The organism is Streptomyces sp. PTL18, assembly GCF_059510295.1.
On the sequence record NZ_JCAJZO010000025.1, the window covers coordinates 1 to 57,671 of the forward strand.

Annotated in this window: 50 protein-coding genes (1 of these 50 running past the window's edge); 13 read left to right on the plus strand and 37 right to left on the minus strand. The window is 68.7% G+C overall.

Features of this window, described 5'->3' with window-relative positions; all coding sequences use genetic code 11:
* From AC5WS8_RS31950 to AC5WS8_RS32065, 24 genes are all read right to left on the minus strand, one after another.
* Window positions 1-427 (minus strand): ATP-binding protein (locus tag AC5WS8_RS31950; RefSeq protein WP_496106999.1); only part of this gene is annotated, 427 nt, incomplete at its 3' end.
* Between the two features lie 174 nt (window positions 428-601).
* On the minus strand, window positions 602-1,162 hold the full coding sequence (locus tag AC5WS8_RS31955; RefSeq protein ID WP_496107000.1) for a hypothetical protein: 561 nt from the start codon (window positions 1,160-1,162) through the stop codon (window positions 602-604).
* 206 nt (window positions 1,163-1,368) lie between these two features.
* Window positions 1,369-1,836: a hypothetical protein gene (locus AC5WS8_RS31960; RefSeq protein WP_496107001.1), complete on the minus strand. Its 468-nt coding sequence runs from the start codon at window positions 1,834-1,836 to the stop codon at window positions 1,369-1,371.
* A 350-nt stretch (window positions 1,837-2,186) separates the two neighbouring features.
* Window positions 2,187-3,425, minus strand: a complete 1,239-nt coding sequence (locus AC5WS8_RS31965; protein ID WP_496107002.1) for an IS256 family transposase — start codon at window positions 3,423-3,425, stop codon at window positions 2,187-2,189.
* 401 nt (window positions 3,426-3,826) lie between these two features.
* Window positions 3,827-4,438, minus strand: a complete 612-nt coding sequence (locus AC5WS8_RS31970; RefSeq protein ID WP_496107003.1) for a hypothetical protein — start codon at window positions 4,436-4,438, stop codon at window positions 3,827-3,829.
* 220 nt (window positions 4,439-4,658) lie between these two features.
* Complete coding sequence (locus AC5WS8_RS31975; protein ID WP_496107004.1) at window positions 4,659-5,573, minus strand: helix-turn-helix transcriptional regulator; 915 nt, start codon at window positions 5,571-5,573, stop codon at window positions 4,659-4,661.
* Between the two features lie 831 nt (window positions 5,574-6,404).
* Window positions 6,405-6,644 carry a hypothetical protein gene (locus AC5WS8_RS31980; RefSeq protein ID WP_496107005.1) on the minus strand — a complete coding sequence of 80 codons (240 nt, stop codon included), beginning with the start codon at window positions 6,642-6,644 and terminating at the stop codon, window positions 6,405-6,407.
* A 754-nt stretch (window positions 6,645-7,398) separates the two neighbouring features.
* Entirely contained in the window at window positions 7,399-7,620 is a 222-nt protein-coding gene (locus AC5WS8_RS31985) for a hypothetical protein (protein WP_496107006.1), read from the minus strand.
* 27 nt (window positions 7,621-7,647) lie between these two features.
* Window positions 7,648-7,992 carry a hypothetical protein gene (locus tag AC5WS8_RS31990; protein WP_496107007.1) on the minus strand — a complete coding sequence of 115 codons (345 nt, stop codon included), beginning with the start codon at window positions 7,990-7,992 and terminating at the stop codon, window positions 7,648-7,650.
* A 311-nt stretch (window positions 7,993-8,303) separates the two neighbouring features.
* The gene (locus tag AC5WS8_RS31995) at window positions 8,304-8,918 is read right to left on the minus strand and encodes a GGDEF domain-containing protein (protein WP_496107008.1); all 615 of its coding nucleotides are present in this window, start codon (window positions 8,916-8,918) and stop codon (window positions 8,304-8,306) included.
* A 241-nt stretch (window positions 8,919-9,159) separates the two neighbouring features.
* Window positions 9,160-9,732, minus strand: a complete 573-nt coding sequence (locus tag AC5WS8_RS32000; protein ID WP_496107009.1) for a hypothetical protein — start codon at window positions 9,730-9,732, stop codon at window positions 9,160-9,162.
* A gap of 131 nt (window positions 9,733-9,863) precedes the next feature.
* Window positions 9,864-10,160 carry a hypothetical protein gene (locus AC5WS8_RS32005; RefSeq protein WP_496107010.1) on the minus strand — a complete coding sequence of 99 codons (297 nt, stop codon included), beginning with the start codon at window positions 10,158-10,160 and terminating at the stop codon, window positions 9,864-9,866.
* A 19-nt stretch (window positions 10,161-10,179) separates the two neighbouring features.
* The gene (locus AC5WS8_RS32010; RefSeq protein WP_496107011.1) at window positions 10,180-10,989 is read right to left on the minus strand and encodes a hypothetical protein; all 810 of its coding nucleotides are present in this window, start codon (window positions 10,987-10,989) and stop codon (window positions 10,180-10,182) included.
* Between the two features lie 55 nt (window positions 10,990-11,044).
* Entirely contained in the window at window positions 11,045-11,509 is a 465-nt protein-coding gene (locus tag AC5WS8_RS32015) for a hypothetical protein (protein WP_496107012.1), read from the minus strand.
* 253 nt (window positions 11,510-11,762) lie between these two features.
* Window positions 11,763-12,509: a DUF8842 C-terminal domain-containing protein gene (locus tag AC5WS8_RS32020; RefSeq protein ID WP_496107013.1), complete on the minus strand. Its 747-nt coding sequence runs from the start codon at window positions 12,507-12,509 to the stop codon at window positions 11,763-11,765.
* The gene (locus tag AC5WS8_RS32025; protein ID WP_496107014.1) at window positions 12,502-12,861 is read right to left on the minus strand and encodes a hypothetical protein; all 360 of its coding nucleotides are present in this window, start codon (window positions 12,859-12,861) and stop codon (window positions 12,502-12,504) included. The genes AC5WS8_RS32020 and AC5WS8_RS32025 overlap by 8 nt, the downstream gene beginning before the upstream one ends.
* Before the next feature lie 76 nt (window positions 12,862-12,937).
* Window positions 12,938-14,125, minus strand: coding sequence for a hypothetical protein (locus tag AC5WS8_RS32030; RefSeq protein WP_496107015.1), 1,188 nt, complete (start codon window positions 14,123-14,125; stop codon window positions 12,938-12,940).
* Window positions 14,126-14,406: 281 nt separating this feature from the next.
* Window positions 14,407-15,015 (minus strand): hypothetical protein, encoded by a 609-nt coding sequence (locus AC5WS8_RS32035; RefSeq protein WP_496107016.1) that lies wholly within the window; start codon window positions 15,013-15,015, stop codon window positions 14,407-14,409.
* A 104-nt stretch (window positions 15,016-15,119) separates the two neighbouring features.
* Window positions 15,120-17,213 carry an ATP-binding protein gene (locus AC5WS8_RS32040; RefSeq protein ID WP_496107017.1) on the minus strand — a complete coding sequence of 698 codons (2,094 nt, stop codon included), beginning with the start codon at window positions 17,211-17,213 and terminating at the stop codon, window positions 15,120-15,122.
* 111 nt (window positions 17,214-17,324) lie between these two features.
* A complete protein-coding gene (locus AC5WS8_RS32045; RefSeq protein WP_496107018.1) occupies window positions 17,325-17,696 on the minus strand; it encodes a hypothetical protein in 372 nt (123 codons plus the stop codon).
* Window positions 17,693-18,226 (minus strand): hypothetical protein, encoded by a 534-nt coding sequence (locus AC5WS8_RS32050; protein WP_496107019.1) that lies wholly within the window; start codon window positions 18,224-18,226, stop codon window positions 17,693-17,695. The genes AC5WS8_RS32045 and AC5WS8_RS32050 overlap by 4 nt, the downstream gene beginning before the upstream one ends.
* Before the next feature lie 82 nt (window positions 18,227-18,308).
* Complete coding sequence (locus AC5WS8_RS32055; protein ID WP_496107020.1) at window positions 18,309-18,899, minus strand: hypothetical protein; 591 nt, start codon at window positions 18,897-18,899, stop codon at window positions 18,309-18,311.
* A gap of 157 nt (window positions 18,900-19,056) precedes the next feature.
* Window positions 19,057-19,455, minus strand: coding sequence for a hypothetical protein (locus AC5WS8_RS32060; protein WP_496107021.1), 399 nt, complete (start codon window positions 19,453-19,455; stop codon window positions 19,057-19,059).
* Between the two features lie 14 nt (window positions 19,456-19,469).
* Entirely contained in the window at window positions 19,470-19,904 is a 435-nt protein-coding gene (locus AC5WS8_RS32065; RefSeq protein ID WP_496107022.1) for a hypothetical protein, read from the minus strand.
* A 236-nt stretch (window positions 19,905-20,140) separates the two neighbouring features.
* Between AC5WS8_RS32065 and AC5WS8_RS32070 the strand changes: the two genes are divergently transcribed.
* Window positions 20,141-20,365: a hypothetical protein gene (locus tag AC5WS8_RS32070; RefSeq protein ID WP_496107023.1), complete on the plus strand. Its 225-nt coding sequence runs from the start codon at window positions 20,141-20,143 to the stop codon at window positions 20,363-20,365.
* 590 nt (window positions 20,366-20,955) lie between these two features.
* Here the strand turns inward: AC5WS8_RS32070 and AC5WS8_RS32075 are convergent.
* The 5 genes from AC5WS8_RS32075 to AC5WS8_RS32095 form a co-directional block, all read right to left on the minus strand.
* Window positions 20,956-21,399: a hypothetical protein gene (locus tag AC5WS8_RS32075; protein WP_496107024.1), complete on the minus strand. Its 444-nt coding sequence runs from the start codon at window positions 21,397-21,399 to the stop codon at window positions 20,956-20,958.
* Between the two features lie 140 nt (window positions 21,400-21,539).
* On the minus strand, window positions 21,540-21,827 hold the full coding sequence (locus AC5WS8_RS32080) for a hypothetical protein (RefSeq protein ID WP_496107025.1): 288 nt from the start codon (window positions 21,825-21,827) through the stop codon (window positions 21,540-21,542).
* 391 nt (window positions 21,828-22,218) lie between these two features.
* A complete protein-coding gene (locus AC5WS8_RS32085) occupies window positions 22,219-23,892 on the minus strand; it encodes a hypothetical protein (RefSeq protein WP_496107026.1) in 1,674 nt (557 codons plus the stop codon).
* A gap of 195 nt (window positions 23,893-24,087) precedes the next feature.
* On the minus strand, window positions 24,088-24,561 hold the full coding sequence (locus tag AC5WS8_RS32090; protein WP_496107027.1) for a hypothetical protein: 474 nt from the start codon (window positions 24,559-24,561) through the stop codon (window positions 24,088-24,090).
* Between the two features lie 80 nt (window positions 24,562-24,641).
* The gene (locus AC5WS8_RS32095; protein ID WP_366902804.1) at window positions 24,642-24,899 is read right to left on the minus strand and encodes a WhiB family transcriptional regulator; all 258 of its coding nucleotides are present in this window, start codon (window positions 24,897-24,899) and stop codon (window positions 24,642-24,644) included.
* 890 nt (window positions 24,900-25,789) lie between these two features.
* Between AC5WS8_RS32095 and AC5WS8_RS32100 the strand changes: the two genes are divergently transcribed.
* The 5 genes from AC5WS8_RS32100 to AC5WS8_RS32120 all read left to right on the plus strand — a co-directional run bounded on the left by AC5WS8_RS32100 (window position 25,790) and on the right by AC5WS8_RS32120 (window position 31,194).
* Window positions 25,790-26,389: a winged helix-turn-helix domain-containing protein gene (locus tag AC5WS8_RS32100; protein WP_366902805.1), complete on the plus strand. Its 600-nt coding sequence runs from the start codon at window positions 25,790-25,792 to the stop codon at window positions 26,387-26,389.
* Between the two features lie 30 nt (window positions 26,390-26,419).
* Window positions 26,420-27,268, plus strand: a complete 849-nt coding sequence (locus AC5WS8_RS32105) for a DUF5919 domain-containing protein (protein ID WP_496107028.1) — start codon at window positions 26,420-26,422, stop codon at window positions 27,266-27,268.
* On the plus strand, window positions 27,265-28,098 hold the full coding sequence (locus AC5WS8_RS32110; RefSeq protein WP_496107029.1) for an inositol monophosphatase family protein: 834 nt from the start codon (window positions 27,265-27,267) through the stop codon (window positions 28,096-28,098). The genes AC5WS8_RS32105 and AC5WS8_RS32110 overlap by 4 nt, the downstream gene beginning before the upstream one ends.
* Before the next feature lie 1,660 nt (window positions 28,099-29,758).
* Window positions 29,759-30,361 carry a hypothetical protein gene (locus AC5WS8_RS32115; protein WP_496107030.1) on the plus strand — a complete coding sequence of 201 codons (603 nt, stop codon included), beginning with the start codon at window positions 29,759-29,761 and terminating at the stop codon, window positions 30,359-30,361.
* Window positions 30,358-31,194, plus strand: a complete 837-nt coding sequence (locus AC5WS8_RS32120) for a DciA family protein (protein WP_496107031.1) — start codon at window positions 30,358-30,360, stop codon at window positions 31,192-31,194. Before AC5WS8_RS32115 ends, AC5WS8_RS32120 begins: the two co-directional genes overlap by 4 nt.
* 458 nt (window positions 31,195-31,652) lie before the next feature.
* Here the strand turns inward: AC5WS8_RS32120 and AC5WS8_RS32125 are convergent, their stop codons facing one another.
* Window positions 31,653-31,937 (minus strand): helix-turn-helix domain-containing protein, encoded by a 285-nt coding sequence (locus AC5WS8_RS32125; RefSeq protein ID WP_496107032.1) that lies wholly within the window; start codon window positions 31,935-31,937, stop codon window positions 31,653-31,655.
* A gap of 126 nt (window positions 31,938-32,063) precedes the next feature.
* Here AC5WS8_RS32125 and AC5WS8_RS32130 point away from each other — a divergent pair, with 126 nt between their 5' ends.
* Window positions 32,064-34,766, plus strand: a complete 2,703-nt coding sequence (locus AC5WS8_RS32130) for a hypothetical protein (protein WP_496107033.1) — start codon at window positions 32,064-32,066, stop codon at window positions 34,764-34,766.
* Between the two features lie 370 nt (window positions 34,767-35,136).
* On the opposite strand, the gene AC5WS8_RS32135 is transcribed toward AC5WS8_RS32130, so the two are convergent.
* Window positions 35,137-35,943 (minus strand): endonuclease domain-containing protein, encoded by an 807-nt coding sequence (locus tag AC5WS8_RS32135; protein WP_496107034.1) that lies wholly within the window; start codon window positions 35,941-35,943, stop codon window positions 35,137-35,139.
* A gap of 230 nt (window positions 35,944-36,173) precedes the next feature.
* Between AC5WS8_RS32135 and AC5WS8_RS32140 the strand changes: the two genes are divergently transcribed.
* The 5 genes from AC5WS8_RS32140 (at window position 36,174) to AC5WS8_RS32160 (ending at window position 46,178) form a co-directional block, all read left to right on the plus strand.
* Complete coding sequence (locus AC5WS8_RS32140; protein WP_496107073.1) at window positions 36,174-39,047, plus strand: SCO1167/SCO6262 family helicase; 2,874 nt, start codon at window positions 36,174-36,176, stop codon at window positions 39,045-39,047.
* The gene (locus AC5WS8_RS32145) at window positions 39,044-40,324 is read left to right on the plus strand and encodes an SWIM zinc finger family protein (protein WP_496107035.1); all 1,281 of its coding nucleotides are present in this window, start codon (window positions 39,044-39,046) and stop codon (window positions 40,322-40,324) included. Before AC5WS8_RS32140 ends, AC5WS8_RS32145 begins: the two co-directional genes overlap by 4 nt.
* A gap of 284 nt (window positions 40,325-40,608) precedes the next feature.
* The gene (locus tag AC5WS8_RS32150) at window positions 40,609-41,601 is read left to right on the plus strand and encodes a hypothetical protein (protein WP_496107036.1); all 993 of its coding nucleotides are present in this window, start codon (window positions 40,609-40,611) and stop codon (window positions 41,599-41,601) included.
* A gap of 162 nt (window positions 41,602-41,763) precedes the next feature.
* A complete protein-coding gene (locus tag AC5WS8_RS32155) occupies window positions 41,764-42,570 on the plus strand; it encodes a Hachiman antiphage defense system protein HamA (protein WP_496107037.1) in 807 nt (268 codons plus the stop codon).
* Entirely contained in the window at window positions 42,567-46,178 is a 3,612-nt protein-coding gene (locus tag AC5WS8_RS32160; RefSeq protein WP_496107038.1) for a DEAD/DEAH box helicase, read from the plus strand. The genes AC5WS8_RS32155 and AC5WS8_RS32160 overlap by 4 nt, the downstream gene beginning before the upstream one ends.
* Before the next feature lie 91 nt (window positions 46,179-46,269).
* On the opposite strand, the gene AC5WS8_RS32165 is transcribed toward AC5WS8_RS32160, so the two are convergent.
* Complete coding sequence (locus AC5WS8_RS32165) at window positions 46,270-46,527, minus strand: hypothetical protein (protein ID WP_496107039.1); 258 nt, start codon at window positions 46,525-46,527, stop codon at window positions 46,270-46,272.
* Between the two features lie 240 nt (window positions 46,528-46,767).
* Here AC5WS8_RS32165 and AC5WS8_RS32170 point away from each other — a divergent pair, with 240 nt between their 5' ends.
* Window positions 46,768-48,051, plus strand: a complete 1,284-nt coding sequence (locus tag AC5WS8_RS32170; RefSeq protein ID WP_496107040.1) for a HEPN/Toprim-associated domain-containing protein — start codon at window positions 46,768-46,770, stop codon at window positions 48,049-48,051.
* Between the two features lie 619 nt (window positions 48,052-48,670).
* Here AC5WS8_RS32170 and AC5WS8_RS32175 read toward each other — a convergent pair.
* From AC5WS8_RS32175 to AC5WS8_RS32195, 5 genes are all read right to left on the minus strand, one after another.
* Window positions 48,671-53,362 (minus strand): helicase-related protein, encoded by a 4,692-nt coding sequence (locus tag AC5WS8_RS32175; RefSeq protein WP_496107041.1) that lies wholly within the window; start codon window positions 53,360-53,362, stop codon window positions 48,671-48,673.
* Complete coding sequence (locus AC5WS8_RS32180) at window positions 53,359-54,156, minus strand: hypothetical protein (protein WP_496107042.1); 798 nt, start codon at window positions 54,154-54,156, stop codon at window positions 53,359-53,361. Before AC5WS8_RS32180 ends, AC5WS8_RS32175 begins: the two co-directional genes overlap by 4 nt.
* A 300-nt stretch (window positions 54,157-54,456) precedes the next feature.
* Window positions 54,457-56,025, minus strand: a complete 1,569-nt coding sequence (locus tag AC5WS8_RS32185) for a hypothetical protein (RefSeq protein ID WP_496107043.1) — start codon at window positions 56,023-56,025, stop codon at window positions 54,457-54,459.
* Window positions 56,022-56,870 (minus strand): hypothetical protein, encoded by an 849-nt coding sequence (locus AC5WS8_RS32190; protein ID WP_496107044.1) that lies wholly within the window; start codon window positions 56,868-56,870, stop codon window positions 56,022-56,024. Before AC5WS8_RS32190 ends, AC5WS8_RS32185 begins: the two co-directional genes overlap by 4 nt.
* 560 nt (window positions 56,871-57,430) lie before the next feature.
* Window positions 57,431-57,671: the final stretch of a hypothetical protein gene (locus AC5WS8_RS32195; protein WP_496107045.1), read on the minus strand. The gene runs 737 nt beyond the window's last position; 241 of the gene's 978 nt are visible here — the last part of the coding sequence; its start codon lies beyond the right edge, outside the window; it ends in the stop codon at window positions 57,431-57,433.

Genomic DNA, 57,671 nt, shown 5'->3' on the forward strand with positions numbered 1-57,671 from the left:
GGGGGTCGGCTCCCCACGCCGTCGCCAGCGCGTCGACGAGGAACAGCCCCCGCCCGGACTCAGCGGTGGGCTGAGGGCAGAGTCGGCGTTGTCCGGGGGGCAGAGCGCTGGTCTGGCCGGTGATGGAGAATCGCATCGCTCGTCCGCTGGTGGCCAGGGTGAGCGTAAGTACGGTTGCCTCGCCATGCACGAGAGCATTGGTGGCGACTTCGGTGATAAGTAACTTAGCGTCGCTCTCCACTGCATCGTAGACACGGGGGTCGGGGAGGCATGCCTTGAGCAGATCCGCCCCCGCGGAGCGCAATTCGCCGATCTGGGCGGTTTCGGCAGGCCGGGAGACTGAGCTTCGCCGCGTCCATCGAAGCTGGTTTTGGGGGTGGGCCGCTTGCGTAACCGGGCTGCTGATCTGGTGGGAGAACCTGGGCACGGGCTGTCCTTACTGCCGAAGAAGGTGTTCGTTGGGCAGGGGCCACGGGGGAGCGGGTAGTTTCGGATTTGCGGCGGGCGGGGGCATGCTCGAGCGGGTCTGGCCAAGAGTGGCTCGAACGACCGAGGCCCCGCTCACCAAGAAGTGGTGGCGGGGCCGGTAGCGCGGTGAGCTTCAGCGACGGCGCCGCAGCCGCAGCAGGTTTCTGCGCTGAGGCGGGCCGCCGGCCCGGGGGCCGGGCGCCAGTCGGCGCATCCTGTGCTCGGGGTGAAGGTTGCGCAGCTGCAGCCCGGGCGGGATGCCGTCGTACGGCAGCCACAAACACTCATTGACGTCGAGTGGGTCGGGACGGTCCAGGTCGGGCAGGTTGTAGAAGACGGTAACGCGCAGCGGCCGGCCGTCCTCATTCTTGCGGTGCCGATGGTGGACGGGCCGCAGGAGGGCCTCGACCTCGACCTTTTTTCGGGCCGTGCTCAGGATGTTCTGAGCCTCCAGGACGGTGTTTGCCTGGAACCTGGTGTAGCCCTCCGTGGGCTCGCGGGCCGAAACGGGCCCTTCCCGCTCCAAGTCGCTAAAGGCGAAATAGATCATCATGCGCAGCGGGCGGCGGAGAGCCTCGTCGGCGCGGGCGTTGACAAGCTGCCGTTCGTGGAGTGCGCCGTCGATCTCGCTGGCCGCCTGGCGGATGATCTCGCGCGCAGCACCGACGGTGTCCGCAGTGAGTTTCTGGTACACAGGTCGCTCCTCGGGCGTCGCTGTTGGGTTGGAGTGGTGGCTTCGTCAGCCGGGCTCAAGCGGCGAGAGCGAAGCCATTGCGGTGAAGGTGCCGGCTCGGTGAGACATGGAGGGTCCTTCGTGCTGCAGTGTTTGTCCCGGGGCAGGGAGGAGCCATGCCGATGTGTTCAAGCGGGGCCGACCATCCTGAGGCGTGGTCTTTACGATCAGGGCATTCGGCTGCGGAGGGCAGTATGTCCCTCCAGGGTCAGCGCGGCGCTTTTGCCTCTTGGCAGGACAATCCATCCGTCGATGGCCAAGCGCTCCAGTGCGGCCGTGGCACCGCCCGTTGCGATTGTCGGCTCAGCAAGGCTGCTGACGCTATGACCGCTTTCAGTCGCCGTGACCCGCCCGGCCTGGACCAGGAGCAGGAGTTGGAGTTGGCTGGGGGTCAGCCGCTCGGCGAGTCGAGCAGTCGCGTGGGCGTGCTCTTGGACCTCGTGCATGTGCTGGTCAAACGGCTCGAGGTGGGCGCTGCGCTGCCAGTGTTCGTTGTTGTGCCAGCGCCCGCAGGAGCACGTGGCCGTCACCAATTGTGTGGGGAAGCCAAGCAGGCTGGTGGACTGCCCAGCGGGCGCGGTCTGGAGCTGGTGGGCGGTTACATCGACCAGGGGGTCGTCGAAGTAGTAGGTCATGGCCTTTGGCGGGTCAGGCGAGCGTGTAGAGCTCACGGATTCAGCATGTACTCGGTGGCGGCGCGCGGACACGCCGTGGGCAGACAGGGAAGGCCCTGCTCTTGATCGACCGTGTTCAGGAGGTGGGCGAGGACCAAGTCGTTGGGGATCAGGTGCTGCTGGAACCGTCCGCACTCGCACAGGCTGATGAGGTGGAGCTCGGCCGCCTGTGGCGCTTGGGCTTCACCGCTGAAGTGGAGCCAGGTATGAACGCCGAGCGTGAGGACAGCTTTGCTTCCGGTTTCGGGCGGCTCAGGCAGGGCGTCGTCGAGCCGCGGCTGGGGTCGTGTCCCTTGCCGTGGTGTAGGGGATCAACTGGCGGGCGTATTCGGGGTGTTGGGTAGCGCCGGGGCGCTTTCGGGGAGTTCGCGGTAGATCTCGCCCATGCTGCCTTCGGGGAGGTAGCGGCGGGGGAAGGCGATCCATTCGTCATGCATCTCGAAGAGCACGGCGGTGACCAGCCGGATGAGCGCGTCGTCGTTGGGAAAGACCTGGACGACGTCGATCCTGCGCTTGATCTCCCGGTTTACCCGCTCCAACGGGTTCGTCGACTGGATCTTCTTCCAGTGCCTGGGCGGGAAGTCCGCGAACGCGGTCAGATCTTCCTTCGCCTCCAGCAGCATCGCTTTGACCTTGGGGAACTGGACGCCGAGCATGTCCGCGACGGTGTCCAGCTGGGTGCGTACGAGGCCGGCGGTGGGCTGGGTGAAGATGGTGCGGATCGTCGCGGCGACCATCTCACCGGAATCCCGGTCGATCACGCTGAAAACGTTGCGCAGGAAGTGAACCCTGCACCGCTGCCAGGCGGCGCCGAGCATCACCTTGCGGACCGCGGCGACCAGCCCGGCGTGCTGGTCGGTGACGACCAGCCGGACCCCGGACAGGCCGCGTTCGCGCAGCGAGCGCAGGAACTCCTTCCAGAACGCCTCGCTCTCACTGTCGCCGACCATCAAGCCCAGGACCTCGCGGCCTCCGTCCTCGGTGATACCGGTGGCGACCACCACGGCCCGGGAGACGATCTGATGGTTCACCCGCGCTTTGCAGTAGGTCGCGTCCAGGTAGACGTAGGGGAAGCGGACGTGATCCAGTGGGCGGGTGCGGAACGCGGTCAATGGCTCGTCCAGGGCCGCGCAGATCCGCGAGACCTCGGACTTAGAGATGCCGCTGTCCCCGCCGAGGGCTTTGACCAGGTCGTCGACGCTGCGGGTGGACACGCCGTGCACGTATGCCTCCATGATGACGGCGTAGAGGGCCTGGTCGATGCGGCGCCGACGCTCCAGCAGGCTGGGGAAGAAGCTGCCGGTGCGGACCTTGGGGATCTCCAGGTCCAGATCGCCGGCCAGCGTGGTCAGCACCTTGTCGCGGTGCCCGTTGCGGACTGTGGTCCGCGTCGGCGTGTGCTCGTTCCACTCCGCACCGATATGGGCACTCGCCTCGGCCTCGATCAGCTCCTGCACCATCCGCTCGGCGATGGCGCGGATGAGCTCGATTCCGTCGGTCGAGCGTAGTGACTCAAGGAGCCGTAACAGTTCAGACTGGGACAGGGCCATCGTGCACTCCTCGTGGTTGAACTGGGCGTTCACCAAGGAGAGTTACGCGGTGGCCCGCCTCCTGTTCAGGGAGCGGTACTCACCCGTGGAAGTGCGCCCCGGGCAAACGCCCGCGCACTCCCGGCCACTGATCCCGTACACCACAACGAGGGACACGATCGCGGCTGGCCCGGGGGCGCGGACGGCATCACCACCGACCAGTCTTCCGCAGTCACAAGCCGCCCGAGCGTGGCCGGGTGGTGCTTCTGGATGTATGCGTGAGCTTGGGCCGCGGGGGATGGGCCAGATCCGGTTCTTAGGCGGCGAGGAGGGGTGGTCAGGACCTGAAGCCTCGTCAAGAGAGTCGCTCCCCAGGGAGCGGCAGTGGCGAGCATCGGCTCCCCTGTTCGTCGAAGGTGTGGTCAGGCAGGAAGGATCTGGGCGGTTCGCGGCCCGCTGGTCATGTCTTGGGGAATCTCCGCAGGCGGTTGCCCGTGCCCGGGGGGCTGAAGTCCGGTCGGCAGGCGTCTGCCTTCTCGATGGGAGGGCAAACTATTGCGGTCTGAGATCGCATTCAATGGCTCGCCCTCGGTGTCTCTCGGCGCCGATCCCGTGGTGGTGGCTGGCTCGTTGCCGAGGCCGGACGTGGGCCTCCCGGCGTGGCGTTTGTGCTGGCTGCGGATGCCCGCGATCCGCTGGACGTAGCTGTCGCGCTGGTTGGTGAGTAGCGCCAGCAGCAACGGAGCGTCGATGACTGCGCGGCGGGTGTGGGGACGCTTCGTCACGGTGAAGAGGTCCTGGGAGCCGGGGGGGTCGGCCAGCAGGAGACCCCATCCGCTGGGGAGGTCATCCACCGCGACGATGTCCGGGCTGGCGGCGACGATCCAGCAGCGGGTGGCGTACGACGCCCAGTCCTCGGGGGTGGGTGCGCGCTGAAGAGCAAGCCAGTCAGCACGGTCAGCAACAAGGAGGTAGATGTCGATCGTGGCGGCTGCGTCGCTGCGGGGCGAGACAGTGAAGTAGACGGCATCCACGGCGGGTCCTTGCCCGCCGGGCGGCGCCACCTGGGTGAGGTAGAAGCTACTCGGCGCTGCGGCGCGCCCAGAGAAGAGATGGTCCTCGAGTTGCAGGGACAAAACTTCGCGGTTCATGGGCTGTGCGGGGCCGCGTGGCCCGCTCCTTTCGTGCGACGGATGAGCCGTTTGGCAACTGGCCGCCAGTGCTCAAGGGCGACAAGGATGGATGGGCGTGGTTTCATGCGGCCGCCCGGGACAGAGCTACCGGCCGGGCAGTTGTGTGGGTGGCCGGAAGCGAGGCCCCCAGCAGGCGGAGCTCCCAGCCACGAGCGACAGCTTGGGCGCGGGTGGCGGCGCCGAGCGTGCCGTACAGGATCCGGGCCGCGGTCTTCACGGTCGCGGTCGACAAGCCCAGCCTGTGGGCAATCTCCTCGTCGCTCCACCCATGGGCGATGCCGATGAGAACGTGGTGGTGCCGCTCCGGCAGGCATGGGGCGCTGGCGCGGTCGACGGCCCGCGCGGCGAGCAACCGGCCGCGATATGCGGAGTCGACGAGGGCGGCGTAGCCGCGGCGGGGCCGGACACCCGCCGCGGCGGCGGCGCGGGTCAGGAGGCGGGTGACGGTCTTCGCGGACAGCCCCCGACTGGTACGGATCTGCAGTTTGGTCTGTCCTGCTGCCAGCGCTTCGACGAGTTGAGCCTCCAGGGTGGAGAAGGCCCGCCTCGGCCGGTGGGTTGGGAACGGCACCAGAGGCTGGGTGAAAAGGCCCTGCTGGTGGGCCAGAGCCACAGCGTGTGCGCGGTCCTCGGCTCGTAGGTTGCGCAGGATGTGGTGCACTGCGGTGGTGACGGCCCTGGGCGCACAACCGACGGCCGTGGCGATCTTCCGGTCGGGCTGGCCCCGAGCGATGAGTTCCAGGATTGCGAGCCTGCGCGGGGTGAGCCAGGCGCCCGGTCTCTCACGAGGCTCGGGTGCCAGGCCGGAAAGAAGTCCGGTGCGGTAGCCGTAGTCGACGATTGCCGCACGGGCGGCCCGGCCCTGAGCGTCGACCAGGTTACCCAGCTGCACCATGGCCGTCTCGACAGTGGGGAGATCACACAGGAGGTTGGCGGCGATCTGCTCGTCAGTGAGCCCTCGGGCGGCCCCGGCCATGCACTGCACCTCATGAAGGGAGACGCGCGGGTTGACAGTCTGCGATGGGATGCGGTGGCCGGCTGCCGGGCGGGAGGGGACGCCAGCGCAGAAGGGGCCGTAAAACGCAGCGTGGGCAGCCATGAAGGGATCGTGCCGGTCATGAGAGTGGGCGGGGACAACGGTGATCTGGGCGCGGGGCAGCACGGCTGAACTCCTTCCGGAATCAAGGGAGACTGCGGCCTGCGTGGTCAGTGCTCCTGGCCGGCCGGGTGAGGAGGTCCAGCACGGCCGGCAGGAGCGTGCTGGTGGCGGTGGCGAGAAGAACCCCTGAGGCGGCGAGGATCGTGTGATGGACGTACGCGTGTCCTGTCTGGCTGGTCGGGTGCCCGTGCACGATCACGAGCGGGCCGGTGCTCTCGATACGCCGGCGAACTCCTGGTGGGCAGCGTCGCCAGCCGACCCACGCTGCCCCCCGCGTACCAGGCGGGCGGGGCCAACGTGCCCGTGACGTACAGCAGCTTGTGCGGGGTGAGCACGCCTCGGTCGAGACTTACTCGCGTGCTGTGGCAACGCAGCCTGATCTCGGGCAGCCTCTTCTGGTCGGCGGTGAAAAGCCGAGGGCAAGCAGGAACGCCGTGACTATCCCCTCGAGGACCGGTTCATTGGCCACCATCCCTGCCAGAGTGACCTGCCGTGGGGCTGCCAAGGCGTTACAGCTGGACAATTCGCACTCCGGACAGCGAGTTCCCAGGTTAGTGAGCATGTGGTTCCCCTCCCGGCTGGGGCTCCCATTCGGGCCCAGCCGCAGTCGTTCCCGCCGGGCACTGCCGGTGAATGGTGGTCTCGGATTCAGTCCTGCGATTCGATGCCGGCGAACGTGCGGTGATACCGATAGCAGGACAGGTCGGTGGCCATCACCAACCGGGCGTACTCCGCAAGTTCCTCACCGCGGGCCTTGCGGCCACGGCGCGTGAAGGTTGCGGCGAATGCACCGGTCCTGAAGACCGTGAGCGCCTGCGGGTCCTCGGCCGCGAACGCGCGATCAATGGCCCGGCTGATCCGCCAATGCCCTACGAAGTCCACGGCCACGTCAGTGATCCAGGTTGGCAACAACCGCATCATGGCTCACCCGCCGTCCGTGCTATTGGTCCAGCGATGCCCAGCGGCGCACTCGAGCGCGTGATTGCTCAGCAGCTGTCCCGGGCCGCGGTCGTCCCACGCGTGGGTGCCCTTTACAGCGGGCCCGCCGCAGCGCCAGCACTCCCACCGCGCCAGTTCACACGGCTCGAGTGCCCGAGGCGGTGTCGCCCGTGACGCCACTACCTGACGCAATGCGACAGTCGCAGTCGCCGACTTCAGCAGGAGCGCGGGGCGAGTGACGGCCGCGGGCTCCACCGGGCGGCCCGCGATAGGCCGCGTGATCCAGTCATCGCCCCGGATCTCCCACCGTTCCAGGCGCATTTTCAGCGGCAGGGAAGGCGGCACGGCTCGCAACACGCACCACATCCCGCCCCCGACCACGGCTGCCGACATCACTGTCAAGGCCCACGGCAACCCCAGCGCCCTCGCACTGACGATGCCGTACAACAGCCCGAGCGCCCCTGCGGCCCCCACGTCGGCGTAGAACACTGCGGCGCCCACGACGGAGGCGATCGCCCTCCTGGTCTTCGATAACAGCACTGGGTCCCCGTTCAGGACAGAATCAGGCCGGTACGCCGTCCGGCGTCGACTTTACGGATGGTGGTGAACCCCTCACTGGCCCGATGACGCTTGGGGTGACTTGCGGCGGAGGGGTCGGAGGGACAGGTGAGGTGCGGCTCCAGAGCGGAGCTGGCCATGCACGTCACCGCACGAAGAGCGGGACGCCCACGCGGAAGCGGTGCAGCCGCTGAACCTGCGGGGCGAGCTGGACCGGGACGCCGCATCGCAGCCAGCGACTGCGGCGCGACTGGGCGAGCGTAAGGGCCTTGCTGGTGGCTTCACTCTTGTTCGCGGCGCGCACGCGATAGGCGAGCACCTGGGGCTGAGGGGTGTCGGTGTAGAACAGGGCGACCCACATCGGCATGCTGACTTCCTTCTGGATAACGCGGCTTCAGTCTTCGACGCCTGGCCGCGGACTACGGGATTGGCGGACATGCGGCCGCCGGTAGATCTCATCGAGAGCAGCGGTGATGCGCTCCTGGATGACCGCGGGCGAGTCCGTACGGGGCATGCTGCGGAACTCGGGGCTTGGACGGTCCTGTTCACGGCGCAGATCCTGCATGCGCTGGGCGAGGTCGGCGGTGTCCCGGGTGCCTATATGGCTCAAGCCACGTGGGACGGAGTCCTTGAGCAGCCGCTCGTGCTCGTCACGGGTCAGCCCGGGCATCGTCGGGCGAGTGATCTGGTGGCGGCTGTCTGAAGCGCGAACGAGAGCGGGTGCGTGGTGGATGTCCATGCGGCTGCTCCAGTGGTGTGCCGTGGGGCGGTTGGTTCGGTGCAAGGGCGGCAGCGGGCAGAGGGAAGAGACTCGGCGGGGTCCCAGCCGCCAGTGAAGGCGGACGACCCCCACTCGGAGGACTCGGGCTCGTGCTCAGCGGAGGATCAGAAGGCGCACGGGCTGGCGGGGCGGCGGTGCGGTGCCACTGTCACTGGTCGGCAGGCGCCCGCAATGGAGGCAATCGGCCTCGGCGCCTCGCCAGGCGCGGCGGCAGGGTGCGCAGCGCATCAAGTGGGGTGCGTGCCTGGGTCGGTGGCTGTGGGCGGTAGTCACTGCAGAACCGCCGTGCAACGGCCGGCAGCGTCCGCAGGCTCGGCGAACACGATGGGGCGCACCCGCTTGCCTCGGTACATCGCCGCGTCGGCGGCGACCATGAGCGTGCTGAAGTCCTTGGTGGCGACGAGATCGGGGATGGCGGCGCCGATGGTGGCGCCCATCAGGTCGATGGACGCGCCACGGAAGGTGAAGGGGCGCGTCAGCAGAGCGGACAGCTCCTCAAGGCGGGCCGTGCGCTCGGTTGCCGGGAGGGCGGCGGCCACGGCGAACTCATCACCGCCGAGCCGGGCGACGTATCCGCTCGGCCCTGCCCAGCTGCGCAGCCGCTGGGCAGCTTCGAGGATTGCCCGATCGCCTGCGGGGTGGCCGAGGGTGTCATTGATGGTCTTGAGACGGTCGAGGTCGACGAAGAGGAACACCGCGTTGGTGTACTGGGCCAGGTATCCCGGGGCGGTCCGATCAAAACCGTGCCGCTGGGGCAGGCCGGTGAGGTCGTCGAGGTGCGCCTTGTCGATCTCGCGGCGCAGGTGCCGGGCGTGCAGCGCCCAGGCGGCTGCTATGCCCAAAAGCAGGGCCAGGAGCGGTAAGAGGGACGAGCCGGTGAGCATGGCGAGGAGCTGCCTTTCGGTCTCGGTCGGGTTGGTAGGCGGTGGTCAGGGGCGTACGCGGAGCGGCGGAGCGGTAAGCACGCGCAGCAGGGTCGTCACTCGCTCTGCAGGCGGTGCGGCGGGCATCGCATGGAGACGTGCGCGCCAGAACGTGCCCGAAGCGGGGCTGTGTTCGGATGGTGTGGGGGCGGAGGGCGGTTTCCGATGAGTGCCGGGCACGGTCTTCCTCTCCTTGCAGCGGTCAGTCGCTGGCCTGGATCAGGGATTGGTGGAGGGCGTGGCCGGCGGCGAGAACTGTGGCAGCGTCCCAGCCGGGCAGATGCTGGAACTCCTGGTCAAGGAGTCGCAGTACCTCGGCGTCCACGAGGCGCTGGCTGATGAGGCTTGCCGCGCGGAGCACATGCAGATACCGGTCCGGCCCGCTGGCGGCCGGGAGGTTCGCGGACAGAGCGCGAGAGTAGGCGTGATGTCCCCGGCCGATCAGGTCCTGGGCGTCCTGGCAGCCGATGGCTAGTTCCTCGCCCAGGATCGCGCTGATCCGTTCTGCGGTCTGCCGCAGCGCGATCAGGTGCGCGGCACGCAAGGCGCCGCAGGTTGCGATCTCGATGTCCTCGGCAGTCGAGGCGGAGGACATCGGGGCGCGGGTGTTGGCCGCTGCAGCGGTGCCGTCCTCGTGCCGGGAGGGCGGAGCGCCCCGGTCATCTTCGGACGAGGCCGGGGCTGGTTGCGTGCGCTGTGCGGTCTGGTCGGTGACGCCCGCTTCGGCAGCGATGTTCCTCCGGGAGCGTAGACGGGCGCGAAGTTTGGCGAGCACAAAGCCTCCCGGGCCAGGGATGGACGGACGAAACGAGGGGGGGAGCGCTGGGACTTCCCAGGCAGTGGGACAGATATGGCTGAGGCCGGCCCCGGGCGGGGACCGGCCTCAGCCGCGCCAGAGGGCTGCTGCTACGCCTCGCCCCTGTCAATGGCGGCGGTGAGTGCGTCGAGGGTGGGGTATTGGCGGTGCTGAAGTCGGAGCGACGTCGGAACGTGGACGCCGGGGATGCGGCCCTGGCGGATGAGGTCGGCGACGAGGTCATCGAGGGGTCGCGAGGCGTCGGCGAAGACGGCAGCGGCCTCGTCGTAGACGCTGGTGGTTGGCTGGCCACCGATCGGAGCTGCGCCGCGGGGCGCTGCCAGCTGGCGCGCTGGGGTGACTGCCTGTTCCAGGGCGGCTGCCGGGGTGACGTCGGGGCTGGACATAGCTTCTCTCCTTGGAGGCTCAGGCGGCGGGTGCTGCGGTGCTCTGGGGTGCGGGGAGCGGTTCGTCGGTCGGCTCCCTTGCCGCTGCGGCCTCCTCGTGGGCGGCGACCGTGTCGGCAGGCACTTCGGTCTCGCCCGGCGGGGAATCGACTCCGAGGTCTTCGCGGGTCTTGCCCTGCGCCCCGAGGGTGGCAGGCTCCGGGGTGGTGTCCGCGTTGGCTGCGTTTGCGTGGGCCTGCTCGATCAGGTGCACGAGCCCGGCCATGGTGTGCACCTCGACCGGCTCGTTCGTGCCCGGGCAGGTCAACAGGTAGGTGTGGCGTACGTAGTTGTGCTCGGAGACCAGCACCGCACGGTGGACAAGAGTCGTGCCGCCAGGCAGTTCGGCGGTGGCGGTCCCGTCAGGATGCCCCTGCCACAGCTGCTCGTTCGTGAGCAACTGCTTGCCAGAGTCGAGGCCGGCGGCGTGCGTAGCTGCGTCCCGGCGGGCCGCATGCTCGGCAGCCGACTGCAGGCGGCCCAGCATCTGTGCGTCCGTGCTGGGAAGCGCCGCAGCAAGGTCGGGACTGGTGTGACTGGCCCGGTAGAGCTCGCTCCTGCGGGCGTCGACCAGGTTCTCGACCACCCCGTAGGTGGTGATGGCCGCGCCCAGTCCGGCCGCGAGCGCGAGAGGGGAGCGGCTGCAACGGCGGTGGATCACACGGAAGGTGGCGGCGCCGCCAAGGACAGCGCTGACGACGGGGATTCCATCGAGGATGCTGCCGACGGTGGCAGCCCCCAGGGCACGCAGCTCGTCGCGGCCGCTGCGGGCGGGATCGGTCGTGTTCATGTAAGCAGCAGGCCTTCTTGTGAGGATGGGCGGGCGGGGTCTGGCGCGGGTCGGGCTAGTTGGCGCTCGGTTCGATGCCCATGGCGTCAGCGTGGCCCTTGAGGAAGGAGTCGAGCTCGTCGGGGGCGTCGTCGCGTAGCTCGTGGAGCTCGGCCGCGACGGCTTCGGCGCCGCTGGGGTCGAGGCGCAGTGCCAGCTCCAGCAGTCGCAGTACGGCGCAACTGAGGAATGTCGTGGAGGAGTAGGCGAGCAGGTCCTCGGCGGCCTTGGGCGCACTGCTGCGGGCGGCAATCACCTCGCTCTTGCGGTGCAAGGCGGAGCTTCCCAGCTCCAGGGCCAGGCGGCGCAGCTCCGCGGTCTCCGGCTCGGCGGTGCAGGCGCTACACAGGTCGTGCATGAAGGTGTTGGCAACCCAGACGCAGCCGCCGGGGCAGGGCGAGTTGTCGGTGCATCCGCAGCGGGAGCACTTGGCCTCAGCGTTGTCGGAGTCCAGTTCGGGGCCGAAGTCGGTGACGCTCACAGAGGATGTCCTGTTCTGTGTTCTGTATGTCGGGAGGGGGTCGAACGCGCCACTGTGCCGCTCACGTTGAGCGGCGCGACCCGAGAGCGCGGGCCAGGACTACGTCAGCGGAATCGGCGCTGCATTCGGCTGCTCCCGGAGGCGGGTGCGGTAAGCGGGGCTGGCGCGCGAAGTCCCGAAGCCCGGTGCTCCTGCAGCACAACGCGCCGGGACCTGATCGGTCTCGGCGCGCTGGCGATGGCGCGCGGGAGGGCTACGTCTGGGCAGGGGCTGGCGTACCTATGGCGATGCGGGCGCCGACCAGCTGTCCGGCCTGGGCGGCGGTGCGCAGTGCCCTGGTGGTGGCCTCGTCGTCGCGGGTCTGCGGGTCGGGCAGTCCGATGTTGCCGACGTAGAGGACGGCCCAGCCGTAGCGGGCGGCCTGGGGGAGCCAGCCGTCCGGGAGGTTCACGGCCCCGGTGTAGAACTGCCCACCTTGGGGGTCGAGGACCAGTAGCCCGTCCTCGCCGGCCGGGCCGTGCCCGAGGAGCAGCACGCCGACCCACTCGGCGACCTGCGGCGGGGCTTGGCGCAGTCGGGTGACGAGCTGGAAGCCGCAGCCCAGCAGGTGGCTGGCGACTACGTTGGTCAGCTCCCTGGCGGGGCTGTCGTTAACGACGTACGCCTTGCCGACGGTCTCGGCGATCAGGACCGGCAGGTCGGCGCCGCCGTGGTTGAGGACGGCGGCGGTCATCGTCATGTCGTAGCCGTCGGCGGGGGCGGCTGGGGCGAAGTCGGGGCCCATCTGGATGACCTTGGAGGGGCCGCACCGCTCGTGGAGGTAGACGACGTGGGTGTAGGTGCCTCCCGTGCGCACCACCATGTTCACGGTGCCGTCCAGCGGCTGAATGCAGGCGAAGCACTGGCCGGTGGCTAGGGAGACCTCGGCCGCGCGGGCAAGGCCCTCGGGTCCGAGGAGGGCGCGGACCTCGGGGCTCATGTGCAACTGCAGGTCAGGCACCAGCCTGCTCCTGGGCGTGCTCGTCGAGGACGGCGGCGGCGTGCTCCTGGCGGGCGTAACCGCGGGCGTCGGTGTCCCATCGGGTGTCGGCGGCCGGCACGGGACCGCGGCCGGTGCCGTGGGTGCGGTCGTGCTCCAGCAGACGGCGGGCGGTGGCCTCAGCGTCCTGCTCGCTGATCGCTGGGTCCTCGACCTCAGCGAGGGCGGGCACGGCGCGGTCGGCGAGGGCGGCGCGGTGTATCAGGTACGTGCGTTCGCGCTGACGGTCGCCGGGGTAGACGGTCAGCTTGTCGTCCAGGCGCTGGACGGCGGCCGTCGCGCGCAGCAGGGCGAAGGGGTCGGTGGTGCTCATCGGGTCCTTCCGGGAGAGGCGGGGCGGCCGGAGCCAGCTCGAATGGCTCAGGCCGCCGCGGTGTTGGGTTTCAGGGTCATGCCTGGGCGGGGTCGTCGGCCCCGGTCTTCTCGCGCATCTTGTGCACGGCCTGGTGTGAGATGCGGGCCCGTCCGGCGATGTCGGAGTCCCCGTGGCCCCAGTCGATCGCCCGGTTGACCAGCTGGCGGCGTTCGGTGAGGTACTTCTCCAGCCGGGCGCACTCGGCGCCGACCACGGCGAGGCGGTCCCAGTCCTGTTCGCGCAGCCGGGCCCGGTGGCTGTGGGCGGCGTTCTTCGTGCCAAAGAGGCGCACCCCTTGCTGCGCGGCGTGCAGCTCCTCGCGCTCGATCCAGGCGTTCAGGGCGGCGTCGCTGGTCTGGGAGGTGATCTCACTGGCGGTCAGACGGCCGTGCTCGGCGTCCCAGTCGCCGAAGTCGTGCGCCGGCCGGGGGTCTCCGTCCATCAGTACGGTCCGGTACCAGGAACGCACACCGAGCACGTGCAGGCCCACGCCGCTGCCGTCGCTGTACGGGCGGCCGAAGACCTTCTTGATCTCCGGGTGCCAGTGCTCCGAACCGAGGCACCGCGTGTGGATGCCGGTCCGTTCCGCGAGCTTGTCGAGGGACAGGCTCAGCATCCCGGGGCGGTAGACCTGGGGGAAGCGCTGGACGATGTCGGCAAAGTCGACCAGGTCGGAGTCGACCTGGGGCTGGGCGGGCTCGCGGTGTCGGGAGGTCAGGCGGCACAGCTGGCGGCCGGCGCGGGCGGAGGCGGCCGACCAGTCCAGATCGCCCCCTGCATCGAAGAAGCCGTCGAGCAGCTCCTGGGCGTACGGCGTCACCAGCTCCAGCAGGGCGTTGGCGGCCTCGACGTCGAGGTACGGGTGTCCGGTGAATCCCGAGTCGACGGTCCAGCACAGCAGCTCGGGGACCGGCTCGGCCCACAGGTCCGCTCCGGCCCCGGGGAGGTACAGCCTGCCCGGGTGCCAGCGCTTCCAGGTCTCACGCGGGACGTCGTTGATGGCCTTCCAGGAGGAATTCCAAGGCTCTCGGTGCTGGGTGCTCTCGTGGAAGGTCAGCTCGCCCGTAGCGGTGTTCAGCAGGACGTGCTGGTAGGCCCCCGGCTTGTGGGAGCCGTGGACCGGCTCCGACGGGATCACCCTCGCCACGGGCGTGCTGATGACGCGAGGAGCCTCGTAGGTGGCCGCCTGGACCTGAGGCACGGGTACGGTCTCGCTGCTCATGCAGTTCTCCTCGGTAAGTCCGGATTAACGTAGATCGATGTCACGCTGCGCGTCGACGGTGGCCGTTGCCAGGTTGGGGTCGGTGTGATCAGGCCCGCGGCCGTGCGTCGGCCACGGGGGGATCTGCTCCATGGGCACGCCGGTCGGGAAGTTGCAGAGCACTTCGGCGCACACGCGGGTGTGCCCCAGGTGTCGATCGGTTGGCCTGTCCCGCCTACGGCGCCGTCCTGTCGGGGCGCGGTCCGCAGGCCGGGCAGGCAAGCCGAGTCAGCCGAGGCTGTTCACTGCACGGTGATGTTGCGGGCCTTGATCTTCATGCGGCCGCGGTCACGGACCACGAGGTGATTCTTGGGGCCGCCGCACCCGGGGCCGTGGGTCCCAGTCGAAGCAGGCGGAACCACAGAACCTGATCTGCCGGAGGAGAGCTTGGCTCGGATGGTGGACAGCAACGCGGCGCCGGAGATGAGGGCGGCGGAGAGCGCGTAGAACACGTTGTCCAGGTACTTTAGGCCAGGGGCGGCCCAGCCGATTCCAGCTCCCACACCTGCTCCGCAAACTCCGGTGGCGATCAGCAGCATCGAGGTCCCCTTGACCCAGGCTGGCACGGGCTGTGATGCAGTGGGCTGCGGCGCCATGTGCCCAGGGGTTGGTGGTGTGTCGATGTAGCGGATCTGGAAGGCGGGCGGGACGGGGTCGAGCCCGGATTCCAGACGTCGTGCGGCGGCCAGCAACTGGGCGTCGTACATCTCGATCGCCTCTGCGGGCGTCAGCACCCGTATGAACCTGTTCTGATGGTCGAGCATGACGGCCGGCCGCGCCTGCGCCAGCTGGGCGAGCATGGAGTCGGCGGCGTCGGCCGGTAGTTGGGGACCAACATGGTCGAGGGTCATGTGCCAAAGCTCCTGTTCGGGGCAGCACCACGGGGGGTGCCAGAACGCCGGAGAGGCGGCCCGGGCCAGGTGGCTGGGTCGCCTCACCGGCGGTTGGATGGTGCCTACTGACCAACGGCGGTCAGCATCTGCTCGCGCAACTCGACCGAGCCCCACTCGCCGTGGCCGTAGTCGATGACGAGCCCTTCCTCCGCGAGCCTGCGCAGCGTGGTGGAGATAGTCGACTTGGCACAGCCGGTGGCCGCGGCGACCAGCGCAGTCGTGGTGGTGGGCTGGGTGCGCACGAAGGCGAGGATCGCGGCCTTCGCCACACCTCGCTGCGATCCCTTGCCTGCCTTCGTGGTGGAGACCGCCGGGGCCTGACCGGCGGTCTCCTCGGACTCGGCAGCGGGGGCTTCCCGCAGGTCGGTAACGCCGGGCACCGGGAGGATGATGCCCTTGCGCCGAGACGCCAGGCGCTGGCGCCACTCCAAGTAGAACGGGCCGATCCGCTCAGCCCCCTCGCGGGAGAACTGCGGCGGGTTGCCCGTCTTGGCGTGCCGAGTGGCCTGCCTGCGGTTCAGCGGACGCCAGGAGCGGAAGACTGCTCCCCGGTCCTCGACACCAGACAGATACCCCAGACCGCTAGTCGGCAACAGGCTGCCAGGCCAGGCGCCCGGGAGGTCGTAGGGGTCGGCGGGAAGATTGACCATGTGCTGGGTCATCCGCGAGGTGTTCCGCAGCGCGATCACGTTCCCGGACACCAGCGGCTGGCGCAGCGCCTCGGTTCCGATAGCCTCCAGACCCACCAGATGGGAGGCCAGCCGCAGCTTGATCCCCAGCTTGCGGCCCAGGATGGCCGCGTCGACCGCAATGTCGAGGGCCTCCGGATATTCCTGCCACACCTCCTGCCACTCGTCGATGGCCACGACCAAGCCAGGGTTGTCCACGGTCGGGGTGAAGTCTCCGATGCCGTAGTAGACGTCCCCGTCCTCGTCCTCCCAGGTTTGGATGCTGGACTTCTCGGCGCGCCGGTGCAGTTCCTCGCGCACAGCGACCAGAAGGCCCATGCACTCGTCTACACCGGAGGCGAAGCAGTCCAGATGGTCCTGCCAGTACTCGAAGGACGCCCCGTACTGCGGATCGCCGCCCCAGCTGACATAGATCCCAGTGTGCCGGTCGATCGCGAACAGCTGACGTAGCAGCTCGCTCTTACCCGAACCAGTCGACCCGGTGATCAGGTCATGGACCGTGCCCCAGTCCGGCCGGTGATACCGGTACAGCGCCGGGGCGTTGTCGATGTGCAGGCCGATGTGCGCGATGCCGCTGACTGGGTCGAAAGTGGAACCGATGCCCGGCCAGTGCGGCATGTCCTCCAGCGGGTTGCGCTCGTATACCTTCAGCGAGGCGAGGTTGGCGCTGCCGGATGGGTGCTGGGTGACCGCAACCGACGAGATCGGCAGTCCGTAGGCGGAGGCGATCATCGGGGTGGCGGTCTTGGCATCCGAGTACTGCTGACGGCCTGGGGAGAGCACAATCGTGCCGCCCCATGCCTTTCCGTCTAGGCCCGGCAGGTCCTCCGCCGCAGTCAAGGTTGCCCCATACAGGCGGCCACCGGTGCCACCGAGCCGCTCGTTGAAGACTTCCTCTCTGCTGAGTTCGTCTTCTATTTCGGGCATCTCGCGGATCCTCCGCAGCCACCACCAGGGCACCCCGGTCGTGGCCAGCCACGCCAGATAGAAGCCGACGGGCACATCGGCTGACGCTGCGGTCTGGAGGAGCGCGGCCGCCGAACCCGTGGAGGCCAGCAGCCGCCCCAACTCCCAGCGGGTCATGGGGTTGGCACGCCGCTGCGGCAGGGCACCGTGCCGTGCGAGCCACTGTGCGGACCGGGTGCGGTAGTTCGCGCGCCGCCGCCAACGCCAGCGTCCGTAGACACCGGCAGCGATCGCCGCGTTCGCCATCAACGCGCCGCCCCATCCCTCGGGCGCGTCCTGGAAGGCCGCACCGGCGATGTACAGGGCAGTCGCGGCAGCCGGCGGGCTGAGCCTGCGCCGGTTGCGGTAGCTCCAGCGCACAGTCCGGCCCGTGGCCATCATCAGCCGCACCGGGCGTGAACGGCGGCGACGCGGGCGCTCGGGTTCGAGCACCATCGCGGCTTCCGCATCCGCCAGGGCCTCGACGCCCTGAGCAGTGGTGATCGAATCCGACCTTGCCATGAAGTACATGTCCTTTCACAAACGGCCCGGCCCGCCGCGTGCCGGTGAAATCGATGTGCAAGCACGGAATCCCGTGCCGGAAACCGGGCGGCGCGCGCAGACCCTCTGCGCCTATTCCTCTACCGGCAGCTCCCGCCCCTGAGGCTGTGTGGCGTGCTCACACGTCAGGCACGCCCCGGCAAGCAGCGCTGCGGGCGGCAGCCGACCGCCATGCAGCCACACCCGCACGGCTTGTTCCAGCGGCATCGTCGGACCGAAGTCCCACACGTCGCAGGCTGGGCACTGGAAGCGGAAGCCGCCATCAGGAAGCCGCTCGAAGTCGGCGGCGCCGATGTGCTCGGCCACGATCGCCACGTCCGCGCGAGACAGGTGCGCCGGTGCCAGCCGCCCCGACCCGTAGGTGGCCAGGTCGTAGGCGGCGGCCAGCATCCCGGGGACGTCGGCCGACCGCAGCGGTGTGGCGGCAGTCCCTTGCGCATTCATGCTGACCGCCCAGCGCGGCCCAGGACGCTGGACAGCACTCGCCGCGACAGAGGCTGTCGGGCGGTGTGCTCCCGCTCGTCGCCCGGCGGACTGTCGCTTGTCGGGCTCTCGGGGAGCGCGGCGTCGCTGCTAACGTCCGCTTCCTGCTGAGGTACGCCGAGGAGATCGGTGCGGTCCAGGTCGTCCAAGTCGTAGTGGACCGACACGACCAGCGGCCGGTCGAGGGACTCGTACTGGGCGAGATGGTCGCCGGGGTGCAGTTGCAGCGACTCGGCGCGTATGAGGTTCCAGGCCGCGCTGACGATGTCCCGGGCACCGCCCAGCGTCGTTGCACTCAGCTCCTTATGGCGGGTCTCGTCGTCGCGGGCGAAGTGAAGAGTCATCCGCAGCGGAAGACCCCGCGACTCGTACTGCGCGCTGTCGTCGCCTGGGTTGCGGCTGAGCTTGGCCGCATCGAGCTCGGCGGTCACCGCATTCAAGAGGTCGCGGGCCTGCCGGGCAGTTTCCGACTCCAGATCCTTGGCGGTCACGCTCAACTCCTTCTCCCAGCACGGAGCCGGGCAGGCTCGGGGTGAAAGGGCACGCAGTGCGGCGCGCCCAGAAGATCTGTCGCTACACGGCGCCGATGCGTACAGCTATCGCCACCGTCTTGGCCACGAGGCCCGCACGGCGGGCCTCCGCCTGCTCCAGCTCGGCCAACAGCCGGTCGGCCTCCGCTGCGGGATTGCCTGCCTCCAGCGGCTCGACCTCGGGATGCCCGTCCGCGATCAAGCGGTCGTAGGCGGCCTTGCGACTCGGGGCGTCCCAGATGAACGGGATCTCCGTGGCGGCCAGCGCTCGCTCCCGCCACACGCCGATGGCCGTCTTCGCCGCATCGACAGCGACCACGTAGTTGTGGTGTGCGGCCAGCCACGCCTGTGCGGAACGCAGCGCCTGCCAGCACGTTTCGACTTCCACCAGGGCCTGATCGCGCGCGGCCCGGGCCTGCTGTTCCTCGGCCAAGCGCGGCCGCAGTCGGTTGTAGCGGCCCAGTACGTCGGTCAGCGCGACCAACCGCAGGATCTCGCCGCTGTCATCCTCGCCGGGGTGTGCCGTACGCCAACGACTCAGCGCCGCCGTCCAGGCGGCGTCGCCGGCGGGCGTGCCCTCGTCGAGACCGTTGAAGCCGTCGACGATCACGGGGGTGATCGGATCAGCGGACATTACATACTCCAGAGTCTTGGAAACGGAAGGAAATACGCTGCGGCGTGCGGCACAGCACCGGACGCCGGCCGGGATGCACCGGGCGGCGTACAAGGGCGGGGTGTGGCGTGCCGGATCAGCACGCCACACCCCGCAGATCACCCGATGGCCGGGCCTGCTACGGCGCGCCACCGAGGAAGGCTCGCCTGGGCATGGGCACCCCTGCGTTGTGGCGGGCGGTGTTGAGCTGCCCCATCAGCATCCGGTGGTACCGCTGGAGCGCCGCGGTCTCATCGACGATCGCCTTGGCCTGGGTGGAGCGATCGGCCGCGGCCTTCGCCCGCTGTCCGTAGGACTCCGAGATGGCGCCGACGTTGTTCTGCACCGAGGTGTGGACCTCGAAGTCCTGGAGTCCGCCGACGACTTCGTTTGCTTTCGCGGCCTTTGCAGAATGGCGCTCGGCAGTCTGCTGGCACACCAAGGCCGACTGCTCCACGAGCAACGCGAACTCCGCGAGGATCTTCTGCGCGCGCTCGTAATTGTTGCCGCCCGAGGCGGCGAGGACGGGCTGGCTCACCGGTTCATCTCCGATCAGTTGAAGTGAGTGTTCTCAGCGACCAGGCCGCGGGCGACCACGACTGCCTCCCACATCTGCAGGTAGGTGTCCCGGGCGTGGTACGCGCTGTCGCGCGACACCGTGGCGGCGTTCGTCGCCATCTCGGCCTGCAGGGTGTGAGCGCGGTCAAGGAGCTTCATCTTGGCGCGCAGGTCCGCGATGGTGCTGGTGATAGACGCCGGCACCTTGTCATCGGCCAGCGACTGCTCGAAGCGGGTCAACGCCGCCTCGAGATCCCGGATCCAGCTCGCCTCCGCATCCGAGTTCTGCGCCTCCATCTGCGCGTCCTGGAACGTCAGGGCGAACCAGATCAGCAGCGAAGGCAGATCACTCACGGTGTGCGTCAGCACCGGTGACTCGGGCACGGCAACAGGTCCTTCCGGGGTGTCGATCACGATGGTGCGGCCCACCCCTGCGCCAGGCGTTGGGGCATCCTCCACAGCGCCGCCTGCCTCCACACTCTGGCTGGAGCCGCCAGTACCGATCTCTGCGGCCCCGCCCTGCGGCGGGACCGCGATGACCCGCGCAGGCCCCGACGCCTCTGGGGCCGTCGAAGACTCCGTCGACGCGACCGGCGGAACCGGAACCGGACCGGGTGGCGCAGCCGGGGGTGCCGCACTCGCCGGGGCAGGCGGTACCCCGGGGGGTGGCGGAGGCGGGGTCGGCGCTGTGGGAGGAGCAGCTGCAGGGGGCGTCGACGCGGCAGGAGGCGCTGAAGAAGGAGCGGGCGGCGTTGACGCCGGGGCCGGCGGGGGCGACGTTACGGGGCCCGGCGCCGGAGCAGATACGCCTCTCGCAGATCCCGACGGACTCGGCGGAGTCGCCGGAGGAGTGGGAGGCACCGAGGGCACGGCCGGCGGAGGCGGCGTAGCAGCGCCGGTGCCGGGAGCCGGGGCGGGCCCAGATGCTCCGGCCGCAGCGGCGGCACGCTCAGCGCGCCGGGCCTCGATGCGCTGCCGCGCCTGCCGCCGGACCCGCTTGCTGCGGGCAGCGCGGTAGCCCTCGCGGGCCCCACGGCCGAAGCCGATGGCTCCGTCGTACGCAGCTAGGGCGGTCGTGGTGCCCAGGGCGCCCGCGTAGCCGCCGAGCTTGCCGCTCACACCCACCGGGCCCTTCTTGCCCTTGGACTTGCGGCGCTTAGCCGCGCGTTTGCGGGCCGCCTTCACCCGGGCCTGGTGGTTTCCTGCGATGTTCCTGCCGATGGACAGCGTGCCCTCGACGATGGCGTAAGCGCAGTACCACAAAAAGAGCAGCTCAAGCATGAGGTCCTTCCAGGGGTCATGGAGATAAGGGCCGTGGCGCGCTGCCTGTGCCAGAGCCCGGGGATACACGGGGAGTTACGAGGTGCTCAGCGGCTCTCAGAGCGCCTGCAGCGCCTCGGACGCCCCAGTGGGTGTCCGACGCGCTGCGGAGGCTCTTGATGCCTCATGAGGCGCCCTGGAGGGCGCCCCTTGCAGCCGGTCAGAACCAGCTCGTGATCAGGCCGGCGAACTCGGTGCCGCCGTTGTAGTAGGCCTCGGCGATGAAGGCTCCGACCGTGCCGGGGATGAACACCGCGGTGTACGGCAGCAGGCTGATTGCGCCGAGGACCTGCGTACTGGCATTGCCGTCGGCTGCCTGAGCCACGCAGAAGGCCAACAGGCCCAGCGCGACGATCACCATCAGCGGGATTCCGAGCCAGCCGACGAACTTCGCGATCAGGTTGTCATTCAGCCACGTGATCATGCTGTTGACGAACATTCCGAGGCCGGTGCCTGCGGTGAACAGCGAGGCGAAAAACATCAGCACGCACTGCCCGATGGGTAGCGCGAGTTTCCGGGTCCTCTGGCCTCGGCCGAGCATCTGCAGTGCGACGATGAGGCCGAAGCAGGCGGCCGCGGCACCACCGTTCGCCAAAGTCTGCATATCGGGGCATTCCTCTCTCTGTGGGTGGGGTGGCTTGCGATTACGGAACGTGGCTGCTATCTCGCGCGCGTCGCGCGCGTCGCGCCTCCGCGTGGGGTCTCGTGAAGTTCACGGCGCTTGTGAAATTCGCCTTGTGAATCTCACGCTGCGTCACGATGACGCCCGCGGCGTCGCAGCTCGAACTCGTGGGCCTCGAGGAGGTCGCCGGCCCTCTTCCACACGTCGTCGCGCTTCTCTTCCGGCCAGCTCTTCACCGCGGCACGGACCGCGTCCCACAGCGCGGCGGCGCGGCGGTCCAACCCTCGCTTCTCTGCCTTGGCGACCTTGGAGTCGCGGGCGTCCCGGGCGGCCTCGCTGGGGGTCGATTCTGGCCAATGGAGCCGGGACTCCAGCTGCTCCAGCAGGCTGCCGAGCTCCTTCCAGGCCATCGGCTGGGCCCGGGGAGGTAGGTCCTTGAGTGCTGCGCGTACGAGGTCCCAATGGACGCCCGCGACGCGATCGAGGCCCTGCGGGCGGGCCTTCTGGAGTTTCTCGGCGCGTGCATTCTGGTACGAAATGCCCCTTCGGTTGCGCCTCTTCCGGGCGGTCGTCGACCGCTTCGACGGACGCTTCCAGGGGGCCGGAGGAGAAGACACGAAGGCTCCAGTGCAATGGGATAAAAAGGGACTAAACAGACGCCTGGTTGGAGTCGGCGCCGAGGACTGACAAGCTGACAAAGGCGCTACGGCGCCGACACCGTGGTCCCGGGGTGGTGTCAACATCCCGGGACCACGGTGAAACCCGCCGAACGCGAGCAAAACCGCAGGCCAGAGGGTGTTCCTAGCCTGTAGAGCGCTGCTGCGGAGGCTTGATCCCCGGGACCCGAGCGTGCACCGCCGGGTAGATCCGGGTACGCCAGCGGTCGCTGTTGCCGCCCAGCTCCTTCTGCAGCGTGTTGAGGCCGACCTCACCGGCAGGCCGCCCGGAGTCAATGAGCCCCTGGGCGAACTTCACCGCGCGGTCGACCATTTCCTCGTCCGGAACGCGCGGGCGCCGCCCCAACTGGACGACCGTCCCGCGAGAGCCATCCGTGTCGACCGAATGCGCCGGGTCCGTCTTGTCGACCGAACCCCGCCGCTCCTCGTCGCTGACCGCGCTGACCGCGCTGCTCGACCGCTCGACCGTCTTCTTCAGGGCGTCCGGACCAGCGGTCGACGGCTCGACCGGAACCTCGGTCGAGGTCCCACCGGTCGACCCGGCTTCGGTCGATGCGGGTTTGGTCGAGGGCGCCGGGGGAGCGGTCGACGGCTCGACCGCAGCACTGGTCGACGCCTCGACCACATCGCCATCGGTCGATCCCGCCGAACGGTCGACCTCGACCGAACCACTTCGGTCGACCCCATCGGACACCTCGGGATGCCCCCGAGTCTCCGCAACAGTGGGCAGCCGCACACTCACCCGCGGCCCGACCGAAGAACGTGCAGCTGAGATGCCCTCACCGGGTACCTCGGTCGAGCCGGAGCGCACCGGCTCGACCGACAACTCGACCACACGATCGTGCTGCTCAACCGTGCTGCTCGACCGCTTGACCGTTTCACCTGCGCCGGCCGGACCAGCGGTCGACGGCTCGACCGGAACCTCGGTCGAGGTCCCACCGGTCGACCCGGCTTCGGTCGATGCGGTTTCGGTCGATGCGGGTTTGGTCGAGGGCGCCGGGGGAGCGGTCGACGGCTCGACCGCAGCACTGGTCGACGCCTCGACCACATCGCCATCGGTCGATCCCGCCGAACGGTCGACCTCGACCGAACCCCTTTGGTCGATCAACATCCTCGACCGACCATCAACCAAAGCAGCGGTCGATCCCGCCGAATGGTCGACCTCGACCACAACCGAGCCCGACCACAACCAACGCCACACGCGCGGCACCAGCCCACGCCGCACCCGCTTCACGGTCGATCCGCGGAGACGCCGGTACTGGTCCACGCACATCGCCTTCGACCACGGGTACATCCGCTTCCGCGTCACGATGAACCAGGCCTCGCCCGGATCCACGAACCAGTGCACGAAGTGGACCTGGTCCAGTTCCTCGCCCGTCAGCTTTCGCGCGAAGGACGCGATCAGCCAGGACAAGATCTCCACGCCTACGACGTAACAGATCGGCCCGACCGCATGCAGCACTACCTGCGGCCAGTCACCGACAAGCAGCGGAGGTACCACGTTGTTCACCACGATCAGGCCCGACAAGCCCCAGATCGTCGGCCGTAGCCACATCGGGATCTTCGAGATCCGCCCGAACAACGCCACCAGGTAAGCCGCAGTCGCCATCGCCAGCAACGTCTCGGCTGCGACCGCAGGCACCCAGGACCAGTTTGTGATCCCGTTTTCCCGCGCGTACGCGACCACCGAGTACATGTTGCTGACCAACGTGATCGCGATCACGAAGACCAGGCCGGTCACCAAGAACACCAGCGCCCACCGCACCCACTCCGGCAGATCGCTCAGGCGAGGCGTCACAGCACCCCGATCACCCGGCCCCAGGGCACCAGGCCCTGCACCAGAACCAGGCGGCCCCGACCTTCCAGGACGCGCCACCAAAAGCCTCCTTACTCAACGGCGGCGCCCGGCCGGCACCGCACACGAAAAGCGGCCCACCCCCTCTCGCCAGACAGCGAAACGGAACGGACCGGAACACGAAGCGGAATCGCCCCGTCATCGACCCACGGGCTCCAAGGGCGACGCGATATCCACCCCTCCGCCGAACACGAAGGGGGACGGAGGGTCCACCTGCGGGCAGACCTTCTCCACCACGGCCCGGAGTTCGGTGCCGACCATCAAGGCCAGGCCGAGCAAATAGTCCGGGTCATCCCCGGCACCCACCCGCGCGACCGCCTCACGGCCGTGATCGAGCATCGCCCGCAACTGCATCGCCGCATCCGTCGGAGCCGCCAGGGCGACATCGCCCATACACGCGGTCGACCACGGCTCACGCAGCCCGTCCAGCAGGCGCCGCGCACTGCGCAGCACTCCCACTGCGCTGGCCTCACTGATCTCCAGCCGCCCGGCCACCAGCCGACGCAGCTCGTCATCACCGAGCCCCTCATGCTTGAGAACCACGGCCATGGCCCTCACCGGACCCAGCAGATCCGGCTCATACGCCGGTCCCGCCTCGTCCACGTCCGCCACGGAGGCAGCCGGGACAGCGACCATGCGCCGACGGCCGATCAGCCGCCACCTCAGATCCCGCTTCATCGCCCGCTCCCTTCTCAGGCCGACGCGTTCCGGGCGCGGTTGCGGGCGGCGCGCCGCTTCATCGCCCGCCGCTCGTCCTCGCTCAGCCCGCCCCAGACCCCGGAGTCCTGACCGGAGTCCAGCGCCCACTGCAGGCACTGCTCGATCACGGGGCACCGACGGCAGGCCGCCTTCGCTTCCTCGATCTGCAACAGCGCCGGACCTGTGTTCCCGATCGGGAAGAACAGTTCCGGGTCCTCCTCGCGGCACACCGCGTTGTGAAGCCAGCTCATGACGGACCTCCTCATACGGACGAACCAGGGACCTGAACGCGTATGAGGCCGACGGACTCTTCACGCCAACCGCACACGCAGCACAGCCAGAAGCCATCACGGCTTCCGAAGAACTTCTGGACCACACGCACCGCGCGCTCCCTGCCGCCGCCGGCTACACCCGCGCACAATCCACGAGGCAGGCCAGCGACGCCCAGGCAACCCACAGGGCTGCAACGAAGTTGGGAAACTCGGCACAGCCGCAGCCATGCCGCCTGCCAGCTCTCGCCCTGGCCAGCGCACCATCGTCACGCTCTGGTGAAGCGGGCGGCCGCACCGGTGGTCTCGTAGAGCCGGTACGTACGGCATGCCGCCAGACGTTGGTCACCCGGTCGCCGTCCGGGGGCGGTCTATCTCATCCCGCCACACGCATTGGGACCCCTGCTGGCTTTCTCCACCCATCCAAGCTGCCGCCAAAACGAACATAAGGCGCACAGCCCAGGTGGACGGTCCATCCCCCACGCCCAGCCGAAGCCGAGCGACATGCCACTGCGTAGGGGGGAGAGCACCCGCTCCGGCGGTTCGACCCGCCGCCCAAAGGCCTTGGTTCGCCTACCGATGCCGATCTGCTCTCGCGTCAGTCCCGCGCGATCGCTGTGGAGTTGAGAAGTTACGCGGCCTTCCCCGATCCACCCGCCGCAGCGGGCCTCACGAGGGGCCTTGATCCATCCGGGACCGGACCTAGCCGGCCGCTTGTCGGCGGTGTTTACGCCGAGGTGAGGGCCCTTCTGGGCCCGGTGTCGTGCGTGGCGGCGAGGAAGCCGAGTGACTTGAGCGATCAGCTCCGCCTGCAACCATGCATACAAGGTACGACCATGTATGTATAGTCTGTCAAGGAGGTGAGACAAGAAATGGCTGCTGACGTGGTGGTTCTGCTGGTTCCCCTTACGGTGTTGTGCTCCACTAGGGGGGCCATGTACAACCATGCATATACGGGAGGCCCCTCAGTGGCTGGTGAGGTCGGACAGCCGGAGTACCGCAGGGTCATGAACGCCCTGCGCAGAGGCATTGCCGACGAGAAGCTGAAGGTGGGGATGCCGATTCCCTCCACCGATAAGCTCATCGAGGAGCACGGCGTCTCGAAGACAGTGGTTCGCCGTGCAGTCGATGAGCTCAAGGCTGAGGGACTCCTCGAAGGTCGCCCCGGCAAGGGCGTCTATGTGAGGGCACGCCCCACGGACCTCCAGCTCGAGCATCAGTCAGTCCAAGAGCTGGCTCAGGGACTCGAAGAAGTTCAGGCTCAGATTCGCGCGCTGCAGAGCGCTGACGTCGAAATCCTCAAGAAGGTCAACGAGGAACTTCGGAAGCTGCGTGGCATCGTCGCCGTGCTTCAGGCCCAACTCATCGATCTCTACGCGAGAGTTGGTCAGCCTTACCCGCGGGACGCTGCCCCGCTGAAGACCGAGGATGATCAGGACGCACCCGAGGCGAGTCACGCCTTCGGAGCCTGACCGCAGTACGGGATCATACGGAGGCGACAAGTGGGGCAGGAAGCAACCGTCCTACACCTGGGGAGCAGGGCGAACTATCGGCCTGACCTCGGGCAACTAGCTCGTAGCCAGCTGGCCACCGCCCGCAGCCTCAAGGGGCTGTCGCGTGGTGAATTCGCGGATCTGCTTTCGACCATGACGGGGTGGCCCGTTAGCGAAGAGTCGATCAAAGCCTGGGAAACGAACGCGACGCCGCCTGGCGATGTCGTGGTCGCGGCCGAGTTGATCGTTCGCCAGGCCGGCACCGGGGTAGGAGAGGGGCAGCCGAGAGACGCCCTCACTGAGATCGTCGGAAACCAGTTCGCGGACGTCACGGGCGTCTACCCCAGCCGTTCTGAGTTCCAGGCGAAAGTCTCCGTTGCAGACCTCTTCGATGATGCACGCGAGATCCGCGCCTGCGGTCTGTCTCTCAACATGCTGTGCCAGACCTACGCCGACACCCGGCTCCTCGAGATCATCGAAGGTGGGGCTACGCTCCACTGCCTCTTCCTCAAGCCGTACGGTCAGTTCATCAAGCAGCGGGAGCAAGAAGAGGGCTACCCAGTGGGACAGTTGTCCGCGCTCACGGCCCTCAACCTCAGCATCATGAAGCGCGTCGCCGACAGGCTCTCGGTCGAGGCCGCGCCTCGGCTGAGGTACTCCGTTTACGACGAGCCGCTGCGCTTCAACATCTTCCTAGTCGATGGGCAGCTTTGTGTGGCGCAGCCCTACTTGTCCCAGACCCGAGGCGTCGACTCCCCGACCTTCCTCGTCAGGAAGCGTCCATCTACAGGAGGCCTCTTCAGGACCTTCGAGCAGGTCTTCAACGCGCTCTGGGAAAGGAACTGGAATAGCGCATGACTGAACTCAGTGACCTGCTCAGCGTTGCAGCGGCGGCCGTTGACGAGGCAGCCGGCCTCGTCAAGGCCATGGCAATCAAGGCCGTAGACGCCAAAGGCGACCGGGACATGGTCACAAACATCGACCTTGCCGTCGAAGACAGCGTTCGGAGCTTCCTCGACAGGGAAACACCTGAGATCGGGTTCTACGGTGAGGAGGGCGGTGCCACCGGCACCCAAGGCCGTCCGCTGACATGGGTCCTTGACCCAGTCGACGGCACCGCAAACCTGACACACGGCATCAAGCTCTGCGGGGTATCGCTGGGGCTCGTTCAGGGGAAAGATGCCGTCGCGGGTGTAATCGACCTGCCCTTCCTCGACGAGCGTTACTCCGCGGCCCATGGACTCGGTGCGGTATCTCAAGGTCAGCAGCTCCATGTCCGGACATCAGGCCGCCTCGATCAGGCAATTGTCGGCATTGGCGACTACGCAGTGGGCCTCAACGCGGAGAAGAAGAACCGGCAGCGCTTCGCACTCACTCAGCTACTCGCCCAAGAAGTCCTGCGGATTCGGATGCTGGGGTCTGCTGCGATCGACCTCTGCTGGGCCGCCTCCGGTCGCCTCGACGCGTGTATTGCTCTCAGCAACCACCCTTGGGACATGGCGGCTGGCGTCGTCATTGCCCGAGAGGCAGGCGCAGTCGTGATGGACCTGGATGGCAGCGACCACAACCTGGCATCCACCGCGACTATCGCGGTGGCTCCCTCACTCCGGGAGCCTCTCATCAGCGTGCTGGCAAGACTCGGGTCCAGTCCTTCGAACGCAACCCCCGGTTTCGGCGATGCGGGCTAGCACAGACGCGCGCGAGAGCCTTCACCCCCCAGTTCCGGTGCAGAGGAGCCGCGGGATCACTGGCGTTGACCCTGACCTGAACCTGACCGAATCGGTTGGGGTACAGGTTCGGCACACCACTATTCGTGCAGCCACCCGCAGCCCCCGGAAGGTTGGCTTGGGGGCTGCGGACGCGTGTTTCAACGTCCATAATCCGCTGCTGAATTCAGCATTCCGTCCGCCTTTCGCCCCAGTAGGGTTGCGTCGGAAGTGCCCGATCCCTACAAACTCCGCGCGACGGCCTTCTGGCTGGACCGGCGCGGCGGCCTTCCGTGGCCGACCTGGGCCCCGCCCCACTTGGGCCCAGACCACAGTGTCCTCAGGGATGTCCTCGGGAGAGATGCCTCTCCCAGGGGAGAGGAGTGAGATGCGGTAGCCACCAGGGCGGCGCCGGCTTCGCCGGGCTTCGAGCCGCCCCCGGTCATTGACGGTGTTGGCGCACCGTCTCCGACCATCACGTCACCGCTCGGCTGGAACCCGAGCGAAGGCCTCACGAGGCCAGCAGGAGTGCTGACTCGCGGGGCGAGTTGATCCCTACAGGATCCGAAGCCCGAGCGGGGCTTCGTGTTGCCTGCAGAACGGAAGCTGAGGCACAACCCATGGTGCAGCATCGTGCTGCCAGTTACCAGCCCAGGCATGCCCTGTTCGCCGAGAATGTGATTGCTTTCTCGCCAACATGCGACTGGGTGTCACAAGTTGCGAATTGCAATAGTCCCCATAGTCCCGATTTTTGTATCTATAGCCCTTGTGGGCGAGGGCGGCTGACTGAACCGGGATCTGGCCATGCCACGCCACCGTGCCGGCGCAGCCCGGCTCCTGAGTGGGGGGCCGGATGAGCTCCCTCTTTTCCCTGCCGCCACAGCGCGGTAAGGACCCACAGGACGCTGCCAATCCAGCTACCCCGGCGACTAGCCAGTTGTACGTTCCCGACACGGATCAGTGGCTCTCCACCACGTGCTCCAGAGTCACGCGCGACGGGTACAGCTGGCTTCAAGCCGTCCACTGGGTGGCTGGAGCGGGGGTGTACGTACCCCGGCGCTCGCATGGCCCGCGCGAGTTCGGTGCGACGACCGTGCGGGTAGCTCAGGTGCTCGCCGGACTCACTCCCTGCCGCCCTGGGGTTCCGTACCTCGCGCGGAAGTTGGAGCTGTCCGAGCGGACGATCGAATACCAGCTGTCCATGCTGCGCGAGGCCGGACTGCTGGCCTACGTGTCCAAGGGCGGCCGCGTCGCGGGCGAGGGGAAGCAGGCTTCGGAGTTTGTCCGCGTTATCCCGCCGGTCTTCGACGAAGCGTTGGGCATTCGGACGCTTGGGGTTGGGCCGGGACGTCGGCTCGTTGGCATGGCGGACGAGGGCCGTCCAGTGATCGCGCGGCTCGCTAGGGCAGCAGCCCGGAGAGTCCTGCGTAGGCGACGTGGAGCATCGAAGTCGAGGGGCGCCAGGCGGAGTTCAAGAACTGATCGTTGCACCCCAATGGGGGGTGGTCCCTCAGGCTCTGTATCTGCGGGTACTACCTCTCTCCCCCCTGAGAACGGCCTCGTCGGCGGGAAGCGCGAGACAGCCCCGGTTGAAGGAAAGGTTGCTCCTCGTGGGCTGAACCGCGTCGGTCGTAGATACCGGTTGGCTGCGGAACTGGTTCGCCAGGTGCCGTGGTTGCGGCGTGCCTCGGTGCCGAGGATCGCTTGGGTCATCCGTGATGTCGCCGACGCGGGGTGGTCGTGTGACGAGGTGCTGGCCTGGCTCCACATCCGCGGCGCAGCCGATCACGTTCGGCGTCCCTCTGGGCTGCTCGCGACCCTGCTGGCTACGGCCTTGGAAGCGCTCGACACCGAGGCCAAGCGGCGGGCCGCGGTGGAGCAGTGGCGCGACTCCCGCCGGGCTGCGCGGGAGCGGCGGGTGGAGTGGGAGGGTCCGTGGAGGGCGCCGTCCAGCCGTGCCCTGTCGAAGCAGGTCAGCGCTGCTGCCGACCGAGTTCGGGCCGGTTTGGCCGCGCCTGCTCTGACAGAGATCAGTGCAGGTCAGGAGCCGGACGTTGTGTCGCTTTCGAAGCAGGAGGTCCTGGACCTGCGGGCAGCGGCCGCGAAGGACCACGGGCTCGTCTTTCGCTGGCTCGACTTCGCTGGAGAACTCACCACGCGCCGAGTTTTCACCAGCCGCTTCGTTGACGATGTCCTGCGACTTCGGGCCGCGGGCCATCTCGTCCTTCGTGGAGGTGCCCGATGACCAGCAACACTCGGACGGCCGCCGAACTGGAGCTGTCGGGAGTCGATCTCGCCAGGGTCGCCCTGCGTGCAGCACAGGAGAACGCCCGGCGTCGGGGAACTGAGCAGAGTGCACGGAAGCCGAAGCGCCGTGGGCGTCTGGTGCCGCGAGACGGCCGCGACCCCATAGGCCTCGGACAGGCCATCGTGGGCTTGATCGCCGACCGCGCATGGGAGACACCTGCGGCCGGCGGTTCCGTACTCGACCAGTGGCCCGCCATCGCGGGCGACCTTGCTCAGCACGTCGCCGCTGTGAGTTTCGACGGCGAAACTGGGCGCCTCGATCTCCAGCCCGAATCTCCGGCCTACGCCACCCACCTGAAGTTCGAAGCCAACCGGCTCATCAGCAAGGCCAACGAGACCGTGCGAGCGGGCACCGTGAAGACCATCCGAATCCTGCGTCCTGGAACGGTCGGACGGACCTTAACCCGCCCAGGCCAGGATGCCGATGGGGTGCCGGAGTACCGGGCGCCCTCAGCACCGTCGGTCCCAAGCGAGTCTCGCCGTGAACCACCAGCTGGCTACCTTGAAGCCGTCAAAGCGGCCCGCGCTCATCGGGCGCCACTGCAACAGGCTCCGATGGAGCTTGCTGCCATTACCGAACGCCAGTCCCGTGACTCCCGAACGCGAGGACGAGTACAGGGGCCTGAGGCCGACATCGGGCCGATGCTCCAGCACGAGACGACAGAGCAGACCAGACAGCGTGCGCTGCGACGCCTGGCGTTGGAGCGACAGGCAGACCGTGCGGGGAGGCGCAAAGTCGGACCAGAGACTGATCAGCCACTGGGCCAGTAACAAAGCAGAGATGGCGACGCAGTCTGTTTATGCAGCGCCGGGGAGCGACATCCGTACCCTCCGGACCACTGACTTGAGCATCGCCCGAGGCACTGAAGCAATCCGCCGCAGGCTCTTGCGTCACACCGTCCATCTGAAGGAATTTCAGTCACGGCCGACACCGAGTGGCTGGCCTACCGCCACCGCGGCGGGTCGGCTTCCATCACCCCGCCCTTGCTGGTCAGCCAGGCGACTGTCGCCTGTCCTTGGAGGCGGCCGTCAGTATCGACCTGCTCCTCCAAGGAGTCCTCCAAGGGGGTGACACTGGAGGGCTTGCGGCAGGATGAGATCGAGGCGTTCGGGACTGCCGATCCGCTCAAACTCAAGAAGTTGTTCGGGATCTGGGAGCAGCGGCCATGTGATAGGTGACCGCAGCCTACCCGCAACGAACAGCCGAATTGCCCCGGTAGGACGTCTCGTCACCTGGTTCCTGGCTGTGGATCAGTGGTCGAACTGTTCAGGTCGTGGAAGAGCTCTCCCACGTCGACCCCCAGCGCGTCGGCCAAGGCGAACACTTTGTCCAGCGACACGTTGCGTCGGCCACCCTCAACACCTACATAGAAGACGCGGTTCATGCCGGCCGCCTCCGCAAGTTGCGCCTGAGACAACCGCGCGCGCACGCGTAGGTCCTTCAGGCGCCGCCCGAACGCCTGCCGACGCGCCAGAAGAGCAGGATCGGCAGTGTCCTCAGGCGCTTTCGGCATGAGCGAACCGTATCCGAACCGAGCCCTGTTGCCTATAAGCTACATCGCGTGTAGCTTATAGGCAACATATTGTTGAGAGTGCCCCAACCCCACCGCCAGCTGCATTCTGACCTTGGGAGTACCGCTGTGACCGACAATCTGCCAGCTGCGCGCCAGGCCGGGCTTGCCCAGGACCCAGCGGCTGAGATTGCCCAGCTCACTGCGGAACTGGGCGAGTTAGCGGCCGAAGCGCAGCGATTGACCGCGGCGACGGAGCCCGAGCCCGAGCCAGGTGCCGCGCTTGTTCCGGCTGCTGGCCAACAGGCAATCGAGGCCAAGGCCAGCATGGTCCGGCAGCTCGCCCGCCTGAAGCGCCTGCAAGGCGACATCGGCAGGCGCAAGGCACGGCTTCGGGAGTTGATGGAAGCCCAGATGCAGGCGGCCTACCGGGCACTGGAACCCCTGCGGGCCCAGGCCGCGCGCATGGAGGAAGGCATCTCGGCGATCACCCTCTACCTCGGCATCGAGGAGGGCATCGAGACGCTTCGGGAAGGCGAGCCGGCTGCGGCGAACACGCCCGTGGTGTTGCGGCAGATGGTCCTCAGCGCGGATCAGGAGTGCATGGTGGCCGCCGAGAGTGGCGGCTTGGACGTCGAAGGCCTGGATGACTTCTTCGCCTGGCTTCTGGCCGACGACACGAACCTGGACCAGGTCCTGCCAGAGCCCAAGGGCATCGTGGCGCTGGTGCCGAGCCGCACCGAGCGCCGTTATGCGGGGGACCCTTGGTTCAACGCCGCGATGAAGGAAGCGAACACCGCGACGTTCTTCCTGGTCCGCAACGGCGAACGTCTCTTTGCGGTCTTCAACGAACTCAGGCTCGAACGACGGCTGTTCCCAGCTGCGGACGAGTTCGCCAACCTCTTCCGCGACCACTGGGGGCGCCCGCTTGAGCCGGGCAGCCTTCAGTGGAAGAAGGCTGAGGAGAAGGCCGACGCAACCCGTCGTCAGTATATGAAGGTGGGGTTGCTACTACAGGGGCTCGCCGACCGCACAACGATCCTGCACCCGCATCCTGAGCAGGGTCTGAACCTGCTCGACCAGGACGCCATCGACGCGGGCCGGGTGGTCCTCATTCCGGACGCAGAGGACTCCTATGCGCTCGGCGACGGAGGCGAGCGGTTCGTCGATTGGCAGAAGCGGGTCAATGCCCAATTGCGGCCGGGCATGCGGGTCATCGTGGCCAGCAGGAGCGAAGCCTTCCGTCAACTGGCGTACGGCCGCGACGACTACCAGCGCGGCCATTCCCGTCTCCACCCCGCGACGGCCGACGCCCCCAGCCCCGGCACGATCTACACGATCGAGCAGCGCCGTCCGGACGGAGGGCTGGTGATCCGCTACGAGCGCACGGACGAGATATGGACCGACAGAGGGCTCCGTCCCGCGAGGGTTCGCGCCTCCTGCACCGTGCGCGCCGAGGACCCCTTCCTCCTTGCCTACGACGCTGCCGATCCTGACCTGCTGCGCACCTTCCTGCGTAACCGGGTCGACCGGGAGCACTACCTGGACATGGTGCCGGTGATCAACACCGCAGTCACGGCCAAGGAACAGGAGAGGTCCGCCGAGGCCCCCTTCCGGCAGATGGTGATCGGCATGCTGATGCAGCAATCCGGCGTCAGCTTGGCGGAAGCCGAAGAGGCCGTCGTCGGCCTGGTTGACTGGTGGAAGTTCGCCAACCGGTTTCACCGTCCGCTGACCGGCCGCGGAGCAGAGGCTGACGCCAAAGCCGCCCGGGATGTCCTGGCCGAGTTCCGGCGCCGGCAGCGCACCGAACACAACCGCGCCACCAAAGAGGTCGTGGAAGCGCTGGCGGCCGAACACCCGGATGCACTGCTGATCGCTCAGACTCATGCCGGTCACCTGGTTGTGCTCACGCCGCATGAGAACGGTCCGTTCGTCGCCGAGCACAGCTTCAACCTGCGTGGACAGCCGCGCGGCAGCCGGGAGTGGGTGCTGCCTGGGGCGCGGCCGAACCGATGGACAGCCCATCGCAGCACATCCGATTGGGAGAGCTGGGACCGTGGCGCCACCCTTGCCGAGCACCTGGCCGGTCCGGAGCAGGAGGTCCTCGCTGATGAGGTCATCCGGCTCGCCCGCACGGAGTTCCCCGACCGGGACGTCGCTGCTGTGACGCTGCAGGACAAGCACGCCGTGATCGCATGGACGGTCAACTCCTGGGGCGAGGCGGACGAGGATCATCCGGCTACCGGCAAGGCAGAAACGGTCACGCTTGAGGGGTACGGCTTCTTTTGGCACCGGGACCGTCGCAAGAAGGCAGTCGCGGGACGGCGCGCCTCGTTCGGCCAGCGCAACTGGGATCGGTTGGGAGGCCGACCCCCCTGGGAGGCTTCATGGGGTCAGGTGGTCGACGTCCTGAGGCTGGACGCAGACCTCGTCCGGCGAGCCGAAGCCGCCCACGCGCGCTACCAGGCCGTGGCGCGGCGCCGCGAGGAGATCCGGGCCGCCGCCCGAGCCGCCTACCGTGCGGCGGAGTCCACCTGGAACGAGCGCCAGGAGCAGGAGGCCTACAGCGCCTTCCTGACCCAATACGAGGAGCCGAGCCTGTGGGAGGGCCACCGCAAAACAATCAAGCTATCTCCGATGCCCGAGCCTCCCGATCAGACCCGGGGTACATCCAGGCTGCTCGGCACCTCCTGGTTCACTGCCCTCACCGCTCTCATCGAGGCGGGTGAAGACGTGGCCGACTACACCCTGGGCCAAGCACTCGAGACCCAGGGCGTCTCCGACATTCCGGCAGCCCTGTTCACCCTGCCGCTGCGCCGCCCTGCCTGACAGCGGAGAGCAGGGGCGACCCAGGCGCGAGGCCCTACTTGGGGACTCGCTTACGGACGCCTGTGCGCGCTTCCGATCGGTCACGGACCTCTCGGAGACGTCGGCACGTGGCCGCTGCCCTAACGGTGGCCTGTATGACTGGAGCATCGGCAGAACTGCACGCAGACGAACCGACCGGGCAGCGGCCACCGTTCGTGCATCGCCCGGAGGCCGCTGCTGACCGAGCGGACGCCAGGAGAGGGTGACTTCTGCCATTCTCCATGACAGGGCAAGGCGTGGCCTGCCTGCCGTGCGCTAGGCACCTACGCCTTCCGACCCGCGCTCCCCTGAAGCGGATGGTCGCGTTGCCACGAATCCACTGTCCCGGTGCCTACAACGGCGAGTGCAATCCCTCGAAGGGATCGAACCCGAGCTGCCCGATGACCCGCTGGCGGGTAGCCTCCTTGGGCCGCCACTGTTGGCTGGCCGGGTAGATGAGGTTCAGCCCAGCCGCCGGAGGCACGAGCAGATAGTCGGCCCTCGGACACCCGGTGAGGTGCGGGCATTCCTCCAGGACCCGGTTGCAGAACGCGCATAGAAGCCCCCGCACCCGCCCCGTCTGGTGGTCGTGGTCAACCATCGCCCCGGGGTACAGGCCGCACAGGTGACAGTCGGCGCCGAGCGCGCCGACCAGCGCGGCACGCAGGCGCCGGATGGACGCCGTACGGGCCGGACGCGGCGGCCACAGGTGCCTCAGCTCATACGAGCCGCCCTGGCAGCGGTCCGGCCGGTCGACAGTGCCCGGATCCACGCCCGGGCCGGTCGCCCGAACCGACCACTCGACGACGCGGGAGCCCCAGACCACCGTGCCGGCAGCTGCCTCGTCCAGGCGGCCGCCCCTCCATTCCTGCGGCCCGTGCTCCCGCTCAATCCACCCGCAGTGCTGACGATGGATCCAAGCGCCGGCGGCCTCCGCGTCCCCGCACAGCATCCGACCCGCCCGTTCGAGATGGAACCGGCCGTCATCACCGGATACCGCGAGGGTCCGGCCAGGCGGCCCCAGCGGGGGAGACGGCAGACGACAGGGCCGCTTCTCGGCATCGCGGACCAGGTCTTCAACGAACGCGACCCCCTGAGGGGCCCAGCGCCACAGCAGCTGTGCGCGTCTGTACGGGGGCAGTTCGTCCAGGCTGGCCATGGGAGGATCCTGGCCTACGACACTGACACTCGGGCCGGTACCGGCACGCTGCCGCAGCAGAACGTGACGGGGTTTACGGAGGGCACGCCGCTCGATGGGGTGGGGGTAGTTGCATTCCGGGCCGCTCCGTGTTTTCCACCGCTACGCTCGGTGAGCGCGGGGCGCGGCCCTTGTGGCCCGCGGTGAAGGAGCAGGGGAGGCGGCAGTCCGTGGGATCCGTTCCGGCAGCCATGACGATGTCCGGCGGTAGTCCGGCCGCGCTGACGGCGGCGCGGATGGCCTCACTGGCCGAGTGCGCCGCGGTGTTCATCCCGTCGGATCCTCCGAGAGAAGGGCGTGTGGCGTTCTGGTGCGGGGACGCAGCGGCTCCGCCAGGGGCTGGGGATTCTCTGAGCGTGGTGCGCCCCCACGGCACCTCGGTACGCCGGCGGGAGGTTCCCGCCACCGTGATGCCGGTGGCCGAGGCGCTGGTGGTTCTCACCCAGGCGCGCCGGATGCCGGGCGCGGATCCGGCTGCCGCGTTCTGGGGCGCGGCCACCGTGCTTACTCTGCAGTTGTTGGCCCGGGGCCGGCTGCTGCCCGGTGTGAGCCCCGCAGGGTTCGACGCGTGGCGGATCGGCCCCTACGACGCAGATGACATGCAGCGGGTCAAGGAGTTGGCGGCCGCGATGCCACCCGAGGCCCGGGCGGTGCCCGCCCAGGGCGCACCGGCGTTGGAGCTTCCGGCGGCCGAGCCGCTGCTGCGGGGTTTTCTGGACGCGGTGGCCGATGTCCTGGCCCGCACTCCGGCGGGCGCGCTGGCCGCGGGAGGTGAGGCCTGGACCGTGGCCGCCCCGCAGAAGGTGCCGCACCAGCGTGAGTGGGCGGCTGGTGTCGCGGCAGGCATCGACGCGGGGACCGCGGTCTCCCTGCGGATCGAACTGCCCGGCCCGGGCGAGGGGAGCTGCCCCTGGGATGGTGGGGACGACGGCGCGCAGGACGAGGTGCGGGCGGTCGTCCAGCTGCACCACCTTGCCGAGGCCGTGGTCGCCGACGCCCGCGTAGTCTGGGCCGGCCAGTTGGACGCGGCCGCGCTGTTCAGTCCCTCGGACCGCGCGGAGGCGCTCCTGGCCCTGGGGCGGGCCGCCCACGCCTGGCCGCCGCTGGCGCGTCTCCTTGAGATGCGTGTACCTGCCGAACTCTCCCTGTCTGATGCGGAGGTGTCCGACCTTCTCGGCGACGGCGCCGCCGCTCTGGCGGCAGCGGGCGTTCAGGTCCACTGGCCCAAGGAACTGGCCCGTCAGTTGCTGGCCCGCGCCGTCGTCGAACCGGCCGAAAAGACGGCATCCGACCTGCCGTCCCTGCTGTCGGCCGACGCCCTGCTCTCCTTCCGCTGGCAGATCACCCTCGGCGGCCGGGAACTCGACCCGGCCGAGCTGGAACGCCTCGCCGAGGCCAAACGGCCCCTGGTACGGCTGCGCGACCAGTGGGTGCTCATCGACCCCGCCGTCCTGGCCCGCGCCCAGGACCGCAAGGCCCGCGACCTCACCCCCGTTCAGGCGCTGGGCACCGTCTTGGCCGGGAGCGCGGACATCGGCGGCGAACGGGTGGAGGTCACCGCGGGAGGCTGGCTGGCGGAGCTGAAGGAGCGCCTCGCCGACCCCGAGGCAGCTGCCCGCCGGAGGCCGGTGCCGCAGCCCGCCGCTCTGGACGCCACCTTGCGCGACTACCAGCTGCGGGGCCTGACCTGGCTGCACCAGATGACCTCGCTCGGCCTCGGGGGCTGCCTCGCCGACGACATGGGACTCGGCAAGACGATCACCCTCATCGCCCTGCATCTGCACCGCATGCAGGACCCGGCGACCGCCGGGCCGACCCTGGTGGTCTGCCCGACCTCGCTGATGGGCAACTGGGTCCGAGAGATCGAACGGTTCGCGCCCGGCACCCCCGTCCGCCGCTACCACGGCACCAAGCGCAGCCTGGCCGACGTCGGCGAGGGCTTCGTGCTGACCACGTACGCCACCATGCGCCTGCGCGCGACAGAACTCGCAGAACCCTTCTGGGGGCTGGTCGTGGCGGACGAGGCGCAGCATGTGAAGAACCCGTTCTCGGCGACCGCGAAGGCCCTGCGCACCCTGCGGACCCGGGCCAGGGTCGCGCTCACCGGCACTCCCGTGGAGAACAACCTCTCCGAACTGTGGGCCTTGCTCGACTGGACCACGCCCGGGCTGCTGGGCCCCTTGAAGGTGTTCCGTGACCAGTACGCCCGCGGCGCCGAGAGCGGCCAGGATCCCGAAGCGGCCGGCCGCCTGGCCGCGCTGGTCGCCCCGTTCCTGCTGCGCCGCAAGAAGTCCGATCCGGGGATCGCGCCCGAACTGCCGGCCAAGACCGAGACCGACCACCCGGTCACCCTCACCAAGGAGCAGGTGGCCCTGTACGAGGCGGTGGTCCGCGAGACGATGGCCGCGATCCGCGAGAGCGACGGCATCGCCCGCCGGGGCCTGGTCCTCAAACTCCTGGCCGCGCTGAAGCAGATCTCCAACCACCCCGCACAGTTCCGGAAGGAAGAGCCCTCCGGGGCGAAGATTGCCGGCCGGTCCGGGAAGCTGGAACTCCTCGACGAACTGCTGGACACCATCCTCGCCGAGGAAGGCTCCGTCCTGGTCTTCAGCCAGTACGTGACCATGGGCCACCTCATCCTGGACCACCTGTCCCGCCGCGGCATCCGGGCCCAGTTCCTGAACGGCGCCACCCCCGTGGCCCGCCGCGAGGAGATGGTGCGCGCCTTCCAGGCCGGTGAGGTCCCGGTGTTCCTGCTCTCCGTCAAGGCCGCCGGTACCGGCCTGAACCTCACCCGGGCCGGCCACGTCATCCACTACGACCGCTGGTGGAACCCCGCCGTCGAAGAACAGGCCACCGACCGTGCCTACCGCATCGGCCAGACCCAGCCCGTCCAGGTCCACCGCCTGATCGCCGAAGGCACCGTTGAGGACCGCATCGCCGAACTCCTCGAAACCAAGAGGGCCCTGGCGGACGCGGTACTGGGCGGCGGGGAGAGCGCGTTCACGGAACTGAGCGACGCCGAACTGGCCGAATTCGTCCAACTGAAGCAGGCACGCCGATGACCCCCACAGCCCCCGACGACCGGCGACGGGATTTTCCGCCTCTGCCCACCGCCCGCGGCCGCCGCTCCTTCGCCGAAAGCTGGTGGGGCAACGCCTGGGTCGAAGCTCTCGAAGGCCCGACCCGCTCCGCGACCGGGCGCCTCGCCCGCGGCCGGACCTACGCCCGCGCCGGTAACGTCGGCCCCATCACCGTCACCCCCGGCCGCGCCACCGCCCACGTGCAAGGCAGCCAACCCCGCCCCTACCGCACTTCCATGGACATCCCCACCCTCGCCCCGGGCGCCTGGGACGTCCTCCTCGACACGGCCGCCGCCCAGGCCGGCCACCTCGCTGCCCTCCTCGACCGCGACATGCCCAGCACCCTCGCCGAAACCGCAGCCCAAGCCGGAGTACGCCTCCTGCCTCAGCCCCACGAACTGACCCCCAGATGCTCGTGCCCCGACTGGGGCGACCCGTGCAAGCACGCCGCCGCCCTCTACTACCAGGTGGCCCGCCTCCTCGACCGCGACCCCTTCGTTCTGCTCCTCCTGCGCGGACGCGGCGAGAGCGAACTCATGGCGGACCTCCACCGGCGCAATGCTGCCCACACCACGGCTCCGGCACCGCCGGGCGTACCCGCCCGGAAGGTGTTCGCGGCCGCCCGCGCCGGGCTCCCGCCGTTGCCCGCGCCACCACCACCCGTCGATGACCCCGGCCCGGTACCCGAACTGACCTCCGGGGTCGCCCCCGCACCCGGGCTCGACCCGGTCGCCCTGCGGTTCCTGGCCGCCGACACCGCCACCCGCGCCCGCCAGATGCTGAACCAGGCCCTCGCACCCTCCCCAGCACACCCGCAGGACCTCACCCCCACCACCCTCAGCACCGACGACGACCTCGTACGCCTCGCCGCCGCCACACCCCCCGCCGAGATCTTCACCCGGCTGTGCTGGAGCGCGCACCGCACCCCCGCCTCCCTCACCCGGGCCGCCCGCGCCTGGCAGTACGGCGGGGCCGCGGCCATGGAGATCCTCGACACGGCATGGGAGCCGGACCCGGCCTACCTGCGTGCTGTGCGCGAGGAGATCAAGCAGGCCTGGAGTGCATCACAGGCCCTGGCGATACGCATCACAGGGAACTGGCTCACAGTGAGCGGGCACGACGCCCAACTGCGCCTGGGCACCGGCGGCCACCTTTGGTACCCCTACCGCAAGAAGTACGGCACGTGGTGGCCGGCCGGGTTCCCCGACCGGGACGTCACGATTGTGCTGAGCGACCTGCTCGAACCGAGGGCTGAGTAGCTGGTGCACCACGGGCCGGGCACATCCAGATCACAGCCGCGTGCGGCGCCCGCCGGCACCGTGCTCGGCGCCGCGACCAGCACGGCCACCGTCGTCGTGGGACGGGCCAGACTCCGCGCAGCAGCCGCGCTGCTGCCGCTGCGTCTGGAACCGGGACACCCCTGTCGATCAGTGAGCCCGCTCTGCGGGCCGCCCACAAGGAAAGGTGACCGCCTGGCGGGAAGGACGCAACCCGAACGGACAAGACTCGGTTCGGGCTGACGCTCGGCGCCTAGGTTGTGGGCATGCCTCGCATCGCCAGTTCGCCGTTTCCTCCAGACCTTCCCGACAGTTTGAAGCTCTGCTACCGCGAGCCCCCGGCGGATCCCCGCCCGGATGCATCGGCCTGTTCGTGGTGCCGCCACGACGCGTCTTCCACGCGCATACCGTTCCTGGATCAGGACGCCGACGCTCCGGCAGCCGACCTGTGTGACACCTGCCTGCTCCTGGTCGGCTTCGAGGATGCGTCGCGGTACCTCGACGGCGGCGCCTTCTGGGTGTCCTGGCCGATCGTCACCGGCCTGGTTACCGAACCGCATCACGAGTCCGGCTGCGCGTTCTGCGGGCGTGCAGCCACCGAACCGCGCGCATGGTGGCCTGACCCCTACGTGCAGGACCGCACCAGCGTCCTGCTGAGGCTCTGCGACATCTGCCCGGGGCTCCTCGAACTCGCAGACGCCCCCGACCGGGAGCGGTTGTGGAGGCGAAGGCTGCGCACCGCCTGCCGCGTCGGCATGCAGGACCGCCTGGGCCAGGAGGCCGATCTGCCCGAGTTGCCCCAACCTGAGCGGAAGGCGAAACCGAAGACAAAGCGCCCCACACCGCTGACCGACGCACACCGGGAAATGCTCGAGACGATCCGCCAGCGGGGGGCCATGGACTCCCATGCCTTCTCCCGGGACGACCAGCACCGCGTCCCGCGGCGTGCCCTCTCATGGTGGAGCAGACGCATTGCCCACCTCTTCGAACACCAGCTCGTCACCACCGTCACGAACCCGCCGGGCACCCACGCGATCAACACGGTCCGCATACTTGAGGAGGACGAGCGCGAGCTGGAGGACCAGGTCTACACATGGCATGTACCGGGGCCCGTGTGGGACGGGGAGCGCGTGCTCGAGCCGTCGCCGCCTGACGGCTGGCCGGAGCTGCACGCCCGCCTCATGCGGCTACGGGCTGAGCGCGACAAACGGGCCCTGGAACTGCGTGCCGCGTCCAGAGAGACTCGCGAGGAGGCATGAGTTAGCCCGACCAGCATGCCTGAAGCCCATGGATCACCCGAGATAACTGCCACTCCATCGGCCCCCGGCGTCCCGGGATGGAGACCGATGGCATGACTGGCCTAGCCTTGCCCCAGGCGCGCTTGCCGACCAGGCGTGGCGCCCGGGGAGGGGCAAGGGCGCGTGTTCGACAAGTGGCTCAGGCCGCAGGCCGTGGACCAGCCGGACGGGCTGTTGGATTACCAGCTGCTCGCCGATGAGGGGCTGATCGAAGACGACGAGCTCGTTGAACGGCTGGGCCACGAGGTGATGCGCAACTACCTGGCTCCCAATGAGCTCGCCAACGTCTTCGACGACCTGGGTGCCCCGGACGTCGCGGGCTACCTGCGGACGAACAAGTTCCCCACGGACCGCAAGATCCGGCACGGGGACTTCGGAGAGATCATCACCGGCGCTCTCTACCGCAAGGTGCGCCGGTGGTGCGTCCCGGTCCTGAAGCTGCGCTACAAGCAGACCCCGGCACAGGCCGTGCAGGGCACGGACGTGCTGGCGTTCCGCTTCCGCCAGGACCCTCCGGCGATTGCCGTCCCGGAAGTCAAGACCCGCGCTTCCCGGGACAACCGGGTCGGGGAGGAGGCGTACAGCAGCCTGGAGAAGGTCCTGGACAGGCTGGACGAGAGCATCCACTTCCTCATGGCGCGCTGTAGTGACCGCGGGCAGGTGTTCCTCGCCCGCCGGCTCGGCGCGCTGCTGCGCGATCCAGGGCGCCGCCAGGTGGAGCGGCACATGCTCTTCGTCCACGACGCGGGATCGTGGAAAGAGGACATCGTGGCCGGCCTCGGCGCGATGGTGACCCAGCGCACCGAGCTGACCGTCGTCAAGATCGACGACCTCAAGGAGTTCGTCGGCCGCGTCTACGACGCGGCAGAGACAGCCCCCGGCACCACCACGAGCAGCGGCAAGGACAACGGAACGGCGGGTACAGAGTGAGGGACGACGACGGGACCATGCGCCGCCTGGGCGACCAGGCCCTGGCCACCGGAGAGGCGTCCGCCCCCCTGCGCGGCCAGCTGCGTTCCCACGTCCTGGCCGAACAGATCAGCACCGAGGGCACAGCCGCCTACACCTACGATGCCGACGCGCTGCGTCGCGGTCTCTCCCTCGCCCGGCTCGGGCAACTGGCCCGCACCCCCCGCGAGCGACGTACGGACCCGGGGCCGCTGCCGGACATCGCCCAGGCCTACGCCGACCTCGCCGCGCAGGCGAACGAGCCGGAGACACGGATCGAACTGCTCGCGATCTCGGCGACCATGTGGAGCCTAGCCGGCTACCAGGCCAACGCCACCGCCATCGCCCGCACCTTCCAAAGAGAGGTCGGGGAGCTGTTCACCTACGGGGACATCCCCGGTTCCGACGGGCTGACCGCCGCCGCCCCCTACCGGATCGCCGAGGCCGCCGGCGCAGTTCTGCAACGCGACATCGACACCGTCGCCCAGCTCGGCGCCGCCACAGCAAGCGAACTCCCACGCCTCGGCCGCGCACTCACCGTCGCGCTCGCCGCAGGCCAGGCCGAGCAGGCGGACCTCGCTGTGCTGGCCGCCTACGGCCTCGTCGGCCGCTCGGCCCGCTCCTTGGCCACCCTGTGGCGCACCGGCGACCGCACGGCCGGACGCGCCGCGATCAGCGACCTGAAGCAGGCCTCGGCCATCCTCCTGCAGGCCTCCGTCGTGGACACCTGGACCCTGGTCGACTCCCTCGCCCACGTCGTCGAGGACATCGTCGCGACATCCCCGTGGCTCCTGCTGCGCCGCGCTGCCACCTGGTCGAGGACCTGGGAGCGCTACCTCAAGGCCCTGATCGTCTCCGACCGCCCGCTCACCCAGGTCTGGCCCTCCCAGCGCACCGCCCTGGACGCCGGACTCCTCGACGCCCGAGCCCACAACCTCACCGTCACCATGCCCACCTCCGCGGGCAAGACCCACATCGCCGAGTGGGCCATCCTCCATGCCCTCGCCGAGACCGGCGAGGCCGATGGCAACCCCCTCGGCCTGATCCTGCGCTTCCTCGATCCGCCGCTGGCCGTCTACGTGGTGCCCACCCGCGCGCTCGCCGCCCAGGTCGAACGACACCTCGCCGCCAGCCTCGAACTCGTCGGCCTGCGCGTCTCCTCCCTCTTCGGCGGCGCCGAACACGTCCGCTACGAAAACCAGCTCCTGGACCACACGGACGTCCTCGTCGTCACCACCGAGAAACTCGACTTGCTCCTGCGCAACACTCCCGAACTCGCCGGCCGGCTGCGCCTGGTCCTCGTCGACGAAGGACACTCCATCGACCACTCCGCCCGCGGCCTGCGTCTGGAGATGGTCCTCACCCGGATCCGCCGCACGACCCCGCAGGCGCGGATCGTCCTGCTGTCCGCGGTCCTGCCCAACGGCGAGGACATCGCCCGCTGGCTGGAGCCCACCGCCCACGGCACCAACCACGCCAAGATCGACTGGTCACCCTCCCAGCTACGCACCGGAGTGTTCACCTGGCAGGGACAGGAAAAGGACGGACAGACCGGCAGCATCTACTACGGCACCGCCCAGGGCAGAGACTTCTTCGTCCCCAAGGTCCTCACCCGCCGCCTCACCCGCACCCGGCTGTTCCCGCGCGACCTCAAGGACGTCGCGGCCTCGCTGGCGCTGCACTTCGAACGTCTCGGCCCGGTCCTGATCTCCACCACCCAGCCCACCTACGCGCAGGCCGCCGCACGCGCCCTGCAAACGGCACTGGACAAGACCGACACCCCGGTGCTCGGCGGGCGTAACCAGCGGGACCAACGCCTGGCGCTCTCGGAACGGATCGCCGAGCACCTCGGCGCCGAGCACGAGCTCACCGTGATGGTGACCCAGGGCATCGCCTACCACCACGGCACCGTCCCGCAGCCCGTCCGGCACCTGCTGGAACGCGCCTACCGCGACGGCGCACTGCGCGTACTGTGCGCCACCAGCACCCTCTCCCAAGGCATGAACCTGCCGGTCAAGACCGTCCTGGTGCACAGCACCTGGCGCAACCAGGAACAGATCGGCGTCCGCGAGTTCTGGAACGCCGCCGGCCGCGCCGGCCGCGCCTTCCAGGAGACCGAAGGCCACGTCGTCCTCATCGCGAAGGACGCCCAGGACGCCCGAAAGCTACGGCTCCGCTACCTCGACAAGGACAACATCGAACCAGTCCTGTCCACCATCGGCGCGCTCTACCACCGCCTCGCCATCACGAGACTGGGCGCCCGCCCTACCCCCGGACAGAACCTGGCGGACATCGACCTGCCCGACCCAGAGCAGGAAGAACTCACCGAATGGGCGCAGGAACTCGAGCTCCAACTCCTGACGATGCTCGCCGAAGAGGTCGTCGACACCCCCGACCAGAACCTGCTGGAAGACGCGGCACACGACCTGCTCGCACACACCCTGGGCGGCCACCAGATCGGCGCCCAGGAGTGGTCCCTCAAACCGCTCGCCCGCTTCACCGCCCGCCGCGTCGCCGCACTCGCCCGCCAGCTCCCCGACCCGGCCGCTCGCGCGGCGATCCTGCGCACGGGACTGAGCCTGCAAGGCGGCCTCGACGCGATCACCGCCGCCGAACAGGTCGCGAACACCCTCACCGAACACCCCGGCCTCCTCGGCCCCGCGACATGGCCAGCCCTGCGCGACACCGTCTTGACCGCCGCCACCACCATCCAGGAACTCCGCCGCAGCGCCACTGACAAGAACCGGCCGATCGGGGCGGTCGTCCCTCTCGCCGGCGACTGGATCGCCGGCTGGACGCTCCAGGAGATCCACCACCACTACCAGCTGCTCCTCGCCGCCAAGGACATCACCGTCACCTCGGACTACATCGACAAGGTGATCACCCAAGACCTGGCCTGGGCCGTCTCCTCGATCCTGCAGATCCTGGAGACCCGCCACGGCATCACCCCCGAAGGCCCACTCGCCGCCCTGCCCGCCATGCTCAAATACGGCGTCGACACCGCCCCCGCCTGCTACGCCGCCAGCCTCGGCATCCACCAGCGCAGCGCCGCGACCGACCTGGCCGCACGCTGCCCCGTCCCCGAGCCGTCCTTCTCCGACTTCACCGGCTGGCTCGCCGACCTGACCACCGACGAGATCACCGCCATCACCACCCCCAACATCGCGGCCCTGCTGATCCGCAGCACCGAGCGCCGCAGCCCCCGCAGCGTCCAGAAGACCATCCTCAGCGGCCGAGGAACGTTCACCACCCCCCTGCGCGGCGTCCGGCACGCCAACAATGTCTGGCTTCTCGCCAGACTCCCGGCGGGAACCCGTCTCGACCTGGTACGAGACGCCAACAACCCGGCCGACCCGAACGCCATCCGGGTCGAGCACCACGGGCTTCCCCTCGGCTGGATCGCCAAGTCCACTGCCCGGCCGCTCGCGCTGGCCCTCGACGACCGGCCCGCCCCCTTGGTCACCGCCGTCCTGCACACCGACCCCCAACCCTTCGCCGACACCGGCCAGCTGGCAGACCACGACCAGGTCGAGCTCGCCATCACCATCAGCCCAGCGCCGGAAGAACGCAGAAGGCGCACATCGCGGTGACCAGCCCAGCCCGGTTGGGGGACCCCGTTTACGGCACACCACACCACCGAGCGGCAGGAGCACGGATCACCGACAGCCGCCCCGTTGGATTTCAGAGGCTTCCGCGGCGCCGCACGGCCTCGATACAGAGAGCAAGGGCGCACAGCAGAGCGAGAGTGAGTTCCGCGTAGACAACGGCGCTGGGCATACCCAGAGCGTGGTCGGCAATGGAACCGAGGGAGAACGCAGCGAACAGGCAGCCGTTCATCCTGAAGCGCCACTTCCCGAAGACGCCCCGAAGGGTGCCGTTCAGGAGAGCGAGAACGGCGGCTACGGCGAGCGGGGCGAGCACGAGGGTATAGGCAATCACCCCGATGAAGGTGGCAGCGGCATTCGGGATGGTAAGCACGGGGGCCCTTCTGGCGGTCGGTTCTGGCCTACGGGCTCATAATGCCGACCCAATCGAGCGTCTGCAGGGGAGCCTGGTGAAATGCCCGGCGAGCCGGCGGGCGAGCTCGGCCTGAACGGGCTCCCTGTACACGCCGCACGGGCCCCGTTGCTACCGGAAAAACAGGCCGCGCCTCACCTCGGGTGATGGGATCCTGCGGGGATGGGGCATCACTCCTACCTGGTCGTTGGCGAATGCCAGTTCCTCTACACCCGCGATCACTACAACGAAGAACTGGCAGCCCTCTTCAACGAGAGCGACCGAGAGCTGGTCGTCGCCGACGCCGACGACGACACGCGTGACGACGGCTGGGACGAGCGGGGGATCACGCTCGGGTACTACACCACCGCCAACGCTCTGCAACAGCGCCTGAACGTACAGGGCTTCACCTCGCGCCGTGCGCTCGTCGACCTCGCGGAGGGGATCGCTCAATGGCGGAAGGTCTACGACGCCCAGAGCGGGCTTCGGGAACGAGAAGCGCGGGGCGAGCAGGTGTACCAGGCTCTCGCCCGGACCCCGCGCGAGGCCTCCGAACTGCTCGCAGCAATTGGTGAGGCGATCCGACCGCACCGGTCGCAGAAGTCGTTCGCCACGTTTCAGGATTACTTCCAGTATGAGGACGAGTTCGCCGAGACCGTCAGCGACGTCCAAGAGCTTCGCTGGTTCGTCGAGGACCGCAGCCTCGTGCGGCTGATCATCGATCAGGCCCCTGGTCCCATGCGGGTCGGGCTGGACCTGAGCGAGCTGACCGGGTGCTGCGTAAGCCTGGATACGGCCCAGCCCATCGCGGGTCCGACACGTGAACGGCAGCTCGCAGCCCTGGCCGACAACGCCCCACTGATCGTACTCACGGAAGGAAGCACCGACTCCAGGGTGCTCACCGAGGCGATGCACGTCACCCACCCGCACCTCGCCGACTTCGTCCGCTTCATCGACTACACAGGCACGAAAGCCGGCGGCAGCGTCGGCAAGCTCGCGACCATGGTGAATGCGTTCATCGCGGCGGGTGTCGCCAACCGCTTCGTGGCCATTGCCGACAACGATGCTGGCGCGTATGAGGCGTTCGCCAAACTCAAGAGACAGAAGCTGCCAGCCGGATGCCGGGTGCTGCATTACCCGGACCTGCCCTTGCTGACCCGCTACCCCAGCATCGAGCCGCCCTCCTCCACCGTGGCACTGACCGACGTGAACGGCGTTGCCGGTTCCCTGGAGATGTACCTCGGCGTAGACGTCCTGACGATCGACGGCACTCTGGCGCCAGTCCACCTGAAAACCTTCATGCCCGCCGTGCAGCGTCACCAGGGTGTGCTGTCGGAGGCGCACAAGGTCCTGGTGCTGAAGGCGTTCGAGAAGAAGGTGAAGGCGGCTCGCTCCGGGCGTGACAGCAGCGGGGACTGGAGCGGCCTGCGAGCCATCTTCGAGAAGATCGTCCACGCTTTCGACTGAAGGACCAGGAGCCGCGTGTCCGGAGGCCGACTACGAGACGATGGCGATGACGCGCTGGCGCCGCTGGACTGCGCCACCCTCACCCTTTGCCCCAGGGACGGCCGGCCGCTGGGGTCTCGCTCCCTGCAGAAGGGTCAGCGGGCGTCGTTCGGAGTACACCGGGCGGGCCGGGCAACGGAAGCGCTGAGCATCCTGCCCGGTGGCTTGGTTGATGGTGGCCGACCAGCCCTTACACGAGATCGTGACCGCCCCATCGGGGGTGATGGTCACCTGACGCCCCCGGACAGGGGAGCGCCGTCTACGGCGAGCCACGTACGGATGCGCTCAAGTCGCGTGTGCGGGACATTCCCGGGGCCTACGAACGAGGAGATTAGCGAGACCGCAGACTGGTCCCTGACCTCGGTCCAGCGGTCGCCAGCCGGGGTGTCGGGCTGAGCCAGACGCGCCGCGGTGTGCTCCAGACCGACGCTGTGGGCGGCCTTTACCAAGCCGGGACTATCGGAAGGCGGCTGAGCATCCGATAGGGCGGCCGCACACGAGGACGGCAACCTCGTGGTGCGGCTGTCGTGGTGCTGGTCGGCTTTCGCGGCGCGCCGCAGTACTGTGCGCCTGCCGTATCTCAGCGTGGTTGTGCGTCCAGGACGCGAATCCGCGGATCGTCACGCCAACTGCCGTCGACGGGCAGGTCGAAGTGCCCTCGTATGACAGCCCCGGCGCGCTCGACCGAGGCGGACTCGCCGGTGAGGACCGTGCGCCACCATCGCCGTCCGTCTGGTTCTGAGAAGGACTCTTCCGACCATCGCACTTCCGGCTTGGACTGGCGCACCGCCTCCTGGGCGGCTTGCCGTTGCTCGGCCCTTCGGCGGTATGGCTCGGACACCCACTGCCTCGGGTACGCCGCGCGCAGCCCGGCCACCACCTCCTCAACGGTGGCGGCGCTGTCCGCCGCGACGATCACGACGTGCACCGTTTTGCCGTTTCGTCGTGGGTGGCGTACCGCAAGGGCGGCCCGCGGCGCGAAGCCTCGCATCAGGGCTGCCCCATGTTCGGTGAGGGGGCCTGTATGGGGGACGGCGACCCGCGCGACGACGCCGCCGAAGATGGCACGCAGGATCTCACCAGCACGGCGCCCAGCGGCTTCATCCGTGGAGGAGAGACGGACCCGGGGATTGCCGTCATCAAGAAGGCTGAGGCGGACTTCATCTGGCACAAGCCGGTCGAGGGGACGCCAGTCGCGCTGGCCGTTGCTGTAGCAGAGCTCCTCTGCCTGCTTCGGGAGTTGGATCGTCTCGTCGAACAGCCAGCAGCTCACCTCTAGGGAGCGTTTCTCCGTTCTCACGGCGGTGATCCTCACGCGCACGGTGTCGCCCACCTCAACGCCGGGTGCATTACTTCCACGTAGGTAGCCGCGGAGGCCCGTACCGACGGTTTCAACCAGGAAGTCCCTTTGTTCCTTGCCGACTCGAGAGGTGACGGTACATCTGACGAGTTGGCCCTCGCGCACGCTGAGGAGCGGGTCCTTGGCGGGATCCCGCAGTTCGATGCACACTTCCCCGTTGCCGGGGTCCGCTTCGGTGACGTACGCCTGCACGACGGCGCCGATCTCGTAGCGGAGCTGTGGTTCGGACCAGCTCAGCTGTCCGGCTGGGACGCGTTTGGTGCTGCCGGAGGGGAGACGGACGGTGACGCCGCGGTCGTCGCTCTCGATGACCACCGCCTGAGTCCGACGTTCCTCACGCATGCGCTCGACGGCTTCTTCATCGATCACTTCGGCCCAGGGGGTCAGGGTGCGCAGCGTTGCTCGCTCGACGGCGGTGCGCAGGCGCGCGGCGTCTGCCGGGTCGGGGAGGGTGCGGCAGAAGCTGAGGATCTTGAGCCAGTCCGTGACGGTGGGAGGGCTGGTGATGTTGATCCGGTTGCCCTGCCATTCCCAGGGGCCCGCAGGGAAGGCGCTGGGGCTGCTGTGGATGTTCTTGACGTCGGCGAAGGCGGTGGGGCGCCTCCAGGTGAGGCTGACTCGGACGCGTCGTCCGATGACGAGTTCGTCGGGCAGGTCGGGGAGTCTCCCGGCGTCGATCCACAGTATGAGCGGGGGTGCCGGCTGCGGAGCGGAATCGTCGGGGACGATCTGCACCCACAGCCTGCCTTCGTCGACGTCCACCAGGTCCGCGTCGGCGCCGACGCGTCCTCGCGCTGTCCCGCTGCGCATCGACAGGTGCATCAGGGCGCTGATCGTCGCGGCGGTCTGTCCCAGGTGCGGGATGAGTCTGTCGTGGTCGTAGCCTTCCGCGGTCAGCTGCAGGAGGGTGCCCGGCTGAAGCTGACGTGTCTGGGCGAACCGCAGGCCGGTGCCCAGGCGTCCGCCGTCGAGGACGAGGCGTTGGCCGGTGACCGGGTCGCGGACTTGCAGCAGCGGTCGGCTGTCGCGGGGGAAGGTCCGTGTCGCCTCGAGGGTGACGGTGAAGTCCGTGCCAACTGGATGGGCGGCTTCGAGTTCTTCGAGCTCGGCCTCCGTGCGGTCCGGCACGACGAGCAGGACGTCGTCGTGGACCTCCGTCACCCGCACGGGCAGGGTTCCGTCGCCTGCGTACGGCTCGGCCAGCTCGGCGGCCGGCAGCTCGGCTGGATCGGGTGGGTGCTCGACCTGCGCGAACGGTAGGCAGGTCGGATCGTCGGGGTACGCGGTGAGGTCCATGACGTCGTCGGCGTCGCTCGCGGCGGCCAGGAAGCCTTCCTCGCCGTCAGCGAGCGTCTGTTCTTCGCTGTCGGGGCTGAGCTCGATTGTTTCGTCGGGCAGAGGGGCGAGGCTGCGGAGCAGCCGGACGGCTCCGTGACAGACCTCGGCGAGGTAGCGGTCACCGGGCAGGTGGAGCGGCTGCGGATGCCGCTGTCCCAGCGGTACGTCGATGAGGACGCCGAGGAGGCTGCCGGTGGGCTTCAGCACGGCCGGGTCAACGGCGGCGCAGATGGATCCCTGCTGGACGGTCTCTGGCTCACGCAGTGGGCTAGTCCACCGGGTGGTGCGGGAGCGGTCGAGCATCACCAGGTAGTCGGACGGTCTCTGGTAGGTGTGCGAGCGCGGGTCGATGGCTGGGCGGGCCCCCTCGTGCATCGCCTGGATCAGCTCCTCGTCGCTGCGGACCGTCTTGACCGGCTCCAGGACCAGCTGTCCGTCGTCGCGTTTCGCTGTGTACACGGCGTTGGGGCTGGACCAGGCGATGACGGCCCGTAGCCGGGGCAGGAGGGCCAGGTCGATCGGGCGGATCTGCTCAGTACGGGTCTTCGACTGCATTCCGGCAAGGAGGGCCGTGCGCTCCTCGGTCAGGGTGGTGAGGAAGTCGTGGTCGACGTAGTGCCGTTCGCACCATGCCCGCCGGCTGCCTGCCGGTTGCTGTTCCCAGTGGGAGGCCACGCGGCAGGCGACTTCGATGTCGTCCGCGCAGTTGTCGAGGAGTACCTGGTGGATGTCGTCGACGTGGATCTTTGCGGGAGCTGGCCAACTGATGTCCCAGCTGAGCAGGGAACGGCCTCTGAGCTTGGGCGACTTCAAAGCGAGGGCGGTGGCTGCTTCCACCAGGCAGCCAGCGGTGTCGGCATTGACGAGGATCGTGTTGTCGGAGAACTCTCCTCGCAGTGAGTTGATCTCCCGGCCGAAGGTGGTGGGGTCCCCTGTGTCGGTGATCGCGCCCAGCTTGAGCAGGTCGGCCCGGGTCCGCAGGAGTTCGGCCGCTGAGGGACCGGGCGGCAGCCACCGCAGGGAATAGGGGTCAGAGACGCCGGCGGTGGCCGCGTTGAGGACTACCGCGGTGAGGGGGGATCTGCTGATCTCCGGCTTGGTCTCGTAGCCGAGTGCCTCAAACTGCTCGCGGGTGAACAGGCAGTGCCATATGCCGGGGGCGTTGCGTCCGGCGCGGCCGCGGCGCTGCAGGAGCCCGGCTCGCGAGTGCGGGGCCGGATGCATGGTGGCGGTGGCCGTGTCCGGGTCCCAGGTGGTGAGGTTGTTCAGTCCGGAGTCGATGACGTGCTGGATGCCGTCGATGGTCAAGGACGTTTCGGCCAGGTTGGTCGCCACGACCACCCGCCAGTGAACCCCCTGGGGACGCGTGGCCGGGTCCAGGGGCCGTCGCCGCTGCTTATTGGGCAGTTCGGAGTGCAGCGGAAGGATCTCGATCTGCGGTGACAGGGGCGCCAGTTCGTCATCCTCGTCCAGCAGTCGCTGCATCTCGGCGATGGCGTTGCTGATCGGTCGTTTACCAGGCAGGAAGCACAGCACGTCACCGTCGTAGGCCGGGACCGTTTCGGGAATGTCGGTGGGACGGTGGCCGCACGCCATCCACCGCAGCACTTCCACGGCGTGCTGCGCGACCTCGTCGGGCATCCTCACGGGCCACGCCTTCTGCGGGATGGGGTCCCCGGCCCGCCAGCGCTCGTACACCGGGTGCAGCGTCTTGCTGGGCATCTCGACGAACAGGACGTCGTAGTCCGGGGCGAAGAAGTCGGTGAAGGTCCGCCGGTCCAAGGTGGCCGACACGATCAGCAGGCGCAGGTGGGGAAGGCTGCGCATCTCGCGCCGCAGCAGCGCCAGGATGAGGTCGATGTTGAGGCTTCGCTCGTGAGCCTCGTCGATCACCACGGTGGAGACGGTGTGCATCTCCCCGCGGCGGATCATGTTCACCAGCGTGCCGTCGGTGAGGTAGACGAGCCTGTTGGCGGCATCGGTTTTGTCGGTCGCCTTGCTGTTGCGGTAGCCGATGTCCAGGCCCGGTCCGGCGCGCGAGCCGTGAAGCCGCTTCGCGACGTACTCGGGGATGCCGGTGGAGGCGTCGATCCGCGGTTGGGTGACCACGATCTGGCCGTGGCGGGTGAGGTGGTCGCGGGGGAACGGATCGGGGGGCATGAGCAGACGCCAGGGCAGGAAGGTGGACTTCCCCGACCCGGTGCCGGCCTGCACGATCGCCACCTGGTGGGTGCGCAGGCCCTCAAGCAAGCCGCGGACGTGCTCGTCTTTGATGCCGAACTCGTCCTCGCTGATCGGAGGGGGCTCGGTGGTGTGAGGCGTGTGGGGGCGTTCGGGGTGGGAGATGCGGCCCAGGCGGCCGGCCTTCAGCCCGCTGGGCGGAACGGGGCGGCCGGGCTGGAGATCGAGGTAGGCCGCGCCGAGGCGGGAGGTGTCTCGGCGGTGGGCGGCCCGGCAGGCGGCGCACCGCTCGGGAGGTGAGTGACCGCGCTCGAGGGCCGCGGCGCGGGCGGCGTCGGAGTAGGGCACGGGGTTGCCGCAGTCCTTGCAGGTGACGGTCCAGTCGATGCTCACGGTTCCTCCAGCCATGTCGTCCCGGATTCGCACTCCGTGCCGCGGGCGTAGTACGGCGTGACCGACAAGGGGTGGGATTGGACGTGTGCGGCGACCGCTCGGTAGAAGCCGATGACGGCGGGCTCGAAGCCGGTGTTGACGATGTCCAGCCGGTCGATCCCGCATTCCGCCAGCTCCGGGAGCCGTTCCAGGGTGTCGTGGTAGCAGAAGTTCTCGATCTCGGCGAAGGTCCGGTCGGCCACCGAGACCAGCCGGTTGCGGAACCAGTAGCCGCTGACGTACTCGTCGAGGTCCATGTGTCGCACGCTCATCAGGCCGAGATGCAGGGTGCGGTCGCCGGTGGGGGGAGGCCGCAGTGGGAGACCGAGCGGGAAGGGTGCGCTCTCGCTGCCGTCGACCTGCACCAGGCGGACGGCGGCAGGTGGACAGTCGGGGCCCTGCAGATCGCGCAGGACCTCGGTGATGACGTCGTGCGGGGCTGCCATGCCGATCGGGACGGGCTGCCCGTGGCGCAGAGCGCTGATGATCTGCTGGCACAGCGCCTCAGCCTGCCGTTTTCGTCTCGGGTCGTCGGCGTACATGGGGTCAATCGCTTCATACCAGAGTTCGATGGCGTCGGCGGCTTCGGGCTGCGCATCCCCGTGGCGGGCGGCGCGGGAGGCCTGCGGCGCGGTGAAGGGAACTTCTCTGACGTCTGGCGCCATCGGCTGGACAGAGATGACCAGCCCTTCTCCCCTCTCGGCCGACTCCTGCAGAAAGCCTGCCGCGACGGGGTTGTTCTCCAGGCGGGGCATCCAGGCCCGAAGCTGTTCGGGGAGCTCTTCGTTCGGGCGTGTAGACGGTGCCCGCGCTCCCGACGACGGTGGCCAGGGCATTGGCGTCTACGGCAAGGCGGCGCTGGCGGCGCTCACGGGTGATGCGTTCGGCGGCTGCCGAGGCCTGCCGGTAGCGGCGCAGGTCGTCGGCGCTGGCCGTTTCGGCGGAGATGCGGCGGCGCATGGCGAGCAGGATCTCGACCGCGTCGCGGAATCCGTCCCGGTCGGGGGCCGGATCGCCAGGCCACGGCCCCTCGGCTACGGCGTGCAGGACGGCGATCATGTCCGGGCCGTCCGTGCTCTGAGGACCGCGGCGTCAGCGAGCGTGTCCAGCGTGGTGGTGTAGTCGGGCGAGGCCACCACCGTCAGACCGGCCGCCCGGGCTTGGTCGAGGGCCGTGACTATGGCCGGGTCGGTGGTTGTGTTGGCGTCCGCCGGGACCACGATCACGCGCCGGGCAGGGATCTTGTTGGCAAGGTCGACCAGGTGGCCGGGCAGGAGGTCGTTCTCTACGGCCAGCACGTGCGCGGTGAGGCTCCGGTTCCCAGGTTCCGCGCCGCTGAGTGAGGTCCAGCCGAGGCGGGCCTCGCGGCCTTCCGGCACGGTGAGCGTCACGGCCGACAGGCACGGCTCGACGCCCGCAAGCGGGGAACCGAAAGCGACCTCGACCGGTGTTGCGGTGTCGTCATCGTTACTGGCGGAGCGCTGGCCAGCGCGAGCGATCCGTCGCGCCATCGAAGCGACCGTCAGCGCCGACCGGCACACCTGCTGATCGGCCAGCCAGACCAGCCGGTCCGTGACGTCGACCGCACCGGTCAGGATCCGTTCCGGGTGCGCGCTCCAGCGCAGCAGCGCTTCCACGGCTACGGGCGGCCACATGCCAGACGCAACGGCAGAGCAGACTGCACCGGTCGACACTCCGTCCAGCGGCAGGAGGCCACGGGTGCCGGCGGTGAGGTCGGCTGCCAGGGCGTACAGGCGCTCTCCCGTAGCGGCGTCCCATCCGCCACGCCGGGGGAGACTCACGCCACGCTTGGCGGCCCATCTGCGCAACGGACCGGGGATCGTTCCCTGTCCGCCGCCCTTTGCGACGAAGGCGGCCGCCAGAGGCCCGCCCGCGCGATAGGCGTCGGACAGCACCGCGCACAGTGCCGCGCGGACGGTCGCGCCCGGGGCAAAGGAGGTGAGCGCGGCTGTGGCGAACACGGAGATGTCCTGCCGGTTGTCCACGCGGCTGTGGCGGGTGCGCAGCACCGCCAGGACGACGTCCTCGCTGCACAGCCGGGTGACGGTCCACTCTCCGGGGCGCTCCAGTTGGTCCCTGGCCCGCCTGCCCTTCCGGACGGCCTTCTCCTGATCATCCAGGTGGCGCAGCACTATGCCGATCGAGGTGAGGTCGCCGTACCACTCGTACACGAAGTCCGTCAGCGACGGCGCCCAGGGGACAGGGCCGGCGTCGAGGTCGTCCAGGTCCAGCAGGACGACCGGCGCGCGGTCATCGCTGGCGACGACGCATGCGGTCTGCCGGTCAGGAAGCAACTCGATCACCAGTAGATCTTCGGGGAGCCCGTTCAGCAGCCGCAGCACGTGCGTGGTGTCGACTGCGTTGAGGTCAGGAGGACCATCTCTGGGAAGGCCGAGCAGGTTCCTGCGGCCGTTGCGGTCGGCGAGGGCGCCGTATCGACGGACCCAGCTGATCCACGCGCGCGGCAGGCGCGGGAAGAGGCCTTCGGCGGCATCCGGGACACCCGGTGAGAAAGAACGCAACGCGCCGCGGGAGACCGCGGCGTCGATGCCGCTCCAGGGGCCCGCTCGCTGCTGCGGTGGCTTTCGAGCGGTGGACGTCACGGCCCTGCGCCCATCTCGTCGTCTCCGGCCAGGAGGAGCATCGCCTCGGCGACCTCGGTGAGGCAGTCTCTGGGAGGGCCAGTCGGCTCACCGACGGTGCCGTCCGCGTTCACCGACCAGCTCTGGTGCTTCATCGCCCTCAGATCGATCTTGTGGACGAGTACCTGTGGCTGTGCTCCTGGTGCGGGGCTTTCGGCCGTGGCAACGATCTCCCCCAGACGGGCTGCGACGTACTCCGCAGATCCCTGCCGGACGCTGCTCTTCGTCTTGCTCAACTGTGGCTTGGTAAGACTCACGGCGCCTTCGGAGGGATTCCTGGCGTAGACCGAGCCCTTCCGTTTGGCTCCCGCTGTCTTGATCTCGTGGACCCAGTCGGCGTTCAGGCGGGTGACCAAATCAAGGAGGTGCTGGCGGTCGCGACGGGGAGCATGTCGGTCTGCCGTCTGGAGGACCTCGTGCCCCTCGACTTCCAACGCGATGCGCAAGGCGGCCTCGCCGACGTCGCCGATGAAATGGACGGTCTGGCCGTCGCTCGCCTCCTGGGCGGCCTGCTGGAGCTTGTCACTGAGCATGTCGACGATGAGATTCGGGCCCGTGCGTGCCCATGCCTCTGCAACTTGGTGGATGATCTGGCGGTCGCTCGTCCCTACGGCCTCGTAGAACTTGCTGTTGAGCAGGTCCCCGAGCGGGTCCGGGGCCGCTTGCGTCAATGCCTCGGCCAGCTTCTTGTCGCCGCGATTCTGGCATCCCATTCGAAACCACTTGATCAGTTCATTTGCCCCTACATCACCAGAATAGTTCCGCTGTGGAGGCGATGCCGCGGGACCGGGATGCTGCAGTAGCACCGTGGAAGTGGCCCTGATTTCCGGCGTCGATCTTGCGACTCGGACCACCGACTGCCCGCTGGGTGTGTGGAGGTGGGCAACCTGCATGGGATCGTGTGGATCCGGTGGCATCGGGCACGAGCCTGCTAAAACGGACTTCCGAGCAAGCCCCTCGCGATCCCGCCGACTCAGCTATTGACGGGACCGTGACCGCACCACGGCAGGTGCCTGGTCTGCCACGCACTCGGCCTCGTCGAGGAAGCCGACCTCGACGGTGTAGAGCGGTTCCACGAAAAGGCCTTCATAGCGGGGGCGCGGGAGGACAGACCGTCCCGTCGGCCTCACAGCAGCCCGCTGTGGCAGTCCCTGATCCGGAATGGTAGTCATGGGCATTCCCCTCACGCTCTCGTGTCCTGCGGCCTGGTCATCTCGGATACCCCCGCCCCCGCGGTAGCAGAAGGGTGCTCGGCATCGAGATCATATGTTCGAGTCGCTCCGTCTTGCCTCCCTGTATCTGGCGACCATGCAGACAAGGGAATGTGCCGGTCGGGAGCGGCCGACCGCGGCAAGGGCGTCCATGGTCATCGGGTCTGGCGCGGGTGCTGCGACGGTCCGCCCTGTTGATGCAGACGCTGACTGTCAGCCGCGGCCGGCCGTTCCGGCCGCAGAGTCGGCGGAGGGAGCGGGGGAGGCGGAGGTACCGCCGAAGGGCGCCGACCGGCGAGTGCCGCTCGCGCTTCCGGCTCGGCCATCCGAGTCGGCAATTCGGCCTTCTGTCCGGGAGACAGGTTCCTGAGGCGCTCGAGGGCCGCATCGACATCG

What these genes read in the sequence shown, in the direction of transcription:
- AC5WS8_RS31960 (WP_496107001.1), bottom strand. Translation starts at nt 1,836, where the DNA reads ATGACCTACTACTTCGACGACCCCCTGGTCGATGTAACCGCCCACCAG.
- AC5WS8_RS31965 (WP_496107002.1), bottom strand. Translation starts at nt 3,425, where the DNA reads ATGGCCCTGTCCCAGTCTGAACTGTTACGGCTCCTTGAGTCACTACGC.
- AC5WS8_RS31975 (WP_496107004.1), bottom strand. Translation starts at nt 5,573, where the DNA reads ATGGCCGGGGCCGCCCGAGGGCTCACTGACGAGCAGATCGCCGCCAAC.
- AC5WS8_RS31985 (WP_496107006.1), bottom strand. Translation starts at nt 7,620, where the DNA reads ATGCCGATGTGGGTCGCCCTGTTCTACACCGACACCCCTCAGCCCCAG.
- AC5WS8_RS31990 (WP_496107007.1), bottom strand. Translation starts at nt 7,992, where the DNA reads ATGGACATCCACCACGCACCCGCTCTCGTTCGCGCTTCAGACAGCCGC.
- AC5WS8_RS31995 (WP_496107008.1), bottom strand. Translation starts at nt 8,918, where the DNA reads ATGCTCACCGGCTCGTCCCTCTTACCGCTCCTGGCCCTGCTTTTGGGC.
- AC5WS8_RS32005 (WP_496107010.1), bottom strand. Translation starts at nt 10,160, where the DNA reads ATGTCCAGCCCCGACGTCACCCCGGCAGCCGCCCTGGAACAGGCAGTC.
- AC5WS8_RS32010 (WP_496107011.1), bottom strand. Translation starts at nt 10,989, where the DNA reads ATGAACACGACCGATCCCGCCCGCAGCGGCCGCGACGAGCTGCGTGCC.
- AC5WS8_RS32025 (WP_496107014.1), bottom strand. Translation starts at nt 12,861, where the DNA reads ATGAGCACCACCGACCCCTTCGCCCTGCTGCGCGCGACGGCCGCCGTC.
- AC5WS8_RS32030 (WP_496107015.1), bottom strand. Translation starts at nt 14,125, where the DNA reads ATGAGCAGCGAGACCGTACCCGTGCCTCAGGTCCAGGCGGCCACCTAC.
- AC5WS8_RS32035 (WP_496107016.1), bottom strand. Translation starts at nt 15,015, where the DNA reads ATGACCCTCGACCATGTTGGTCCCCAACTACCGGCCGACGCCGCCGAC.
- AC5WS8_RS32040 (WP_496107017.1), bottom strand. Translation starts at nt 17,213, where the DNA reads ATGGCAAGGTCGGATTCGATCACCACTGCTCAGGGCGTCGAGGCCCTG.
- AC5WS8_RS32045 (WP_496107018.1), bottom strand. Translation starts at nt 17,696, where the DNA reads ATGAATGCGCAAGGGACTGCCGCCACACCGCTGCGGTCGGCCGACGTC.
- AC5WS8_RS32055 (WP_496107020.1), bottom strand. Translation starts at nt 18,899, where the DNA reads ATGTCCGCTGATCCGATCACCCCCGTGATCGTCGACGGCTTCAACGGT.
- AC5WS8_RS32075 (WP_496107024.1), bottom strand. Translation starts at nt 21,399, where the DNA reads ATGCAGACTTTGGCGAACGGTGGTGCCGCGGCCGCCTGCTTCGGCCTC.
- AC5WS8_RS32080 (WP_496107025.1), bottom strand. Translation starts at nt 21,827, where the DNA reads ATGGCCTGGAAGGAGCTCGGCAGCCTGCTGGAGCAGCTGGAGTCCCGG.
- AC5WS8_RS32095 (WP_366902804.1), bottom strand. Translation starts at nt 24,899, where the DNA reads ATGAGCTGGCTTCACAACGCGGTGTGCCGCGAGGAGGACCCGGAACTG.
- AC5WS8_RS32100 (WP_366902805.1), top strand. Translation starts at nt 25,790, where the DNA reads ATGGCTGCTGACGTGGTGGTTCTGCTGGTTCCCCTTACGGTGTTGTGC.
- AC5WS8_RS32110 (WP_496107029.1), top strand. Translation starts at nt 27,265, where the DNA reads ATGACTGAACTCAGTGACCTGCTCAGCGTTGCAGCGGCGGCCGTTGAC.
- AC5WS8_RS32120 (WP_496107031.1), top strand. Translation starts at nt 30,358, where the DNA reads ATGACCAGCAACACTCGGACGGCCGCCGAACTGGAGCTGTCGGGAGTC.
- AC5WS8_RS32125 (WP_496107032.1), bottom strand. Translation starts at nt 31,937, where the DNA reads ATGCCGAAAGCGCCTGAGGACACTGCCGATCCTGCTCTTCTGGCGCGT.
- AC5WS8_RS32135 (WP_496107034.1), bottom strand. Translation starts at nt 35,943, where the DNA reads ATGGCCAGCCTGGACGAACTGCCCCCGTACAGACGCGCACAGCTGCTG.
- AC5WS8_RS32140 (WP_496107073.1), top strand. Translation starts at nt 36,174, where the DNA reads ATGACGATGTCCGGCGGTAGTCCGGCCGCGCTGACGGCGGCGCGGATG.
- AC5WS8_RS32145 (WP_496107035.1), top strand. Translation starts at nt 39,044, where the DNA reads ATGACCCCCACAGCCCCCGACGACCGGCGACGGGATTTTCCGCCTCTG.
- AC5WS8_RS32150 (WP_496107036.1), top strand. Translation starts at nt 40,609, where the DNA reads ATGCCTCGCATCGCCAGTTCGCCGTTTCCTCCAGACCTTCCCGACAGT.
- AC5WS8_RS32170 (WP_496107040.1), top strand. Translation starts at nt 46,768, where the DNA reads ATGGGGCATCACTCCTACCTGGTCGTTGGCGAATGCCAGTTCCTCTAC.
- AC5WS8_RS32180 (WP_496107042.1), bottom strand. Translation starts at nt 54,156, where the DNA reads ATGCCCCGCCTGGAGAACAACCCCGTCGCGGCAGGCTTTCTGCAGGAG.